Genomic DNA, 52,217 nt, shown 5'->3' on the forward strand with positions numbered 1-52,217 from the left:
ACATTGATGGGTGCGAAGAGGAAGTTCATGGACTCTTACGCACACATCTTTACTTGTACATACAAGCATATGCAAGGTTGTTGCCAACTCGACGCGTCGTTGTACAGAGAGGCCTGTAAGGCGCTGAAACACTTGAGTTGCGCGGCCAGCCCTCCGCGAACCCATCGCGCGAATCAACCTTGGCGAGGAACTTGCGCACGGTATTGAGGCACAAAGTAACAATCTGCCAGAAGCTGGTGCGCGCACGAGTAACATCCCACGGCATTGACCAGCGCGCGTGCACCTGTGGTCACAACCCGCTACTGTCGACCCTGGAAAGATCCGGCCCGCGGCGAAAACACGCACTCAAGGCTTTTGAGATTTTCGTGCCAAACCACGGTTTTTCGTACCCAGCCCAGAAATTTGAGAGAAAATGCAAACCCAGCACACGGTCCGTTGTCATTTGCCCCATGCGTAAACTTCTTGGCTTCACCCTCATCATGGCCCTGGTCGCCGCCGTTTCCGCCTATCTGGTCTGGACCCAGGAGCGCCCCGTGGGCCATTACCTGTCCGACCTGCGGATCAACCTGGCCGTCGACCAGGGCGTGCCCGCCGACCGCGGCAACCTGCTGGGCATCCAGCCGGAACTGTTCCCCGCCGACTACCAGAGCCTGGAACGCCTGCACCTCAAGCTGGCGGCCTATCTGCAAAACGCCCGTGACCAAGGCCTGATCAACGACAAGACCATCGTGGTACTGCCGGAACATATCGGCACCTGGCTGATGGTCAGCGGCGAAAAGAACGAGCTGTACCAGGCCACCAACCTCAAGGAAGCGATGAACTGGTTGTCGGCAAGCAACCCGCTGCTGTTCCTGCGGGCCTTGATCAGCGCCAAGGGTGACGACCGCATCGACGACGCCTACCTGCGTATGAAGGCCCCGGCCATGGCCCGCGACTATCAAGTGCTGTTCGGTGGCCTGGCCAAGGAATTCGGCGTGACCCTGGTGGCCGGCTCCATTGCCCTGCCCAACCCGAGCGTCAGCCAGGGCCAGCTGCAGATCGGCCATGGCGCGCTGTACAACACCAGTGTGGTCTTCGACCGCGATGGCTTGCCGCTGGGCCAGCCGCAACGCCAGCTGTATCCGATTTTTGACGAGCGCGGCTTTATTGAGCCGGGCGATGAAAACAGCGTCAGCGTGGTCGATACCCCGGCCGGGCGCCTGGGCATCCTGATCGGCAGCGACAGCTGGTACCCGGACAACTACCGCAAGCTCAACGAGCAAGGCGCCCAGTTGGTGGCGGTGCCGGCCTTCGTGATTGGCCGCGAGACCTGGGACAAGCCGTGGCGCGGCTTCAAAAGCGTGTCGACGCCAGCCGAGATCAGCCTCAAGCCCGAAGAGCTCAGCGAAGGCGAAGCCTGGCACCGCCTGACCCTGATCAGCCAGCAACCCATCAGCCAGGCCACCGCCGGCATGAGCGTGTTCCTGCGCGGGCAGTTCTTTGACATGGGCAGCGCCGGGCAAAGCTTCCTCAGCAGCAACGGCCAGGTGTTCGCCGACGGCAATGCCCGTGGCGCGCGCCTGCTGAACGTGTGGCTGTAACTCAATGAAGCCGGTGCGGCTTGGGGATTTGTCGGTGGGCTTCGTCCACACCTTGGCCGATGCGATCCACAGCCATGGCCTGGACCCGCAACCGTTGCTGCTGCAATACGGCCTTGACCCGGCACGCCTGGCCGAGGCGGGTGCACGCTTGTCGATCCCGCGCTATATGCGCCTGGGCTTTGCGGCCATCCAGTTGACCGGCGACGCCAGCCTGGGCCTGCGCATGGGCCAGCTCAGCCGCCTGAGCCAGGCCGGGCTCGCCGGGGTCACCGCCGCCCAGGCGCCCACCGTGCGCGAAGCCGCCCGTACCCTGACGCGCTTCGAAGCCTTGTACGGCTCCAACTATCGCGGCCAGTCGAGCTTTCACGAGGATGCGGACGGTGCGTGGCTGCGCTTCTACTCCATCAGCCCGTACAACGCCTATAACCGCTTTGTGGTGGACTCGATCATCGCCGGCTGGCTGCATCAGTTGTCGAGCCTGAGTGCGCAACCGGTGCAGGCGCAGCGGATCGAAATCGAGTTCCAGGCCCCCGACTACAGCGAGCGCTACAGCGTGCTTGGGGACTGCCCGATCCAGTTTGGCGCCGAGCACAATCAGTTGCGCCTTAGCCAGCAAACCCTGGCCCTGCGCAACCCGGAACACTGCCCGAGTACCTGGCAATTACTGGTGCAGTTGTGCGAACGGGAACTGGAGCAGTTGACGCGCACCCGCAGCCTGCGCGAGCGCATTACCCGCTTGCTCGGGCCGATGCTCAATGGTGGCCGGGAACCCGACCTGGAAGAAGTGGCGTCACGCTTGAAACTGCCGACCTGGACCCTGCGGCGCAAGCTGGCGGAAGAAGGGACTCAGTTCCGGGCGATTCTCAACGACACTCGCCGCGACCTGGCCATGACCTACATTCGCGATACCGAACTGGCGTTCGGTGAAATTGCCTATTTGCTCGGTTTTGCTTCAGCGGAAGCCTTTCAACGGGCGTTCAAGCGCTGGAACAGCCAGACCCCAGGGGAATTTCGCCGCAGTCAGCGGCATTCCGCCTGACGTCTGTCTTACAGCTCGGTGGCATCATCGGCCGGATCCAGCGGATCCAGTTCAAAGGCGTGGTACTCGAGCAATTCTTCCTGGTAATCGTCCATGGTTGACTCCTTGTTTTATGAAAAGGGGTTGCTTAGTGACCTGCACAACCAGCCTAAAGTGCCGTCATGACGAAAAAATGTCCGTGGCATGACGTTCCTGCACTTCAGGATTAAACGTAGCAGGATTGCCTTGATTTAGCCGGATGAATTTTAGATGCAACTGCAATCATTGCAATTGCAATCGTAAGCCGAATTCCTTTAGGGTATGGGCACCCGTTGCCAAGCGACCCTGCTCATGACTGCCAGCACCGAACGCTCTGCCCTGATCTGCATCGACGCCCTGAATGCAACGCAGCAGCCCCGCTGCTCGCCCCTGTATAGCGTGATGACCATGGCCAACACCCTGGAGTCCAGCCGGCAGGCGTGGGTGATTCGCGGCCAGTCGCGCTCACGCCGAGTGGTGAGCTGGCCCACCTGGTTCGCGCGCAATACCGGGGAAAAACCCATGCTGTACCTGCACACGGCCGCGTCATCGGCGCAGTTGCGTGCGCTGTCCGGCGAGACCCGTCAGCGGGGCATCCTGTGCAACGACAATGCAACCCAGCCCTCCCCTTCACTGCCCTTATGGCTGGCCAGCAATCCTCACTGCACACCTTATGACCCGGCCTCCGGCGAGGAAGCCCGGGCGATTGTGCTGGCGGGTTTGCAGGCGCTGTATGTCGACGGCGAGCCGGGGTTCTACTACCTGGCACTGCACGATCAACACGAAGGGCCAGGGCTGAGCCCGCAGGATAGTGAGCATGCGCTCAGGGGCATGTACCGGGTCTGGCGCTCATACACCAGTGAATTGAGGGTGCGGTTGCTGGGTGCGGGTCGAGCGTTTGAAGAAGTCGTGCACGCCGCGCAGTTGCTCGAGACGGATTGGAACGTCGAGGCGCAACTGTGGAGTTGCCCCAGCTATACACGGCTGGCCCGCGAAGCGGATGCAGCGCAACGCTGGAACCGCCTGCACCCGTTGGCACCGAAGCGCAGTTGTCATCTAAGGGATTGCCTGGCTGGGGATGGCGCGCCGGTGGTCGCAGTCACCGGGTATCCGCAGCCTATCGTCGATCAATTGGCGGGGCATGTGGATGCGCGTTTTGTAGCATTGGGTGCGGGCTCCGTGGAAACGTCAGCACCCAGTCGATATTGGGTAGCGGTGCTGGCATTGAAGGCGTTGGCGGATGACGGCTGGATCGAAGCAGAACAGGTGGAGAACGCCCTGAATCGATATCACCTGAAATGACGATCTGCAATCCATCGCAGATCAAATGTGGGAGCGGGCTTGCTCGCGAAGACGGTGTACCTGTTGATATTACTGTTGCTGACACACCGCTTTCGCGAGCAAGCCCGCTCCCACACGGAATCCGCGTCGCCTGGAGTCTTTGCTTCAGGTCTTACGTCGCCCGCGGGTCTGCACGCCCGCCTCCATCGCCAGCCCCGCGGTACGTTCCAATGCCTCGGCAAAAACCCGGCGTTGCTCGCTGTCGAGCTGCGACAAAAACAATTCATCCACGCTGCTTTCGTAGATTTTCCACATCTTTTTACGCAATACCCGGCCCGCGTCGGTGATCGAGACAAAGGCAGCACGCCCGTCACCGTCGGAGCGCGAACGCACCACCAGGCCGTCCTTTTCCAGGCGGTCGACCAGGCGCGTCAGGTTGTAGCGTTCGATGGCCAGCACATCGGCCAATTCGTGCATGCGCCGGGTGCCATCGGGGCCACTTTCCAGGCCCCACAAAGCGTCGTACCAGGCATACGGCGGCAGACCGGCATCGGCCAGGCGCCGTTCGATTTCACGGATGACCGTCCTGTGGGCCCGAACAAAACGGAACCAGACATCAGGCTCTTTCGACGACATGCAACACCATCCGGGGAATTTCAAGAAGGTTGCAATAGTAGCTCATCCCGCGCTAGATTCAGCCATGTAGTTGCAATTGCAACTACATTCGCAAAGCTCCCACAAGGAGCCCACACGCTGAAACCCGTCCACCCTGGAGCCTGACATGACCCCGAACACTGCAGTACGCCTCGACGACGATCCACAGGAAACCCGCGAATGGCTGGAGTCCATCGAATCGGTGCTGTCCACCGAAGGCCGCCCGCGCGCGCATTACCTGATTGATCAGTTGCTGGATTTCGACGTGGCGCGGCATGGCGACTTCTACGGGCGGGTGACCACCCCGTACGTCAACACCATCCCGGTAGACCGCCAGTTGCCCTACCCCGGCAACCTGGCCACCGAGCGCCGGCTGAATGCGTTTATTCGCTGGAACGCCATGGCCATGGTGCTGCGCGCGGGCAAACATTCCGGCGTGGGCGGGCATATCGCAACCTATGCGTCGGCTGCGGTGCTGTATGACGTAGGCTTCGACCATTTCTTCCGTGGCCGAACTGAAAGCTTCGATGGCGACCTGGTGTACATCCAGGGCCACTCCGCGCCGGGCATTTACGGGCGGGCGTACCTCGAAGGCCGGATCAGCGAAGCCCAGCTGGACAACTTCCGCCGGGAAGCCGGTGGCGACGGTTTGTCATCCTATCCGCACCCTCGCCTGATGCCGGACTTCTGGCAGTTTCCTACGGTTTCCATGGGCCTCGGACCGATTACCGCCGCGTATCAGGCGCGCTTCATGCGCTACCTGGAGTTCCGCGACCTCAAGCAGCACCAGGGCCGCAAGGTGTGGGCGTTCCTCGGTGATGGCGAGATGGATCAGCCGGAATCCCTGGCGGCCATTTCCCTGGCCGGGCGCGAGAAACTCGACAACCTGATCTTCGTGGTCAACTGCAACCTGCAACGCCTCGATGGCCCGGTTCGCGGCAATGCCAAGGTGATCCAGGAATTCGAAAGCCTGTACCGCGCCGCCGGCTGGAACGTGATCAAGGTAATCTGGGGCGGCGGTTGGGATGCGCTGCTGGAAAAGGATAAAAGCGGCTTGCTGCGCCAGCGCATGATGGAGTGCGTGGACGGCGACTATCAAAACTACAAATCACAAAACGGCGCCTACGTGCGGGAACACTTCTTCGGCAAATACCCGGAGTTGCTGGCGCTGGTGGCAGACATGTCCGACGACGACATCTGGAAACTCTCACGGGGCGGCCATGACCCGGACAAGGTCTACAACGCCTATGCCGCCGCCGTGCGTCACAGCGGCCAGCCGACGGTGATCCTGGCGAAAACCGTCAAGGGCTTCGGCATGGGCGAGGCCGGCGAAGGCCAGAACATCAACCACCAGCTGAAAAAGATGGGCGCTGAAGCCGTCAAAGCCTTCCGCGATCGCTTCGGGCTGGAAGTGGCCGACGACCAACTGGCTGAAATCCCGTATCTCAAACCGGCCGCCGACAGCGAAGAGGCCCGCTATTTCGCCGCCCGCCGCCAGTCACTGGGTGGCTACGTGCCGGCTCGCCATAGCGCGGTCGAGTCGCTGAAGATCCCGGAACTGGATGCCTTCGCCACCCAGCTCAAGGACACCGGCGAGCGCGCGATCTCCACCACCATGGCCTTTGTGCGCATCCTCGGCACCCTGCTCAAGGACCCGAACCTGGGCAAACTGATCGTGCCCATCGTGCCGGACGAGTCCCGCACCTTTGGCATGGAAAGCCTGTTCCGCCAGATCGGCATTCACTCCGCTGTCGGCCAGCTCTACACCCCACAGGATGCGGGCCAGCTGTCCTACTACAAAGAGAGCAAGGACGGACAGATCATGCAGGAAGGCCTGAATGAATCCGGCGCCATTTCCTCGTGGATCGCAGCGAGTACGTCCTACGCCAACCACGGCTTGATGACCGTGCCGTTCTACATTTTCTATTCGATGTTCGGCTTCCAGCGGGTTGGCGACCTGGCCTGGGCCGCGGGCGATGCACGGGCGCGGGGCTTCCTGCTGGGGGCGACGGCCGGGCGCACCACGCTGATGGGCGAAGGCCTGCAGCATGACGATGGCCACAGCCATGTGCTGTCGTCGGTGATCCCGTGCTGCATTTCCTACGATCCGACGTTTGCCTTCGAGCTGGCGGTGATCATTCGCGAAGGCATGCGCCGGATGTACGTCGAGCAAGAGGACATCTACTACTACATCACCCTGCTCAACGAAAACTACCCGCACCCGGCGATGCCCGAAGGCGTCGAGGACGGGATTCTCAAGGGCATGTATCGGTTGAAGGCGGCTGAAGACACCAAGCAACCACGGGTACAGCTGATGGGCAGCGGTTCGATCCTGCGGGAAGTCATCGCCGCCGCGGACCTGCTGCGCGATGATTTTGCCGTGGCCAGCGATGTGTGGAGTGTCACCAGCCTGACCGAGCTGCGCCGGGAAGGTCATGCCGTGGAGCGCTGGAACCTGCTGCATCCTGAAAGCGAACCGCGTACCAGCTATGTCGAGCAGTGCCTTGAGGGCCAGCCTGGGCCCGTGGTGGTCGCCACCGACTACATGAAAATCTTTGCCGATCAGATTCGCCCGTTTGTACCGGGCCGGCGCTTTGTGGCGCTGGGCACCGATGGCTTCGGGCAATCGGATACCCGCGAAACCTTGCGCCAGTTCTTCGAGGTGGACCGGTATTTCATTGCCCTGGCGGCCTTGAAGGCGCTGGCGGATGACGGCCTGATCAGCCGCGCCAGGGTGGCGGAGGCGATCAGCCGCTACGGGATCAACGTAGACAAGGCCAACCCCGTAGCGGTGTAGTTACTGCGCAGGCGTCGGCAGAGGCGGAATCGCTTCGGTCGGCGCCGGCAGCGCAGGAGTGGTGGCCTCTGGCGCAGGTGCCGGGGCTTCCTTTGGTGCAATCGGCGCAGGTTCCGCCGGTGGTACCACCGGCTCCGATGCCGCTGGCACTACCGCCGGCGTCACTGGGGCTGCCGGTGTGGCCGGCGCTTCTTTTGGCACTTCTTTCGGCGCTTCAACCTTATCGGCCTTATCGGCCGCCGGAGCTGCCTTAGGTTCCGGGATGCCCAGGTCAGCCTTGGGCTTCTCTGGAATATGCGCTGCCTTTTTCACTTCCTGGGGCAGGAAAACGTCCACCAGGGCGAAATAACGCTCATAAAACTTCGGCGCAGACACCGTCTCGCTGGCCACCTTGACCATGGAGTCGTCGGTGGAGCCAATCGGCATCGACACCGAACCCAACACACCCACACCGAGGCTGGCGGAGTTGTTGACCTTCTTCAAGGCGTAGCGATCCTGCAAGGCGTTGGCGAACATCGTCGAGTGATGATTGCCGCTGCCATCGTCGGCACACACCACGTTGAAGCTGATCTGCAGGTGAGTTTCGCCGGTCTGCTGGAAGCTCTTGTTACCCGCCACCAGCTTTGGATCGCTGCTGGTGATGATGTAACCCTGGCTCAACAGCGCACGCCGCGCCGCTTCGCAGGCCGCCGTGTCACTGACCGGGTAATCACGGGAAAACGTGCCGGAGTCGTCGAAGTTCTCATGTTCATAAATAGCGGTCTTGGGTGACGAGCAGCCCGCAGCGCCCGCCAGCACCAGCGCCAACCCGAGGCTACGCAAGTGAAATGATGTCGACATCGAAAATCCTGAGGAAAACAGTCAGGGCGGTATTGTGCAACAGAACGTGGCCTCGGCGCGCGAATTCCTGTCGGTAAAACGTCACAGCCTTACGGGACGGTGTCCGCAGGAAAAAGCCGCTCGCCCATATGGTCGATAAACACGCGCAATTTCGCCGAGGCATGGCGACTTGATGGCCAGAGCATCCAGAAGCTGCCGCTGTGCTCCAGGTAATAGTCCAGCACCCGTTGCAGCCGGCCCTGCTCCACCGATTCGCGGACCATGAAGTCTGGCAGGCAGGCAATCCCCAGGCCTTCATGGGCCACGTGCATCAGTGATTCGATGGTGGTGGAGACCAGCGGCGCACGCAGGGTCGGCTCCGGCAGGCCCGGCTCCGGGCGCAGTGGCCAGGTTTCCAGTTTGCCGGTGGCGCAGAATTTGTGGCGCAGGCAGGCGTGGTCGCTCAAATCCCGGGGCTGGCGCGGCGTACCGTGCAGGCGCAGGTACTCCGGGGACGCCACCAGCACCAGGCGGTAATACCCGAGGTGGCGCGCCATCAAGCGTGAGTCCTCGGGTTTGCCGGTGCGGATCACCGCGTCGAAACCCTCCTCGATCACATCCACCATGCGGTCGGAGAAGTCCACGTCCAGCTCGATCTCGGGATAGGCGCGCATGAAATCCGTCAGTACCGGCATCAACAAGCCGCGCACTTGCGGCAGGCTGACGCGCAACTTGCCTCTGGGGGTGGCGGATGCCTGGCTAAGTTCCTGTTCTGCGGCTTCGACTTCCGCCAGGATGCGCCGGGAGCGTTCGAGAAACAGCGCGCCCTCGCTGGTCAACGTGATACTGCGGGTGCTGCGATGGAACAGCCGCACCCCCAGGCGCTCTTCGATGCGCGCGATGCTTTTGCCAATCGCCGAGGACGACACCCCCAGCATGCGCCCGGCCTCGGTAAAGCTGCGGGTTTCGGCCACCTGCACAAACACTGAAATACTGCCCAGGCTGTCCATCGTCTCGCTCCCGAGGATTGCGGACATTGGCGTCCGATAAGTTCGGAACCTTAGCCTGTTTTTCTCCACCGTGCAGCACCCTACTCTGGCTCCCTGCCCTTTCGTCTGAAAACCGGAGCCAAAAAACATGAGCGACAGCGCCCTATCTTCCACGACCCCCACGGTGAGCCGTGAACGACTGCCTCTGGGCGGCCTGTTGGCATTGGCTACCGCCGGCTTCATCACCATCCTCACCGAAGCCATGCCGGCGGGCTTGCTCCCGCAAATGGGCGCCGGCCTCGGGGTGTCCGAAGCGTTGGTGGGCCAGTTGGTGACCCTGTACGCCCTGGGCTCGCTGTTGGCCGCGATTCCCCTGACCATCGCCACCCGGGGCTGGCGCCGGCGGCCATTGCTGATGATTGCCATCGGCGGGTTTGCCTTGGTCAACAGTGTGACGGCGTTTTCCAGCGATTACCTGCTGACCCTGGTGGCCAGGTTCTTCGCCGGGGTGTTCGCGGGATTGCTCTGGGCGCTGCTGGCCGGTTATGCCAGCCGCATGGTTGCGCCGCACCTGCAAGGCAGGGCCATTGCCGTGGCCATGCTCGGCGCGCCATTGGCGCTGTCACTGGGTGTACCGGCCGGGACATTCCTGGGCACCACGGTTGGCTGGCGCCTGAGCTTCGCGATCATGTCCGGCCTGACGGTTGTGCTGCTGGCCTGGGTGCGCTGGCAGGTCCCGGACTTTGCCGGGCAACAGGCGGAAAAACGCCTGGGGCTGCGCCAGGTGCTGGCACTGCCAGGGATTCGTCCGGTGCTGTTTGTGACTTTCACCTACGTACTGGCTCATAACATTCTCTACACCTATATCGCGCCGTTCCTGGTACCTGCCGGGATTGCAGCGGACATCGACCAGGTGCTGCTGGTGTTTGGCCTGGCGGCGCTGCTGGGTATCTGGATCGTCGGCGCGCTGATTGATCAGCGGCTGCGCGCCTTATTGGTAATCAGCTGCGCAATGTTCGCGCTGTCGGCCCTGGCGCTGGCGTTCTGGATCACCTCGGCGACGGTGATCTACACCACGGTGGCGTTATGGGGGCTGGCGTTTGGCGGTTTGCCGGCATTGCTGCAAACGGCGCTGGCCAAGTCGGCCGGGGATTCAGCCGATGCCGCACAGTCGATGCTGGTGACGGTGTGGAACCTGGGCATCGCCGGTGGCGGACTACTCGGCGGCATGTTGTTGCAAGGGTGGGGAGTGACATCGTTTCCATGGGCGGTCGCCGCGTTGGTCGTACTGGCACTGATCGCGACGCTGCGTTTAACCGATGTTTAAACGAAACGTGACGTGATGTTTCTTAACTCTTATGATCGCACCGGGTGCGCTGCTGCATACGGCACAGCGCAGGTTAAAGGATAAGCATTGGTCGGGCCGCCAATGGAGACTTGTCGTGCCTGATAAACACCCTGCTATTCCGCGCCCCCAGGTTTTGGTCGAAGGCGCCCTGTCCGCATTGGAGCGGTTTTCAAGGATCGAAGCAGTCAGCGGTATCGTGTTGCTGCTGGCAGCGATCGTCGCGCTGGTCTGGGCCAACAGCCCCGTCGCAGATTCCTACGAACACTTCTGGAACACCCCACTCACTATCGGACTGGGAGACTTCACGGTCTCGCGCTCGTTGCACTTCCTGGTGAACGATGGGCTGATGACCATCTTCTTCCTGGTGGTGGGCGCCGAGATTCGCCAGGAGATCAGGGACGGCGCACTCGCCAACCTGAAACTGGCCACCCTGCCCCTCGGCGCGGCACTGGGTGGCGTGCTGATGCCGGCGCTGATTTACACCCTGCTCAACCATGGCACGGTCGCGGCCAGTGGCTGGGCAGTGCCCACTGCCACCGACATTGCATTTGCCGTGGGTGTGCTGGCGCTGCTGGGCAAATCGATTCCGGCTGGCGTGCGCATCCTGTTGCTGGCTTTGGCGATCATTGATGACATCGTCGCCATCCTGATCATCGCGATTTTCTATACCGCCAGCCTGGACTACATGGGCCTGGTGATCGCGGCCTGCGGGCTGGCGCTGGTGCTGGTTTTTCAGCGGATGGGAATTGGCAAAGCGGTGGTGTACCTGTTGCCAGGGGCGATTGTCTGGTTTGGCCTGCTCAAGACCGGCGTCCATCCGACGCTCGCGGGCGTAATGCTTGGCCTGATAACGCCCGTGACTTCCAGACCGACTCGGGAACGCCCTCTGGACACCATCGGGCGCACGTTCAACGAGCTGATGGAGCGGCTTTCACAATCGGCTGAAAGTGCCCATCAAGTCGCCAAACCGTTGAAGCAATTGAGACAGGCCCAGCGGGAAATGCTGCCGCCGGTGCAACGTATTCAAGCGGGCTTGCACCCCTGGGTGGCCTTTGGCGTCATGCCACTGTTTGCCCTGGCCAACGCCGGAGTGAGCCTGCAAGGGTTCAACCTGGACGATCCACTGCCCCACGGCGTGTTCATGGGGGTCATCCTGGCCCTGGTGCTCGGCAAGCCACTCGGTGTGATGCTGGCGAGCGTGGTGCTGGTCAAACTGAACATCTGCCAACTGCCGGAGGGCGTGACCTGGAACGGCGTCGCCCTGGTGGGCCTGCTGGCGGGAATTGGTTTCACCATGTCGATTTTCATCTCGTCGCTGGCCTTCTCCGATCCGACGCTGCTGTCGGCTGCCAAGCTGAGTGTGCTGAGCGCTTCGACCCTGGCGGCTGTGATTGGCCTGAGTTGGGGCAAGCTCAAGTTTGCGCGTTGAATCAAGACTGGTTGAGTCAGCTGATTAGTGGATAAAAAAAGACCCCGGCCTCTTCAGGCCGGGGTCTTTTTATTCAGGCTGTTACGAGATCAGAACTTCTTGATCTCAGCCTTGGTTTCCAACTGCTTGCGATAGGCGGCGAAGTCTTGCTGGCCGACACGGGACGCGAGGAAGCGGCGGTACTGAGCCTTCTCGTCATCGGTCGGTGCAGCGGCTTCATTGACCGCGTTCAAGCGCACGATCACCAGGCTACCGTCTGGCAGTGTCACGCTGGTGAAGGTCGGCTTGTCCTTGGCCGCAGGCTTTGGCATGCGGAACAGGGCTTGCAGCACGGCTGGCTCGACGCCTTCCTGGCCACGGGTGGCCGCTTCGGTGACTTTCCAGGCCTGGCCATCCACCGGCTGGTTCAGCGGGGTCTTGCCATCACGCAGGTTGGCAATCAGCTCGTCCGCGTGAGTCTTCGCCGCAGCGCTCGCGCGCTCCTTGGTCAACTGGGCACGGATGGCGGTGGCAACGCTTTCCAGCGGCAGCTGGGTAGGCTTCAGGTGCTCTTTGGCACGCAGCACCACGATGGTTTCCGGGTCCAGCTCGATGGCGGTGCTGTTGGCACCTTCATCCAGTACTTCAGGGCTGAATGCAGCGGTCACCACGGCACGGTTGGCAGCAATGCCTTCGCCACCTTCACGGCCAAACGGCGCGGAGGTGTGCACGGTCAGCTTCAGGTCCGACGCCGGCTGGGCCAGGTCGGAAGCTTCGAATGCAGCGTCTTCCAGTTGCTTGGTCGCGTCGACGAAACGCTGTTCAACCTGCTGGGTCTTGAGCTCGCGGGTCAGCTTGTCTTTCAGGCTGGCGAACGATGGCACTTCTGGTGCTTCAACACCCAACAGCTTGATCAGGTGCCAGCCGAAGCTGGAACGCACCGGTGCCGAGACCTGATCCTTGTTCAGCGCATACAGCGCTGTTTCGAAGGCAGGGTCGTAGACGCCAGGGCCAGCGAAACCGAGGTCACCGCCGTTGTTCGCAGAACCCGGATCCTGGGAGAACTCCTTGGCCAGGGCTTCGAATTTCTCGCCCTTGGCCAGGCGCGCCTCGATTTCTTCGATCTTGGCCTTGGCCTGCTCGTCGGTGGTCTTGTCGTTGACTTCAATCAGGATGTGCGCCGCGCGACGCTGTTCAGCGAGGTTGGCGGTTTCTTTCTGATAGAGGGCTTGCAGCTCATCGTCCTTGACCGAGACCTGGTCGAAGAAGGAAGCCTTCTTCAGCTCCAGATAGTCGATGACAACCTGGTCCGGGGTCATGAACTCCTTGGCGTGCTGGTCGTAGTAAGCCTTGACCTCGTCGTCAGTGATCTTCACTGCTGCAGGGTCGGCCTTGACGCTGACGGTGGCGAAATCGCGGGTCTGTTTTTCCAGACGGGCGAACGCGAGCACTTCGGCATCAGTCACAAAACCGCTGCCGGCAATACCAGCACGAACCTGGCCGATCAGCATTTCCTGGCTCAGCATCTGACGGAATTGCATACGGCTGTAGCCCAGCTGACGGATCACCTGGTCGAAACGCTCAGCGTTGAACTGGCCATCCACCTGGAATTCCGGCGTCTGCAGGATCACTTGATCCAGCGCAGCTTCGGAGAAAGCGAATTTCGAATCGGCCGCGCCTTGCAGCAGCAGCTTGCGATCGATCAGGCCCTTGAGGGCGGCGTCGCGCAGCAGCTTTTCGTCCAGCAAGGAAGCATCGAAGTCCTTGCCCAGCTGTTGCATCAGCTGGCGACGTTGCATGTCGACGGCCTGGCCCAGTTCGCTTTGGGTGATTTCTTCACCGTTGACCTTGGCCACGTCCTGCTTGTTGTTGGTCGAAGCCTGAAAAATAGCCTCGATACCGGTGAACGCCATCAATGCGACGATGATCCCGATAATGGTCTTGGCAATCCAGCCTTGTGAATTGTCCCTGATATTCTGCAGCATGCGTCCCCCAGAAACGGTTGAACTTCAAAATTAGGCAACCGTGGAGCGTGGGTAGAGTCCGGATAGAAGAAAGGCGCATCCGAGGATGCGCCTTCTCGTAACTGGCGGAGCGGACGGGGGTTTGAACCCACACCCCCGGCGTGGCGACCCGATGGATACTCGGGTCAGCTGCCGCTCCGCTGCCAGGTCAGACCTGCGTCCGACCCGGATGGGTAAGGCTTGAGCGAAGCTTAGTTAACGGCTTCTTTCAGGGCTTTACCGGCTTTGAAACCTGGTTTTTTGGCAGCGGCGATTTGCAGAGCCTTGCCAGTCTGTGGGTTACGGCCAGTGCGAGCTGGACGATCGGTCACAGAGAAAGTACCGAAACCAACCAGTACCACAGAGTCGCCGGCCTTGAGAGCGCCAGTGACGGATTCGATTACTGCGTCCAGCGCACGGCCAGCAGCGGCTTTCGGGATATCAGCAGATGCAGCGATAGCATCAATCAGTTCCGACTTGTTCACTCTAAGTCCCCTTATATCTATTGAGTATGATTCTAAGTTTTTTGGTGAAAGCAAAAACCAGTGCTGAATGGCCTACAGACACTTAAGAGCCGCTTTATAACAAGGGCTCTAAAAAGCTGTCAAGGAAGCCCCCAGGCTTAAACGTATTAATGCGTGCTAATTCTTTCCTTAGAGTCAGTCTCGCGTTTTTCATCCTTTGCAACTATCTCAGGAGCCACATCCGGCAAGGGCTCCGGCGCGTATTGCAGCGCAATTTGCAGGACCTCGTCAATCCATTTAACCGGTTTAATCTGCAGATCCTGCTTGATATTGTCAGGAATCTCCTTCAAGTCGCGAACATTCTCTTCAGGAATGATCACGGTCTTGATACCACCGCGGTGTGCAGCCAGCAATTTCTCTTTGAGGCCACCAATGGCCAGTACCTGACCACGCAGGGTGATTTCCCCGGTCATGGCGACATCGGCGCGCACCGGAATGCCGGTCAGGGCTGATACCAGTGCCGTGCACATGCCTACGCCTGCGCTAGGGCCGTCTTTCGGGGTCGCCCCTTCCGGCATGTGGATGTGGGTGTCGTGCTTCTCATGGAAGTCCAGGGGGATCCCCAGGCTCTTGGCGCGGCTGCGCACCACGGTCTGCGCGGCGGTGATGGATTCAACCATCACGTCACCCAGGGAACCGGTCTTGATCAGTTGCCCTTTGCCCGGGATTACGGCGGCCTCGATGGTCAGCAATTCGCCGCCCACCTGGGTCCACGCCAGGCCAGTGACCTGGCCTACCTGGTCCTGCTGCTCAGCCAGGCCGTAGCGGAATTTGCGCACGCCCAGGAAGTGTTCCAGCAGGTCAGCGGTGACCTTCACCGAGAAGCGTTTTTCCAGCGCATGTTCCTTCACGGCCTTGCGGCAGATCTTCGCCAGTTGACGCTCAAGGCCCCGTACACCGGCCTCGCGGGTGTAGAAACGAATGATGTCGCGGATCGCGTCGGCATCAAATTCGATCTCGCCTTTTTTCAGGCCGTTGGCCGCAATCTGCTTGGGCGAGAGGTATTTGACGGCGATGTTGATCTTCTCGTCCTCGGTGTAACCCGGCAGACGAATCACCTCCATCCGGTCCAGCAAGGCTGGCGGAATATTCATCGAGTTGGAGGTGCACAGGAACATTACGTCGGACAGGTCGTAGTCGACTTCCAGGTAATGGTCGTTGAAATTGTGGTTCTGCTCGGGGTCGAGCACTTCCAGCAAAGCAGACGCCGGGTCGCCACGCATGTCGCTGCCCATCTTGTCGATTTCATCGAGCAGGAACAGCGGGTTGCGCACACCCACCTTTGTCATCTTTTGAATCAATCTTCCTGGCATCGAACCGATGTAAGTCCGGCGATGACCACGGATTTCCGCTTCATCACGCACACCGCCCAGGGCCATGCGCACGAATTTGCGGTTGGTGGCGTGGGCAATCGACTCCGCCAGCGAGGTTTTACCCACACCAGGAGGACCGACCAGGCACAACACCGGACCACGAATCTTCTTCACGCGCTTTTGCACGGCGAGGTATTCGAGAATGCGTTCCTTGACTTCTTCGAGGCCGTAGTGATCGGCGTCGAGAATATCTTCGGCGCGGGCCAGGTCCAGGCGCACCTTGGTCTGGGCCTTCCACGGCACCTGCACCAGCCAGTCGATATACGAACGAACCACGGTGGCTTCGGCCGACATCGGCGACATTTGCTTGAGCTTGTTCAGCTCGGCAGTGGCCTTGGTCAACGCGTCTTTCGGCAGGCCGGCGGCATCGATGCGCTTTTTCAGCTCCTCGATTTCGTTGTGGCCTTCCTCGCTGTCGCCCAGCTCTTTCTGAATGGCCTTCATCTGCTCATTCAGGTAGTACTCGCGCTGGCTGCGCTCCATTTGCTTTTTGACACGGCCGCGAATGCGCTTCTCAACCTGCAGCAGGTCGATTTCGGCATCCAGCAGCGCCAGGACGTGTTCGACCCGGGCCGACAAATCGATGATCTCGAGAATGTCCTGCTTCTGCTCGATTTTCAGCGCCATGTGCGCGGCCATGGTGTCGACCAGGCGGCTTGGCTCATCAATGCTGTTGAGGGAAGAGAGGACTTCTGCGGGGACTTTCTTGCCCAGTTGCACGTATTGCTCGAACTGGGACAGCAGGCTGCGAACGAACACTTCGGATTCGCGCTCAGGGGCGTCGACTTCGTCGATCAGCGCCACTTCGGCACGCAGGTGGCCGTCCACTTCCATGAAGCGCTCGACCGCACCGCGCTGCTCGCCTTCCACCAGCACCTTGACGGTGCCATCAGGCAGCTTGAGCAGTTGCAGGACAGTTGCAACGGTACCAACGCGATACAGGGCATCTTCGCCCGGATCATCGTCAGCAGGATTTCTCTGGGCCAGCAGCAGGATCTGCTTGTCGCCCGTCATCGCGGCCTCGAGGGCTTCGATAGACTTCTCGCGCCCCACGAACAGCGGGATAACCATGTGCGGATAGACGACGACATCACGCAACGGCAGGAGAGGCAATTCGATGGTTGTCTTCATGATTTCGCCTCTATGACAGATGAAAGTAAGCTTGAAACCAAGATGGGGGCTGCCTGCAAAAAAAACAAGCGTAATGGCATCAGTTAAACGCAGTAAAAACAAAGGGGCCCCTTAAGGCCCCTTTATTTTGTACAGCTCGGCGGTGCAACGCTTACGCGTCTGGCGCAGCCTTGGCAGCCGGTTCACTGTTTTCGTAGATATACAGCGGCTTGGACTTGCCTTCTATAACGCTTTCGTCGATCACCACTTTACTCACCTCGGACTGCGAGGGGATTTCGTACATGGTGTCGAGCAGTACGCCTTCGAGGATCGAGCGCAAACCACGGGCGCCGGTCTTGCGCTCCAGTGCCCGCTTGGCCACCGATTTGAGCGCGTCAGCACGGAACTCGAGGTCCACACCTTCCATCTCGAACAGCTTGGCGTATTGCTTGGTCAGGGCGTTTTTCGGCTCGGTGAGGATCTGCATCAACGCAGCCTCATCCAGCTCGTCCAGCGTCGCCAGGACCGGCAGACGACCAACGAATTCAGGGATCAGACCGAACTTGACCAAATCGTCAGGCTCGACTTCACGCAGGGATTCACCGACTTTCTTGCCTTCTTCCTTGCTGCGTACTTCTGCACTGAAGCCAATGCCGCCACGGGTGGAACGGTTTTGAATAACCTTTTCCAGGCCGGAGAACGCACCGCCACAGATGAACAGGATGTTGCGCGTATCAACCTGAAGGAATTCCTGCTGCGGGTGCTTGCGGCCGCCTTGTGGCGGTACGGAAGCAACCGTGCCTTCGATCAGTTTCAACAGCGCTTGCTGCACGCCTTCACCGGAAACGTCCCGGGTGATCGACGGGTTGTCGGATTTGCGCGAAATCTTGTCGATTTCATCGATGTAGACAATGCCCATCTGGGCCTTCTCCACGTCGTAGTCGCATTTCTGCAGCAGCTTCTGAATGATGTTCTCGACGTCTTCACCTACGTAACCGGCCTCGGTAAGAGTGGTTGCGTCGGCGATGGTGAAGGGAACGTTCAGCAGGCGAGCCAGGGTCTCTGCAAGCAGGGTTTTACCCGAGCCTGTAGGGCCGATCAGCAAGATGTTGCTTTTGCCGAGCTCGACGTCGTCACTTTTCTTGTCACGCTGGTTCAGGCGCTTGTAGTGGTTGTACACCGCTACGGCCAGAACCTTCTTTGCACGCTCTTGACCAATCACATACTGATCAAGGATGCCGCTGATTTCTTTAGGCGAAGGCAATTTATGCGCGCTGCTTTCGGCCTGGGCTTCCTGCACCTCCTCACGGATGATGTCATTGCACAGGTCGACGCACTCGTCGCAGATAAAGACCGAGGGGCCGGCAATCAACTTGCGTACTTCATGCTGGCTTTTGCCACAGAAGGAGCAATAGAGCAGCTTGCCGTTGTCCTCGCCGTTGCGGGTGTCAGTCATTCGTTCGATCCAAATCCGATAGGCTTGCAACACAAGATGAAGGCTATTGAGGGCTTTTTCAAGTCCACTGGTGGTCGGACCTGCCGACCAGCCCTATTTTGAGCTGCTTATATTAAGCGGGGCGCTTTTCGATCACTGCGTCGATCAACCCGTATTCACGAGCCGCTTCGGCGCTCATGAAATTGTCACGGTTGGTGTCGCGCTCGATCTCTTCCAGGGTATGCCCGCTATGTTTGGCCATCAGCGTGTTGAGACGCTCACGAATGAAGAGGATTTCCTTGGCATGGATTTCGATGTCCGATGCCTGGCCCTGGAAACCGCCCAGTGGCTGGTGAATCATCACGCGTGAGTTCGGCAGGCAGTAACGCTTGCCCTCAGCACCAGCGGTCAGCAGGAACGCACCCATGCTGCACGCCTGACCGATACAGGTGGTCGATACGTTCGGCTTGATGAACTGCATGGTGTCGTAGATCGACATGCCCGCTGTCACCGAACCGCCCGGGGAGTTGATGTAGAGATGGATGTCCTTGTCCGGATTTTCCGCTTCAAGGAACAGCAGCTGCGCACAGATCAGGTTGGCCATGTAGTCCTCTACCGGACCAACCAGAAAGATCACTCGCTCCTTGAGCAGGCGCGAGTAGATGTCATAGGCGCGTTCGCCACGAGCAGATTGCTCGACAACCATCGGGACCAGGCCGCCAGCGGCCTGGATATCAGAGTTCTGCTGAATATACGAATTACGGAACATGCTCTGCAGTTACTCCCAAATAGTCATGTCTTGAATACGCATAAGCCAGCGCGAGGCTGGCTTATGGGTGTATTTTCAAACGAGTTGAGCGATCAGTCGGCTTGTGCTGCTTCAGCCGGCTTGACTGCTTCTTCGTAAGAGACCGCTTTATCGGTCACCTTAGCCTTCTGCAGAACAGTATCCACAACTTGCTCTTCCAGCACAACCGAACGCACTTCGTTCAGCTGCTGGTCGTTCTTGTAGTACCAGGACACAACAGCCTCAGGCTCCTGGTAGGCCGAAGCCATTTCCTGGATCATTTCGCGAACGCGGGTTTCGTCAGGCTTGAGGTCGAATTGCTTGACCACTTCAGCCACGATCAGACCCAGTACAACGCGGCGCTTGGCCTGTTCTTCGAACAGTTCGGCCGGCAGTTGGTCAGGCTTGATGTTGCCGCCGAACTGCTGAACAGCCTGCACGCGCAGACGATCAACTTCGTTGGACAGCAGGGCCTTCGGCACTTCGATCGGGTTGGCAGCCAGCAGACCGTCCATCACCTGGTTCTTGACCTTGGATTTGATGGCCTGGCGCAGTTCACGCTCCATGTTCTTGCGAACTTCGGTGCGGAAACCTTCGATGCCGGTTTCCTTGATGCCGAACTGGTTGAAGAACTCTTCGTTCAGTTCTGGCAGCTTGGGCTCGGAAACGGTGTTGACGGTCACGGTGAACTCGGCGGTTTTGCCAGCCAGGTCCAGGTTCTGATAGTCAGCCGGGAAAGTCAGGTTCAGAACGCGCTCTTCGCCAGCTTTGGCGCCAACCAGGCCGTCTTCGAAACCAGGAATCATGCGGTTGGAACCCAGCACCAGCTGAGTACCCTTGGCGGAGCCGCCAGCGAATGCTTCGCCGTCAACCTTGCCTACGAAATCGATGTTCAGCTGGTCTTCGTTCTGGGCAGCACGATCGGCCACTTCAAAACGGGTGTTCTGCTTGCGCAGGATTTCCAGCATGTTGTCCAGGTCGGAGTCAGCAACATCAGCGCTCAGGCGCTCGATGGCGATCGAATCGAAACCGGCAACTTCGAACTCAGGGAACACTTCGAAGATTGCAACGTATTCCAGATCCTTGCCTGCTTCCAGGGACTTGGGCTCGATGGAAGGCGAGCCAGCCGGGTTCAGCTTCTGCTCGACAACGGCTTCGTAGAAGGAAGCCTGGATCACGTCACCTACAGCTTCCTGACGTGCATCAGCACCGAAGCGGCGCTTGATTTCGCTCATTGGCACTTTGCCTGGACGGAAACCAGCGATCTTGGCCTTTTGGGCAGTCTGCTGCAGACGCTTGTTGACCTGGGTCTCGATGCGCTCGGCCGGCACGGTGATGCTCATGCGGCGCTCAAGAGCAGAAGTATTTTCAACAGAAACTTGCATGGATATTCCTCGTTGCACAGACGTTAGCTGGCCGTTTCCGACCCCAGAATCAAGGGCATGCATTCTAGTGGGTCAAACTCAAGAAGTCACCCTACTGAAAACGGGTAAAAAAACAGCAGGCAATTTATAGGTGCGAATGCACGAGTGCAGCTCGCCCCGGTGGCAAATACATCCCATCATGCCAGGGCTCTGCGCCAACCCTTCTATATATAGAAGCGGTTGCCAATCATCTCCCTGACAACCGACCCTGCGGACAAGGCCGGCAGGCAGTGCGGCATCATCGCGAAACATAAATACGACGAAACGCCCTGCCCTGCAGCCCAACACCTGCGACTGCGTTGAAACTCAAACCGCTGAAACAAAAAAGGCGCCAGACTATTAATCTGGCGCCTTTCGAAATATGGGGTGGACGAAGGGGATCGAACCCTCGACAACGGGAGTCACAATCCCGTGCTCTACCAACTGAGCTACGCCCACCATATTGCGTGACCAAAAAGCCCGTCAAAAAGGCTATTTGTTGAGCTTCGCGCCGACCCGCAGGCCTTCACGAAACTTTATTTGGTGCGGATGAAGAGACTCGAACTCTTACACCTTGCGGCGCTGGAACCTAAATCCAGTGTGTCTACCAATTCCACCACATCCGCGCTTGAAGCTTTTAAAGCAAAGGCGCCAGACTATTAATCTGGCGCCTTTTTAAATATGGGGTGGACGAAGGGGATCGAACCCTCGACAACGGGAGTCACAATCCCGTGCTCTACCAACTGAGCTACGCCCACCATATTGCGCTACTTGTGCCAAAGCTGCCTAATGGCGCACCCGGCAGGACTCGAACCTGCGACCATCCGCTTAGAAGGCGGATGCTCTATCCAGCTGAGCTACGGGCGCCTTATTAATCTGTACTCTTGGAGGATTACAAACTAACCAGTGCTAGGCTGTGCCCGACAAGTGCGACGAATAGTATAGATGGACCCGAAACCCGTCAAATCCTTTTTATAAAAAATTCATTTTATTTAAGGGGTTAGGGGAATTTGCAGACCAAGCGCCTTTGCCCTCACGCCATGGCATGCGAGAATGCGCGCACTTTTCTTCCCCCTCTCGATGGTTAATCACGCGTAATGACTGCACAACTTATCGACGGCAAATCAATCGCCGCCAGCCTGCGCCAGCAGATCGCCAAACGAGTCGCCGAGCGCAGCCAACAAGGCCTGCGCACGCCGGGCCTCGCGGTGATCCTGGTCGGCAGCGATCCTGCCTCTCAGGTTTATGTCTCGCACAAGCGTAAAGACTGTGAAGAGGTCGGCTTTATTTCCAAAGCCTACGACTTGGCTGAAGACACCACCCAACAGGCCCTCACCGACCTGATCGACAGCCTCAACGACGATCCGGCCATCGACGGCATCCTGCTGCAACTGCCATTGCCCGAGCATCTGGACGCGTCGAAATTGCTCGAACGCATCCGCCCGGACAAGGACGTCGACGGTTTCCACCCTTATAACGTCGGCCGCCTGGCCCAGCGTATCCCGCTGCTGCGCCCGTGCACCCCGAAGGGCATCATGACCCTGCTGGAAAGCACCGGCGTCGATCTGTATGGCCTGGATGCCGTCGTCGTCGGCGCCTCGAACATCGTCGGTCGCCCGATGGCCATGGAACTGCTGCTGGCCGGCTGCACCGTGACCGTGACCCACCGCTTCACCAAGGACCTGGCCGGCCACGTTGGCCGCGCCGACCTGGTGGTCGTCGCCGCCGGCAAGCCGGGCCTGGTCAAGGGTGAGTGGATCAAGGAGGGCGCCATCGTCATCGACGTGGGCATCAACCGCCAGGACGATGGCAAGCTCGTGGGCGACGTGGTGTACGAAACCGCCCTGCCCCGTGCCGGCTGGATCACCCCGGTACCCGGTGGTGTCGGCCCGATGACCCGTGCCTGCCTGCTGGAAAATACCCTGTACGCAGCCGAAACCCTGCACAGCTAATAACCAGCCGCTCTGAAAAAGCCCTGCCTTATCGCAGGGCTTTTTATTGGCCGGATAAAAAGTAGTTTTTTCTTTGTTTTTAAGGGGTTTCATCTGTTTCTAGAAGAACATTCGACAGTTTCTGATCCATACTCCTAAAATGTAACGGCATTTATCAGAAAGTCCGTGCAGAACGGTATATCCCTACTTTTTTTAGCGAGTTCATCCGCGTGAAAATTCATCTTTCCATTGTCAGCCTATTTTTTGCATTGACAGGCACCTTCGCGAGCGCAAGCGAAACCACTACCGCTCCCCGCGACATGTCCACCCTGCACATCGCCTCCGGCAGTGCGATGGTGGTAGACCTGCAGACCAACAAAGTCATCTATGCCAGCAACCCGGATGTCATCGTGCCGATCGCCTCGGTGAGCAAACTGATGACCGGCCTGATCGTGCTGGAAGCCAAGCAGAACATGGATGAATACATCGACATCAACATCAAGGACACGCCAGAGATGAAAGGCGTGTTCTCCCGGGTCAAGATCGGCAGCGAGATGCCGCGCAAGGAGATGTTGCTGATTGCCCTGATGTCCTCGGAAAACCGCGCCGCCGCCAGCCTGGCCCACCACTACCCGGGCGGCTACCCGGCCTTCATCGCAGCGATGAACGCCAAGGCCAAGGCACTGGGCATGACCAGTACCCATTATGTGGAACCTACCGGCCTGTCGATCCATAACGTGTCCACCGCCCGCGACCTGAGCAAGCTGCTGGCCGCCGCACGCAAGTATCCGATGCTCAGCCAGTTGAGCACCACCAAGGAAAAGACCGTCTCGTTCCGCAAACCCAACTACACCCTGGGTTTCTCCAACACTGACCACCTGATCAACCGCGCCAACTGGGACATCAAGCTGACCAAGACCGGCTTTACCAACCAGGCCGGCCATTGCCTGGTGCTGGTGACCAGCATGGGTAATCGCCCGGTGTCGCTGGTGATCCTCGATGCCTTCGGCAAATTCACCCACTTTGCCGATGCCGGGCGCATCCGCAGCTGGGTCGAAACCGGCAAGAGCGGCTCGGTGCCAGACGTCGCATTGCGCTACAAGGCTGACAAGAACCTGAAGAACCGCCCACGGGCGAATGTTCAGGTCACCGAGTCCCGCTGATCCGTAAATAGCGACATAAAAAACGGCGCCCTTGAGCGCCGTTTTTTTATTTGGCCTGACTGGCCAGTGCCTTGACTGCTTGGGCCGCCGCCTGTTCCTGGCCCGCCTGGGCTGTGGCGCTGGCAGCCTGCTGCCAGCGCTGGGCGTCGACCTTGACCGGCAACTGGGTGGGCCGCTGAATCAGTACCGCCCACTTGCCGCCGTCTTTCCACGCCGACTCAAACGCACTGAAATCCATCGGCATGCGTCGCGCCAAGCCTGAACGCAGCAGCACCATGCTCTTCTGCTTGTTGTAACCCACCACCACGACATACCGCGGCCCGGCCCAGAAGGTCGAGCCCTGGGTGATACGCGCCATCACCGGGTACCCGGCCGCGACCTGTGCCAGCAGCGCCGGCAGCTGATCTTCCAGCGGGTACACCAACATCCCGTATTCACGGGCCAGCACCTGCATGTTGCGTTCAAGGTCCGCTTCAGCGCCCGGCAAATGCAGTGGCTTATCCAATAGCCCCGGTGTAATCACAATGCCTTGTTGAGACAGCATGCTGGCAAGAGCGGCTGGGCCACCGAGGTAAGTCTCACCGCGAAACGCCGGCACGCCCTTGAGCTCGACACTCTCCGGCAGCCCCGGGATGCTCGTGGGTTTTGGATGCGAGGAACAGGCCGCCAGCCCCATGAAACAGGCGGCGACCCACCAGGAGGTTTTAATGTTCGAGGGAAACCGCAACTTCTTCACTCACTTGATCAACGGTCGACGTGGGCCCTGATCATAGGACGCTCCGGGGCGCGGGTATAGCCTTGCAGCGCAGTAAAAGGCCGGCGATAGAGCAAACAAGTTGGACGCACACGACCATTGGTCAATAGCAGGCAACCTGCGGATAGCTAGACTGTCCATTGAGAAGACAGTGTGTGCCCGGCACCGGGCGAAAGGAGGCACTTATGAGCCTGACAACAACGATTCTGCTTTTGATCTGTGGCTGGCTGGCCGTCGCCGCCGCGATGCTGTGGGGCGTGATGCGCGTGACCCGCCGGCACCATCACCCACACGTAAAACCCGCAGCACCCGGCAAGCTGCACAAACCCGCCGGGCACCACGCCTGACGCCTTAGCCAGGCATGCAACTGAAGTCTTCGGTCTGCGCCAATTCCTTGCCGTGGCTATCCTTCAACTCGGCACGCACCGTCGTACCCAGGCTGGATTCCACCAGGGTGTAATGCTCGCCGGCCTTGAAGTTGCCGTAGGTCACATGCCCGCGACAATCCTGCTGGTTATCATCCCCCGCCTCTTCTTCAAACAAGGTGACGTCCAGGCGATGCGCGCCGGGTTTCACTTCGAAGTAGCGGCCATCATTAATGTTTTTACCGTCTACCCGCTCGGCCATCAGGTCGTTGGGTGCCTCCTCTTGCAAGCCGATCCAGGCTTCGCTCGGGTCCGCCTTCGGCATCGGGCCGGCACACGCCGACAACAACAGGACCGCACTCAAGGCCGGGATCAACAACAAGGGTTTAAGAGACATGGCAGAACTCCAAATGGATAAAGAGTGAACAGGCGAAACAGCTCCCGTTCGATCGGTATCCAGCTTGTTACTGTCACCATTGTTGAACAAATGAATACATATGAAAGGATCTTCAGCCGTTAACTAAATCTTCCTTCACCTGGCTGAAAGGTGCGTGTTAGGTGGGTCCGTCAAGACTGCGAGCGTTTGCAATCCAACTCCTTTGGAGGTTACGGCATGCTCGGGCTGGTAAAGACCGCACTGCTCAAGCCCTACACGTTTATCGTGCTGGCAATTTTCATCTGCATCATCGGGCCCATGGCGGCCTTGCGTACCCCCACTGACGTATTTCCCGATATTGGCATCCCCGTCGTTGCGGTGGTTTGGCAGTACAACGGCCTGTCTCCGGACGCCATGGCCGGTCGCGTGATCTACACCTACGAACGCTCCCTGAGTACCACCGTCAACGACATCGAGCACATTGAATCGCAGTCGTTACCCGGCATGGGCATCGTGAAGATTTTCTTCCAGCCCGGCGTGGATATCCGCACCGCCAACGCCCAGGTAACAGCGGTGTCACAAACCGTGCTCAAGCAGATGCCACCGGGCATTACGCCGCCGCTGATCCTCAACTACAGCGCCTCTACGGTGCCGATTCTGCAGATGGCGTTCTCCAGCCCCAGCTTGTCGGAAGCGAAGATCCGCGACCTGGTGCAGAACAACATCCGCTTGCCCCTGAGCGCCCTGCCCGGCCTGGCCATGCCCACGCCAATGGGCGGCAAGCAACGCCAGATCACCCTCGACCTCGACCCACAGGCGCTGGCCGCCAAAGGTCTCTCGGCGCAGGACGTAGGCAACGCCCTGGCCCTGCAGAACCAGATTATCCCGGTGGGTACCGCCAAACTCGGCCCCAACGAATACACGATCTTGCTCAACAACAGCCCGAAGGCGATTGATGAGCTCAACGACTTGCCGATCAAGACAGTCGACGGTGCGATCATCACCATCGGCCAGGTGGCCCACGTGCGTGACGGCTCGCCGCCGCAGACCAACATCGTGCGCGTCGACGGCCACCGTGCGGTGCTGATGCCGGCCCTGAAAAACGGCAGCATCTCCACCCTGTCGATCATCGAAGGCATCCGCCAGATGCTGCCGCGCATCAATGAAACCCTGCCGCCGTCGCTGAAGACCTCACTGCTCGGCGACGCCTCGGTGTTCGTCAAACAGTCGGTGGGCAGCGTGGCCCAGGAAGGCATCATCGCCGCCTTGCTGACCAGTGCGATGATCCTGCTGTTCCTCGGCAGCTGGCGCTCGACCATCATCATCGCCGCGTCGATTCCCCTCGCGGTGCTGTCGGCCATCGCCCTGCTGGCGGCCACCGGGCAAACCCTCAACGTCATGACCCTCGGCGGGCTGGCGTTGGCGGTGGGGATCCTGGTGGACGACGCCACAGTGACCATCGAGAACATCAACTGGCACCTGGAACAAGGCAAGGCGGTGAAGGACGCGATCCTCGACGGCGCCAAGCAAATCGTCGGCCCGGCGTTCGTGTCCCTGCTGTGTATCTGCATCGTGTTTGTGCCGATGTTCATGCTGCAAGGCATCGCCGGCTACCTGTTCCGCCCGATGGCATTGGCGGTGATTTTCGCCATGGCCAGCTCGTTCATTCTGTCGCGGACCCTGGTGCCGACCCTGGCGATGTTCCTGCTCAAGCCGCACGTGCCGGAGCAAGGTGAAGGTCATCACCCGGAAGATGAATTCATCAACCATCACGAGGGCGACCAGCACAAACCGCAGCGCAACGCGGTGCTGCAATCGGTGCTGAATTTCCAGCAGGGTTTTGAGCGTCACTTCTCCAACGTACGGGACGTTTACCACGGCCTGCTGACCCTGGCCCTCGGCGCCCGCAAGCGCTTCATCATCGGCTTCCTGGCGTGCATCCTCGCCTCGTTCCTGCTGCTGCCAAGCCTGGGCCAGGACTTCTTCCCGGCCACCGACGCCGGGGCCATGGCCCTGCACGTGCGCTTGCCGCTGGGCACACGTATCGAAGAGAGCGCGGCGGCCTTTGACCGGATCGAAGCGCGGATTCGCGAGATCGTTCCGGCCGACGAACTGGACACCATCGTCGACAACATCGGCATCCCGCTGAGCGGCATCGACATGGCCTACAGCAGCAGTGGCACCATCGGCCCACAGGACGGCGATATCCAGGTCACCCTGAAAAAGGACCATGCGCCCACCGCCGACTACGTGAAAAAACTGCGTGAAGCGTTGCCCGAAAGCTTCCCCGGCAGCCAGTTCGCATTCCTCCCGGCAGACATCAGCAGCCAGATCCTCAACTTCGGTTCGCCGGCCCCGCTGGACGTGAAAATCTCCGGGCGCAGCGATGAAGAAAACCGCGCCTACGCCATCGAACTGGAACGTCGCCTGAAACACATACCGGGCATTGCCGACCTGCGCATCCAGCAGTCCACCGGCTACCCGTCACTGCAAGTCAACGTGGACCGCATGCGTGCCAACGGCCTGGGCATCACCGAGCGTGACGTAACCAACAGCATGGTTGCGTCCCTGGCCGGCAGCTCGCAAACCGCACCAACGTTCTGGCTCAACCCGGCCAACGGCGTGTCGTATTCGATCGTGGCAGCCACCCCGCAATACCGCCTCGACAGCCTGCCGTCCCTGGAAGCGTTGCCGGTAACCGGTGCCGATGGTCAGTCGCAGATCCTCGGCGGCGTGGCGACCATCTCGCGGGTACAAAGCCCGGCGGTGGTGACCCACTACAACATCGAACCGACCCTGGACCTGTACGCCAACGTGCAAGGCCGCGACCTCGGCGGCGTCGCCAGCGATGTGCAAAAAGTGCTGAACGACATGGCCCCGATGCGCCCCAAAGGCGCGACCATCAGCCTGCACGGGCAGATCGATGCGCTGCATGAAGCGTTCAACGGCTTGAGCTTCGGCCTGCTCGGTGCGGTGGTGCTGATCTACCTGCTGATCGTGGTCAACTTCCAGTCCTGGACCGACCCGTTCGTGATCATCACCGCACTGCCGGCAGCGCTCGCGGGAATCGTCTGGATGCTGTTCCTCAGCGGCACGTCATTGTCGGTGCCCGCACTCACGGGGGCCATCCTCTGTATGGGCGTGGCCACCGCCAACTCGATCCTGGTGGTGAGCTTCTGCCGAGAGCGCCTGGCCGAACATGGCGATGCACTCAAGGCCGCACTGGAAGCCGGCTACACCCGTTTCCGCCCGGTCTGCATGACCGCCCTGGCGATGATCATCGGCATGTTGCCGCTGGCCTTGTCCGAAGAACAAAACGCGCCGCTGGGACGTGCCGTGATCGGCGGCCTGATCCTCGCCACCACTGCCACTTTGCTGTTTGTACCCGTGGTCTTCAGCCTGGTCCACGGTCGTCACCCTACTCGCGCTGCTGCTGGAGAAACTTCACATGTCGTCTGATCACAAACCCTCGCGCAAGCGTCTGATGCTCATGGGTGTCGGCGGCCTGACACTGGCCGCCCTGTTGGTCGCCAACGGCCTGCACGCCCGTACGATGCATGAAAAATCCGTCACCGCCTGGACCGAAACCGCCGCCGTGCCGCAGGTGCTGGTGTTCCAGCCCAAACAGAACGCGGCCGGCGACACCCTGCGCCTGCCCGCGCATCTGGAAGCCTGGAGCAAGGCACCGATTCATGCGCGGGTCAGCGGTTACCTGAAAGACTGGAAAGTCGACATCGGCAGCCAGGTCAAGGCCGGGCAGATTCTCGCCGAGATCGACAGCCCCGACCTCGACCAGCAAGTGGCGCAAACCCACGCGCGCATGGTGCAGGAGCAGGCCAATGCACGCCTGGCGCAAACCACCGCCACCCGCTGGAAAAACCTGCTGGACAGCCATTCGGTATCGCGCCAGGAGGCCGATGAAAAAACCTCGAATGCCCTGGCCGCCAAGGCCAACGCCCAGGCCGCCGAGGCTGACTATGCGCGGCTCTCGGCGCTGGAAGACTACAAGACCATTCGCGCGCCATTCGCCGGTGTGATCACCGCGCGCAACACCGACATCGGCCAGTTGATCAAGGCTGACAGCGACAGCGATCCGGAACTGTTCGACATCGCCGACACCCACCAACTGCGCCTCTACGTGCCGGTGCCGCAGAACTACGCCGCGGTGATTCATCCCGGGCTGGCCGCCCAACTGACGGTACCCGAGCACCCCGGCGAACACTTCAGCGCGAAGCTGATGGGCGACTCCACCGCCATCGACCGCCGCTCCGGCACCCTGCTCGCACAGTTCGTGGCCGACAACCCGGACGGCAAGTTGCTGCCCGGCGACTACGCCGAAGCCACCCTGGCGATTCCGGCGGATACCCATGGCGTGAGCATCCCGGCCAGCGCCCTGATCTTCCGCGCCGAAGGTACCCAGGTCGCGGTACTGGACGCCAAGAACCACGTGCACCTGCAAGACATCCACATCGGCCTCGACCTCGGCGAGCGCCTGGTGATTGACCAGGGCCTGAAACCCACTGACCGCGTAGTCGACAACCCACCCGACGCACTGCGCGAAGGCGACGCCGTGCAAATGGCCGATGCCGGAGGTGCACATGCGCCCAAGGCTTAAACCCCTCGCGGCCCTGGTATTGGTGGCACTGCACGGTTGCTCGCTGGCGCCCACCTACAAGGCGCCGACCATCGACCTGCCGGCCAAGTACCGCGAACAGACCAGCGACGGCCCGTGGCACAGCGCGCAACCGTCCGACCAACTGGCGCCGAAGTGGTGGCAGCTGTATCAGGACCCGCGCCTGAACGACCTGCAGGAACAACTGCTCAAGGCCAACCCGGACCTGGCGGCGGCGCTGGCGCATTTCGATGCGTCCCAGGCGTATGCCAGCCAGTTGCATGCCGGGCTGTTCCCGCAAATAACCGCCAGCGCGCAACCGTTGCGCCAGCGGCAATCGGACAATCGGCCACTGCGGGGTGATACCCAGCCTTCGGTGTACAACAGCAACACGGCGGGGTTTGCGCTGAGCTTCGATCTGGATCTGTGGGGCAAAATCCGCAACCAGGTGGCGGCTGGCGATGCACAGGCCCAAGCCTCCGGGGATGATTTGGCGGTGGCACGCCTGAGCCTGCAGCATCAGTTGGCGACGCTGTACGTGCAGCTCAACGGACTGGATGCCCAGAGCCGGATTCTCAGCAGTTCGCTGGATGATTTTGGCCAGGCGCTGAAACTGACCCGCAGCCGGTACGAGGGGCAGATCGCCTCGGAGCTCGACCTGACCCGGGCGCAGAATCAGCTGGCTGAAGCACAGGCGCAGCTTGACGATGTGCGCGGTCAACGCAATCTCACCGAGCATGCGATTGGTGAATTGGTGGGCGTATCCGCCAGTGAATTCCAGCTGCCGCCGAGCCAGCAATTGATCGCGCTGCCGGGGATTCCGCAACAACTGCCGAGCCACCTGCTGCAACGCCGGCCGGATATCGCGGCAGCCGAGCGACGGGTGTTTGCGGCCAACGCGAATATCGGCGTGGCCAAGGCGGCGTGGTACCCGGATTTCAGTTTGACCGGCTTGATTGGCGGGCAGACCCAAGGTGTGGGCAACTTGTTCTCCGCCGCCAATCGGTATTGGGCGCTGGGGCCGCTGGTGAATCTGCCGATCTTTGATGGCGGCCGGCTGAGCGCCAATGAGCGCCAGGCCAAGGCGGAGTTTGAAGAGGCTTCGGCGCACTATCGCAGCCAGGTGTTAAGAGCCGTGCGTGAGGTAGAAGACAACCTTGGGCAACTGCGCGACTTGCAGCAGGAGGCGATGGACGAACAAGCCGCCGCGAATGCCGCCGAGCACACACAGGCACTGGCGATGAACAGTTATCAGGCGGGGGCTGTGAGCTATCTGGATGTGGTGACGGCGCAGACGGCGGCGTTGCAGGCGCAGCGCACGTTGCAGGCGGTGCAGACGCGGCAGTTGCAGGCGAGTGTGGGTTTGGTGACGGCGCTGGGCGGAGGCTGGAAGCCCGACGCCTGATACCTGTCTCAAGAACGACAGTGATCAACTGTGGGAGCGGGCTTGCTCGCGAAGGCGGTGGGTCAGCACCGGATATGCTGGCTGACACACCGCCTTCGCGAGCAAGCCCGCTCCCACATTTTATCGCAGTGACTGGACGTACTCAGGCAGCCAACTTACCGCTGGCGATTGCCACCGAAGCTGCCACCATCGCCCTCAGCAACACCGCACACCCCGCCGCCAAATCATCCGGCGCCGCGTTCTCGATTTCGTTATGGCTGATGCCACCTTCACACGGCACAAAGATCATCCCCGCGGGCCCCAGTTCCGCGACGAAGATCGCGTCGTGCCCTGCCCCGCTCACGATATCCATGTTGGACAACCCCAACCCATTGGCCGCATCACGCACGGCATCCACGCAGCCTTTGTCGAAGTACAGCGGCGGGAAGTCAGCGGTGGGTGTCATCTCGAACGTGAGGCCGTGCTTGGCGCAGGTTTCGTCAATCACTTTGCGCACCTGGGCAATCATCGAATCCAACCGCGCCGGTTCCAGATGGCGGAAGTCCAGGGTCATGCGCACTTCGCCAGGAATGACGTTGCGTGAGCCCGGATACGCTTGCAGGCAACCGACGGTGCCGCAGGCGTGAGGCTGATGACCCAACGCCGCCGCGTTAACTGCAGCCACCACGGCCGCGGCACCGACCAGGGCATCCTTGCGCAGGTGCATCGGGGTCGGCCCCGCATGCGCCTCGACACCCCGCAGTTTCAGGTCGAACCATTTCTGGCCAAGGGCGCCCAGCACCACACCGATGGTTTTCTTTTCATCCTCAAGAATCGGACCTTGCTCGATATGTGCTTCGAAATATGCGCCCACCTTGTGCCCGCTCACCGGGCGTGATCCGGCATACCCAATGGCATTCAGCGCATCGCCCACGGTCACGCCGTCGGCATCCGTCTTGGCCAGCGTGTCGGCCAGGGTGAATTTCTCGGCAAACACCCCGGAGCCCATCATGCAGGGAGGAAAGCGCGAGCCTTCTTCGTTGGTCCACACCACCACTTCCAGCGGCGCTTCGGTTTCCACCTTCAGGTCATTGAGGGTGCGCAATACCTCAACGCCCGCCAGCACGCCAAAACAGCCATCAAACTTGCCGCCGGTGGGCTGGGTGTCGATATGGCTGCCGGTCATCACCGGCGGCAACTGGGGATTGCGCCCCGGCCGGCGGGCGAAGATATTGCCGACGCCATCGATGGTCACGGTACAGCCCGCTTCCTCGCACCACTTCACAAACAGGTCGCGGGCCTGGCGATCGAGGTCGGTCAGGGCCAGGCGGCAGACGCCGCCCTTGGGGGTGGCGCCGAGCTTGGCGAGTTCCATCAGGGACAGCCACAGACGATCGCGGTTGATGTGCTGATGGGTGGATTGCAGAACGTCTATGGCAGCGTTCATGGGGATCTCCTCAGGCAGTAGTTCTTATGAATTTGACCAGACTCTCACTGGAGGACTGCGATCAAAAATGTGGGAGCGGGCTTGCTCGCGAAGGCGGTGATTCAGCTAACACATCTGGCGACTGGCACACCGTATTCGCGAGCAAGCCCGCTCCCACATTTGATTGCATTCCACATCGATTAAAGCGGTGTTTTCACCGCGACCACACGAGCCCCGCGTTTCATGCAGAGGGCGTAATACAACAGGCCACCGAGCGCCGAGCCGGTGAACCAGCCATAGCTGTAGAACCAGCTGAACGCGTCGCTGCCCAGGGACAGCAACGTCAACACCACCGGCACGCCAAACGCCAGGAAGCCATGCCAGTTCCACGCCGGGTACACGTCATCGCGATACAAACCGGCGAGGTCCAGTTGCTGTTTCTTGATGATGAAATAGTCCACCACCATGATCCCGGCGATCGGCCCCAAGAGGCTTGAGTAACCCAGCAACCAGTTGGAATAGACGGTTTCCAGGCTCACGTCGGAAATGATCAGCCCGAGCTTTTTCAGCAGTTCGTGGGCCATCAGCGCCAGGCCCACCAGGCCGGTGAGCACCACCGCCGCGGTGCGGTTGATCAGCTTGGGGGCAATGTTCTGGAAGTCGTTGGTGGGCGAGACGATGTTCGCCGCGGTGTTGGTGGACAAGGTGGCGATGATGATCAGCGCCATGGCCACGGCTACCCACACCGGGCTCTGGATATGGCCAATCAGGGTCACCGGATCGGAGACGCTGACGCCCACCAGTTTTACCGAGGCGGCGGTCATGATCACGCCGAGGGCGGCGAACAGGAACATGGTCAGCGGCAGGCCGAAAATCTGCCCGAGGATCTGGTCTTTCTGGCTTTTGGCGTAGCGGCTGAAGTCGGGAATGTTCAACGACAAGGTGGCCCAGAAACCCACCATCGCCGTCAGGCCCGCCATGAAGTAGCCGGTGAGGCTGGCGCCTTCGGGACGTTTGGGCGGGATGGCCATCAACTCGGTCAGCGACACATTCGGCAGCGCCCACACCAGCAGCCCGATACCCACCGCCACCAGCAGCGGTGCCGACAGGGTTTCCAGCCATTTGATCGACTCGGCGCCACGCAATACCACCCACAGGTTCAGGGTCCAGAAGATCATGAAGCCGATCACTTCACCGGTGCCGCCAAGGGATTTCCAACCCTCGAAAATCGACCCCAGGAACAGGTGGATTGCCAGGCCGCCAAACATCGTCTGGATACCGAACCAGCCACACGCCACCAACGCGCGGATCAGGCACGGCACGTTGGAGCCGAGCACGCCGAAGGACGAGCGCAGCAACACCGGAAACGGGATGCCGTACTTGGTACCGGGGAAGGCGTTGAGGGTCAGCGGGATCAGCACCACGATATTGGCCAGCAGGATCGCCATCAGCGCCTCGCCCACCGACAACCCGAAGTACGCGGTGAGCACGCCGCCCAGGGTGTAGGTCGGCACACACACCGACATGCCGATCCACAGCGCGGTGATATGCCACTTGTTCCAGGTGCGTTCGCGCACCTTGGTCGGTGCCATGTCGTGGTTGTAGCGGGGGCTGTCGAGGACGTCGGGGCCGGCGTCGAGTTCGTACAGGCCGTTGCGCTCAATGACTTGCGATCTGTTCTGTTGCATGGCCGCTCCACGGTTTTTTCGAATTATTTTTGCTCATCCCGTGACGTGCACGGGATGGCCGGAGTACCTCGTTGACAACATGACATCCGGGACCCGGCCAACCGCCACCGCACTCAATAACCGTGCCGTAAACCGTCAACCTGCCCGCACCGCTTGTATAACTTGCTGATGTTTATCAGCTTTATTGTCTCGACCGAAGAGCCCCTCGTTACTTTCAGCGTTACTCAGGCCAACTAACGCAGAAGTTGTCCGAACCCTCAGGACTCAATCTGGTGCAACACAATTATTTTTATTTACCGGCCCCGTCAAGAGGCATGTCTCAAGCGTCTGATTTGCAATAGGAAATGTTGCTCATATTGTGAACCTGTCAAGTGCGTCAAAATGGTGAGAGGCCGCTACATTTTGGTGATTTTGATTTTTTATCGTTAAAATTCAATTACTTAATAAAGATATAAGCTTATAAAAAATATTCTTGCTCATTCGAAAAACTCGGGCTAGTTTCTATTCCTGTCACCGCTGACAGGAATTAATTTTCCAGCGGCGCGATGCATGACAACACTTAGAACTGGCACAAGCCGGTCAAGCCTGTGAGGAACTCGACATGTCGCTGTTGATCCGTGGCGCTACCGTTATTACCCATGATGAAAGTTACCGAGCCGATGTTTTATGCGCAGACGGTCTAATCCGCGCCATTGGCACTGATCTGGATATTCCCGCCGGCACCGAGATACTCGACGGCAGCGGTCAATACCTGATGCCCGGCGGCATCGACCCCCATACCCATATGCAGTTGCCCTTCATGGGCACCGTGGCCAGTGAAGATTTTTTCAGTGGCACGGCCGCCGGGTTGGCGGGCGGCACCACGTCGATCATCGACTTCGTGATTCCCAACCCGCAGCAATCCCTGCTGGAAGCCTTCCATCAGTGGCGCGGCTGGGCCGAGAAGTCGGCGTCCGACTACGGCTTTCACGTCGCCATTACGTGGTGGAGCGAGCAGGTCCGCGAGGAAATGGCCGAGCTGGTGAGCCAACACGGCATCAACAGCTTCAAGCATTTCATGGCGTACAAGAACGCAATCATGGCCGCCGACGACACCTTGGTGGCGAGCTTCGAACGCTGCCTGGAACTGGGTGCGGTACCGACGGTGCATGCCGAAAACGGCGAGCTGGTGTATCACCTGCAACGCAAGCTGATGGCCCAGGGCATTACCGGGCCTGAAGCGCATCCGTTGTCGCGGCCTTCGCAGGTGGAAGGTGAAGCCGCCAGCCGGGCGATCAGGATTGCCGAAACCATCGGCACGCCGCTGTACCTGGTGCACGTGTCCACCAAGGAAGCGCTGGATGAAATTACCTACGCCCGCAGCAAGGGCCAGCCGGTGTACGGCGAAGTATTGGCCGGGCATCTGCTGCTGGACGACAGCGTGTATCAACACCACGACTGGCAGACCGCCGCCGGCTATGTGATGAGCCCGCCCTTCCGCCCGCGCGGGCATCAGGAGGCACTGTGGCATGGCTTGCAATCGGGCAACCTGCACACCACCGCCACCGACCATTGCTGCTTCTGCGCCGAGCAAAAAGCCGCCGGGCGGGATGACTTCAGCAAAATTCCCAATGGCACTGCCGGTATCGAAGACCGCATGGCGCTGTTGTGGGATGAGGGCGTGAACACTGGGCGCTTGTCGATGCAGGAATTCGTTGCGCTGACGTCTACCAACACCGCGAAGATCTTCAACCTGTATCCACGCAAAGGAGCGATCCGCGTGGGGGCCGATGCTGACCTGGTGCTGTGGGACCCGCAAGGCACACGGACCATTTCCGCGAAGACTCACCACCAGAAAGTCGACTTCAACATCTTCGAAGGCAAGACCGTGCGCGGCGTGCCGAGCCATACCATCAGCCAGGGCAAGCTGGTCTGGGCGGATGGGGATTTGCGCGCCGAACGGGGTGCGGGTCGGTATATCGAACGGCCGACGTATCCGCCGGTGTTTGAGCAGTTGAGCAAGCGGGCGGAGCGTTCCAGGCCGGTTGCTGTGAAACGCTGAGGCCGCCATTCGCGAGCAAGCCCGCTCCCACATTCGCCCCCATTCCAACAGGATAAATGCAGTCGAATGTGGGAGCGGGCTTGCTCGCGAAGAGGCCGGTACAGGCAACAAAAAAACCACTGCCCACCAGAGGCAGCACCTCAAAAACCGTGAGGCCAATACCGTGATCCAGACCCTGAACCATCTTCCCCACCCCCATGAAGATGCGGCGGCCCTCGCCGCGCATTTCACCGACCTGGCGCCGCCGCTCAATGCCCGGCAAGCCCAACTGGAAGCGTCGCGCTGCCTCTACTGCTACGACGCACCGTGCGTCAACGCGTGCCCCAGCGAGATCGATATCCCGTCGTTCATCCGCAATATCCACACGGAGAACGTCCAGGGCGCCGCGCAGAAGATTCTCTCGGCGAATATCCTCGGCGGCAGTTGCGCCCGGGTCTGCCCGACGGAAATCCTCTGCCAGCAAGCCTGCGTGCGCAACAACGCCGAGGAATGCGCCCCGGTACTGATCGGCCTGTTGCAGCGTTACGCGGTGGACAACGCGCACTTCAGCGAACACCCGTTCCAGCGCGCCGCGCCCACCGGCAAGCGCATCGCGGTGGTCGGCGCCGGGCCTGCGGGTTTGTCCTGCGCCCATCGCAGCGCCCTGCACGGCCATGACGTGGTGATTTTCGAAGCCCGGGAAAAAGCCGGCGGCCTGAATGAATACGGGATCGCCAAGTACAAGCTGGTGGATGACTTCGCGCAAAAGGAACTGGATTTCCTCCTGCAAATTGGCGGCATCGAGATCCGTCACGGCCAGCGCCTGGGCGACAACCTGACCTTGAGCGAACTGCACCAGCAGTTCGATGCAGTGTTCCTCGGCCTTGGCCTGGCTGCCAGCAAACAGCTCGGCCTGCCACACGAAGACGCCCCCGGCCTGCTCGCCGCCACCGACTACATCCGTGAACTGCGCCAGGCCGACGACCTCAGTCAACTGCCCCTGGCCGACCGTTGCATCGTGCTCGGCGCCGGCAACACGGCCATCGACATGGCGGTGCAAATGGCCCGCCTCGGTGCCCGTGACGTCAACCTGGTGTATCGCCGTGGCCTGGCTGAAATGGGCGCCACCGGCCATGAGCAGGACATCGCCAAGGCCAACCAGGTACGCCTGCTGACCTGGGCCCAGCCCGAAGAAGTGTTGCTCGACGACCAGGGCCATGTGCGCGGCATGCGTTTCGCCCGCACCCGCATGGTCGATGGCCGCCTGCAAGCCACCGGCGAGACCTTCGAACTGGCCGCCGACGCGATCTTCAAGGCCATCGGCCAAGGCTTCGACGACGAGGCGCTGCACGACCCGCTGGCCCACCAACTGCAACGCCAGGGCGATCGGATCTTCGTCAACGAACAGCTGCGCACCAGCATCCCCGGTGTGTACGCCGGCGGCGATTGCGTCAGCCTCGGCCAGGACCTCACCGTCCAGGCCGTGCAACATGGCAAGCTGGCCGCTGAAGCCATGCACGCCCAACTCATGCTGAATGTGGAGGCTGCGTAATGGCCGATCTCTCGATTGTATTCGCCGGTATCAAAGCCCCCAATCCGTTCTGGCTGGCCTCTGCACCGCCTACCGACAAGGCCTACAACGTGGTCCGCGCCTTTGAAGCAGGCTGGGGCGGCGTGGTCTGGAAAACCCTCGGCGAAGACCCGGCAGCGGTCAACGTCTCATCGCGCTACTCGGCGCACTTTGGTGCCAACCGTGAAGTGCTCGGCATCAATAACATCGAGCTGATTACCGACCGCTCCCTGGAGATCAACCTGCGGGAAATCACCCAGGTGAAAAAGGACTGGCCGGACCGCGCGCTGATCGTGTCATTGATGGTGCCGTGTGTTGAGGAGTCGTGGAAACACATCCTGCCACTGGTGGAAGCCACCGGCTGCGACGGCATCGAGCTGAACTTCGGCTGCCCCCACGGCATGCCGGAACGCGGCATGGGCGCGGCGGTGGGCCAGGTGCCGGAGTATGTGGAACAGGTGACGCGCTGGTGCAAGACCTATTGCTCGCTGCCGGTGATCGTCAAGCTCACGCCGAACATCACCGACATACGCGTGGCGGCGCGGGCAGCGTATCGCGGGGGCGCGGATGCGGTGTCGCTGATCAACACCATCAACTCCATCACCAGTGTCGACCTGGAGCGCATGGTCGCCCTGCCGATGGTCGGCACCCAAAGCACCCACGGGGGTTACTGCGGCTCGGCGGTGAAACCCATCGCACTGAACATGGTGGCGGAGATTGCCCGGGACCCACAGACACAAGGCTTGCCGATCTGCGGGATTGGCGGGATTGGCAACTGGCGCGATGCAGCGGAATTCGTCGCGCTGGGCTGCGGCGCGGTGCAGGTGTGCACGGCGGCGATGCTGCATGGGTTTCGGATTGTCGAAGAAATGAAGGACGGGCTGTCGCGGTGGATGGACAGCCAGGGTTACAGCAGCCTGCAGGAATTTTCCGGGCGGGCGGTGGGCAATACGACGGATTGGAAGTACCTGGATATCAATTACCAGGTGATCGCCAAAATTGACCAGGCGGCGTGTATTGGCTGTGGGCGTTGCCATATTGCCTGTGAAGACACGTCGCACCAGGCGATTGCCAGCTTGAAGCAGGCGGATGGGACACATAAATACGAGGTGATCGATGATGAGTGCGTGGGGTGCAACCTGTGCCAGATCACCTGCCCGGTGGCGGACTGTATCGAGATGGTGCCGGTGGATACCGGGAAGCCGTTTTTGAACTGGACGCAGGATCCGAGGAACCCCTACCGCGAGGCGGTGTAGCCTGAATGATCGTTCCCACGCTCCGCGTGGGAATGCATCCGTTGACGCTCCGCGTCACGACCTTAAGAGCGGACGCAGAGCGTCCAGGGCGGCACTCTCACGCGGAGCGTGGGAACGATCTAGGGCTCCAACCCAATCCCCCGCAGGATCACACTCGTCACCGTCTGCACCGCCCGCTCAAACTGCATGTCCGACAACGGCTGATGGTCATTCAGGATCTTCACCTGATGGTCAAAGTCGGCATAGTGCTGGGTCGACGCCCAGATCATATACAGCAGGCTCGACGGCTCCACCGGCAAAATCCGCTTGTCCTCCACCCACTGGCGAATCTTCGCTTCCTTCATCTTGGCCCAGTCATACAGGCTCACATCCAGCGCCTCCCCCAGGGTTGGCGCGCCGTGGATGATTTCATTCGCCCAGACTTTCGAACCATAAGGCCGGCTGCGGGAATGTTGCATCTTGGCGCGGATGTAGCTGCTGAGCACCACCCGCGGGTCGTCGAACATCTCGAAGCACAAGGCGTCCTGCTTCCACACCTCCAGCAGGTCGAACAACACCGCGCTGTACAGCTCGCTCTTGGTACTGAAGTAGTAATGCAGGTTGGAGCGCGGCAGTTGCACTTCTTCAGCGATGTCGGCCATGGCGGTGCTGCCATAGCCCTTCTCGGCGAAGACCTTTTCAGCCGCCAGCAGAATCTTTTCGACGTTGACCCGACGAATACCGATCTTGTGATTGCCCATAAGGGCTCCCTGACAACAACATGGCTTCAAGACTACCATCCGCTCTAGATCGCGGCGACACGCCACTGTGAAACTTCGTACAAGAACCTTCCCCGCCGATAGCGGATTGGTTAGCATCGCCATCCCCTCGAAGGATCATCCCCCATGACTATTCGACAGCGAAGCGCGTGCGACGACCCGGTGCTGGGTGCACTGTGGGAACGCTCGGTGCGCGCCACCCATGACTTTCTCAGCGAAGACGACATCCAGCGCCTGCTGCCCCTGGTACGCGACTGCTACCTGCCGATGCCCGCACTTGAAGTGTGGGTGTACGAAGATACCCAAGGCATTGGCGGCTTCGTCGGCACCGGCGGCAATAATGTCGAGATGCTGTTTATCGACCCGAACCGACGCGGCCAGGGCATCGGTCGCCAGTTGCTGGACTTCGTCCGCGCCCGCCACGACACCCTGCGGGTCGACGTGAACGAGCAGAATCCACAGGCCGTGGGTTTCTACCTGCACTATGGTTTTATCCAGACCGGGCGCTCGCCCGTCGATGGCGAAGGCAAGCCCTTCCCCTTGTTGCACATGGCACTACCGAACGACTGACTCTCACCTGAAGGTATTGAACAATGTTGATCAAGAAGACCCTCACCACCGTTGCCCTGCTCGCTTCCCTGCTGGGCGCCTCGGCCGCGTTTGCCCACGCCCACCTGAAAAGCTCGGAGCCTGCCGCCGACAGCAGCGTCGCCGCGCCCAAGGACCTGCGCCTGACGTTCAGCGAAGGCGTTGAAGCGACCTTCACCAAGGTATCCCTGAGCAAGGACGGCACCGAAGTCGCGATCAAGGGCCTGGAAACCCCGGACGCCGACAAGAAAGTATTGGTGGTGACACCGGCCGCACCCTTGGCCGCCGGCACCTACAAAGTGGTGTGGAACGCGGTCTCGGTGGATACCCACAAGAGCAACGGTGAATACAGCTTCAAGGTCGGCCAATAATCCATGGCCACCCTGCTGGTGCTGTGCCGTTTCCTGCATTTCATCGTCGTGCTGTTGATGTTCGGGGCCTGTGTGTTCAGGCCCTGGCTGCTGGGCGCGGGACCGCAACCGGTGCTGGACCGCCAACTGTCGCGCATCACCCAAGGGTTGGCGTGGCTGGCATTGGTGTCGGGGGTGGCGTGGCTGCTGTTGATCAGCGCGAGCATGGCCGGTGTCGGGCTGGGCGCGCTGGAATGGTCGACCGTGCAGTTGGTGCTGGGCAAAACCTTCTTCGGCCAGGTCTGGACCTGGCACTTGCTACTGAACGTGCTGCTGGTGCTGGGCCTGATGACGCCGTGGAAGGCGTTGCGCCTGCCGCTCTGTGCATTGCTGCTGGCGACACTGGCACCGGTGGGCCATGGCGCCATGCTCAATGGCATGGCCGGACAGTTGCTGATCCTCAATCAGGTGGTGCACCTGGTGTGTGTCGGTGCCTGGCTGGGCGGCCTGCTCCTGCTGGTGTTGATCCTCAGGCAATCGCCCCGCTATCCGTTGGAACCGATCCTCAAGCGCTTCAGTGGCATCGGTTATGGCCTGGTGACAGGGCTGCTGGTGACCGGATTGATCAACGTGCGGGTGCTCACCGGGCAGTTCTGGCCGACGCCCTTGTTCACAGGGTTCGCCCTGATCCTGTTGATCAAGGTGCTGCTGGTGTTCGGCATGCTCGCCCTGGCGCTGCTGAACCGCCTGCGGATTCACAACTGTGAGCAGCGGCTGCCTGCCTTGAAGGCCAGCGTGATGATTGAATGGTTACTAGGTGTTTCAGCGGTAGCCGCCGTCTCGCTGCTTGGCACCTTGCCGCCCATGGTTGCAGCGGGATAACTCCTTCCCCACTGACTCCCTTCACGCAGGGAGTCATCGTATAACTTTCGATTGACAACCCCCTGAAACCTCGCAAATATCGCCTTCAGTGTTGTACGACAACGTATAACAAAAAATAAAAACAACAAAAAGACAAGGGAGCGTCACTGTGAGCCAACACGTCCGCCAGTTCTCCGGCACCACCCGTTTTGCCGCCATCGGTTTGAGCAGCCTGGCCTTTACCCTCCCCGCCACCGCCTCGGCAGAAGGCTTCATCGATGACGCCACCGCCACGCTCAACCTGCGCAACGCCTACTTCAACCGCAACTTCACCAACCCCGCCTACCCCCAGGGCAAGGCCGAGGAGTGGACGCAAAACTTCATTCTCGATGCCAGGTCCGGCTTCACCCAAGGCACCGTCGGTTTCGGCCTGGACGTGCTGGGCCTGTACTCGCAGAAACTCGACGGCGGCAAAGGTACCGCCGGCACCCAACTGCTGCCGACCCGCAGCGATGGCCGCCCTGCCGATAACTTCGGGCGCCTGGGCGTGGCGCTGAAAACCAAGCTGTCGAACACCGAATTGAAAGTCGGCGAATGGATGCCGGTACTGCCGATCCTGCGCTCGGATGACGGCCGCTCACTGCCGCAAACGTTCCGCGGCGGCCAGGTAACGTCCAGGGAAATCGCCGGCCTGACCTTGTATGGCGGCCAGTTCCGCGGCAACAGCCCGCGCAACGACGCGAGCATGGATGACATGTTTCTCAACGGCAAAGCCGCATTCACCTCGGACCGCTTCAACTTCGGCGGCGGCGAATACACCTTCAACGACAAGCGCACCCAGGTAGGCGTGTGGTACGCCGAACTCAGTGACATCTACCAGCAACAGTATTTCAACCTCACCCACAGCCAGCCCGTGGGTGACTGGACCCTGGGCGCCAACCTCGGGTTCTTCACCGGCAAGGAAGACGGCAAGGCCCTGGCCGGCGACCTCGACAACAAAACCGCGTTCGCCCTGCTCTCGGCCAAATACAAAGGCAACAGCTTCTATATCGGCCTGCAGAAACTCAGCGGCGACAGCGCCTGGATGCGGGTCAACGGCACCAGCGGCGGCACCCTGGCCAACGACAGCTACAACGCCAGCTACGACAACGCCAAGGAAAAATCCTGGCAGGTGCGGCACGACTTCAACTTCGTGGTAATGGGCATTCCCGGGTTGACCATGATGAACCGCTACATCAGTGGCGATAACGTGCACACCGGGGTGATCACCAATGGCAAGGAGTGGGGCCGTGAGTCGGAGCTGGCCTACACGGTACAAAGCGGTCCACTGCGGGACCTGAATGTGCGCTGGCGCAACGCAACGATGCGCCGGGATTTCAGTACCAACGAGTTTGATGAGAACCGGATATTCATCAGTTACCCGCTGTCGTTGTTATAGCGGTCTACAAACAACCGGAAAGGCTTTTGTGGCGGGGGAGATTGCTGTGGGGAGGTAGATTGCTGTGGCGAGGGAGCTTGCTCCCGCTGGGCTGCGCAGCGGCCCCAAAATCTTGGGAGCGCTTCGCACTCCAGCGGGAGCAAGCTCCCTCGCCACAGCAAGCCCTCTTGCCACAGCAAGCTCCCTCGCCACAGGACAGCGATGAGCCTCTATCAACTTCGACCAATAGTGCGTTGACAAGTGTAGGAAACCCTAAGGATACTTCGGATCAGTCATACGACAACCTACAACAATAACGGGATCACCATGACCACCACAACCGCCCCTACCCCGTTCAACCGCTTGCTGCTCACCGGTGCCGCCGGTGGCCTGGGCAAAGTCTTGCGCGAACGCCTGCGTCCTTACGCCAAGGTACTGCGCCTGTCGGATATCGCCGACATGGCCCCGGCCGCTGACGACAGCGAAGAAGTATTGCCTTGCGATCTTTCCGACAAACAAGCCGTGCACCAACTGGTGGAAGGCGTCGATGCGATCCTGCATTTCGGCGGCGTATCGGTGGAACGCTCGTTCGAGGAAGTGCTGGGCGCGAACATCTGCGGGATCTTCCACATCTATGAAGCGGCGCGTCGCCATGGGGTCAAGCGCGTCATCTTCGCCAGCTCCAACCACGTGATCGGCTTCTACAAGCAGGACGAAGCCCTCGACGCCCACTCCCCGCGCCGCCCCGACAGTTACTACGGGCTGTCCAAATCCTACGGTGAGGACATGGCCAGTTTCTACTTCGATCGCTATGGCATCGAGACCGTCAGCATCCGCATCGGCTCCTCGTTCCCGGAACCCCAGAACCGCCGGATGATGCACACCTGGCTGAGCTTCGACGACCTCACCCAACTGCTCGAACGCTCGCTGTACACACCGAATGTCGGGCATACCGTGGTCTACGGCATGTCGGATAACCTCGATGTGTGGTGGGACAACCGCTTCGCCACGCACCTGGGCTTCACCCCGCGGGACTCTTCCGAAGTATTCCGCAAACAGGTTGAAGCCCAGCCGATGCCCGCTGCCGACGACCCGGCGCGGGTGTACCAGGGGGGCGCGTTTTGCGCCGCCGGCCCGTTCGGTGACTGACCACAGACCAACCCAAGGGAATGAGTGGCCATGCAAGCAGAACTGATTGTCGACGCCCGCAACGCCGTGGGTGAATGCCCGGTGTGGGTACCCGGGGAAAACGCCCTGTACTGGGTGGATATTCCCACAGGCGAACTGCAACGCTGGAACGCCACCAGCGGCCAGGCGCAGGCCTGGAAAGCTCCGCAGATGCTCGCCTGCATCGCCCGCACCTCGGCGGGCGATTGGGTTGCGGGCATGCAAACCGGGTTTTTCCGGCTGACGCCCCACAACGATGGCAGGCTCGACACTGCGCCCCTGGCCAGCGTCGAGCACGCCCGCCCGGACATGCGCCTGAACGATGGCCGCTGTGATCGCCAGGGCCGGTTCTGGGCCGGCAGCATGGTGCTGAACATGGCCGAGAATGCGGCCGACGGTGCACTGTACCGCTACGAAACAGGCCGGGCGGTTCACACCGCACTCAACGGTTTCATCACCCCCAACGGCCTGGCCTTCAGCCCGGACGGGCGCACGATGTACCTCTCGGATTCGCACCCGTTGGTCCAGCAGGTCTGGGCCTTCGACTACGACATCGACAGCGGCACGCCGTCCAATCGGCGGCTGTTTGTGGATATGCACCAGTTCCTCGGCCGCCCCGACGGAGCCGCCGTGGATGCCGAAGGTTGCTACTGGATCTGCGCCAACGATGCCGGGCTGGTCCACCGCTTTACCCCCGACGGCCGTCTCGACCGCTCACTGGCCGTGCCGGTGAAAAAACCCACCATGTGCGCCTTCGGTGGCAGCCGCCTGGACACCCTGTTCGTCACCTCGATCCGCGACGACCACAGTGCCCAGTCGCTGGCCGGCGGCGTGTTTGCCCTCAACCCCGGGGTCACCGGATTGCCGGAGCCCACCTTCATCCTCTAGCTGCATCGCTGTGCCTTGAATAAAACAATAACAAGACTGGAGAGACACCCCATGGACTTCAAACGCACTTTGCTCCTCGCCGCACTCCCCTCCACCTTCGTCTTCGCCGGTGCCGCCCACGCGCTGGAAATCAAATTCGCCGACATCCACCCCGCCGGCTACCCCACCGTCGTCGCCGAAGAACAGCTGGGTAAAACCCTGGTGGCCGAAAGCAACGGCGGCCTGACCTTCAAGATGTTCCCCGGCGGCGTGCTGGGCTCGGAAAAGGAAGTGGTGGAACAGGCCCAGGTCGGCGCGATCCAGATGGCCCGGGTCAGCCTCGGCATCGTCGGCCCGGTGGTGCCGGACGTGAACGTGTTCAACATGCCGTTCGTGTTCCGCGACCAGGTGCATATGCGCAAGGTCATCGACGGCGAGATCGGCGATGAAATCCTCGCCAAGATCACCGACTCCGAATTCAACCTGGTGGCGCTCGCCTGGATGGACGGCGGCACGCGCAACCTCTACACCAAGAAACCGGTGCGCAAGATCGAAGACCTCAAGGGCATGAAGATCCGCGTGCAGGGCAACCCGATCTTCATCGAAACCATCAACGCCATGGGCGGCAACGGCATTGCCATGGACACCGGCGAGATCTTCAGCGCCCTGCAGACCGGCGTGATTGACGGCGCGGAAAACAACCCGCCCACCCTGCTGGAACACAACCACTACCAGAACGCCAAGTTCTACAGCCTGACCGGCCACCTGATTCTGCCCGAGCCCATCGTGATGTCGAAAATCACCTGGAACAAGCTCACCCCCGAGCAACAGGTGCTGGTGAAGAACACCGCCAAAGCCGCGCAGATCCAGGAGCGCGAGCTGTGGGACGCCAAGTCTGCCAGCAGTGAAGCCAAGCTCAAGGCTGCTGGCGTCGAGTTCATCGACATCGACAAAAAACCGTTCTATGAGGCCACCGCTTCGATTCGCGACAAGTACGGCGCGCCCTACGCCGACCTGATCAAGCGCATCGAAGCCGTCGAGTAACCCTTTTTCCTCTCATAGATAAGGCCCGGCGCGGTCGGCATCGACGCGCCCGGTTACGGTGAACGCCATGAAGAATTTACTGCTGCGCATCAACGACCGCATTTACATGAGCTGCATCTGGATCGCCGGCCTCGCCGTTCTCGGCGTCGCGCTGATCATTCCCTGGGGCATCTTCGCCCGCTACGTGCTCGGCACCGGCTCCAGCTGGCCGGAGCCCACCGCCATCCTGCTGATGCTGGTGTTCACCTTTGTCGGCGCCGCCGCCAGCTACCGCGCCGGGGCGCACATGTCGGTGGCCATGGTCACCGACCGCCTGCCGCCCGGCCAACGCCGAATCGTCGGCATCGTCTCGCAATTGCTGATGGCAACCATCTGCCTGTTCATGACGATTTGGGGCAGCAAATTGTGCCTGTCGACCTGGAACCAGTTCATGAGCGCCATGCCGACCTTGCGGGTGGGCATCACCTATATGCCGATCCCGATCGGTGGCTTGCTGACCCTGGTTTTTGTGCTGGAAAAACTCCTGCTGGGTGACCAGAGCAACCGTCGGGTCGTGCGCTTCGACCTGGTTGAAGAAAGTGAAGGGGCTGCCTGAATGGACGCATTGATTCTGTTGGGCAGCTTTATCGCCCTGATCCTGATTGGCATGCCGGTGGCCTACGCCCTGGGGCTTTCTGCGCTGATCGGCGCGTGGTGGATCGACATTCCGTTCCAGGCCCTGATGATTCAGGTGGCCGGCGGGGTGAACAAGTTTTCGCTGATGGCGATTCCGTTCTTCGTGCTGGCCGGGGCGATCATGGCCGAGGGCGGCATGTCGCGCCGGCTGGTGGCGTTTGCCGGGGTGCTGGTGGGGTTTGTGCGCGGCGGCCTGTCCCTGGTGAACATCATGGCCTCGACGTTTTTTGGCGCGATCTCCGGCTCGTCGGTGGCCGATACGGCGTCTGTCGGTTCGGTGCTGATTCCGGAAATGGAACGCCAGGGCTATCCCCGTGAATTCGCCACCGCCGTCACCGTGAGCGGCTCGGTACAAGCCTTGCTGACGCCTCCGAGCCACAACTCGGTGCTCTACTCCCTGGCGGCGGGCGGCACCGTGTCCATCGCCTCGCTGTTCATGGCCGGCGTGGTCCCGGGCCTGCTGATGAGCGCCTGCCTGATGGTGCTGTGCCTGATCTTCGCGAAAAAGCGCAACTACCCCAAAGGCGAAGTGATCCCCCTGAAACAGGCACTGAAAATCTGCGCCGATGCACTGTGGGGCCTGATGGCCATGGTGATCATTCTTGGCGGGATTCTGTCGGGCATCTTCACCGCCACCGAGTCGGCGGCGATTGCGGTGTTGTGGGCGTTCTTCGTGACCATGTTCATCTACCGCGACTACAAATGGAGCGAGCTGCCCAAGCTGATGCACCGCACGGTGCGCACGATCTCCATCGTGATGATCCTGATCGCGTTCGCCGCCAGCTTCGGCTACATCATGACCCTGATGCAGATCCCGGCGAAGATAACCACGATGTTCCTGACCCTGTCGGACAACCGCTACGTGATCCTGATGTGCATCAACGCCATGCTGCTGTTGCTGGGTACGGTGATGGACATGGCGCCGCTGATTTTGATCCTCACGCCGATTTTGCTGCCGGTGATCCTGGGGATTGGCGTCGACCCGGTGCACTTCGGCATGATCATGCTGGTGAACCTGGGGATCGGCCTGATCACCCCGCCGGTGGGTGCGGTGTTGTTTGTGGGGGCGGCGGTGGGCAAAGTCAGCATCGAGAAGACCGTGAAGGCGTTGCTGCCGTTTTATGGCGTGCTGTTTTTGGTGCTGATGGCCGTGACCTACATTCCGGCGTTGTCGTTGTGGTTGCCGGGGTTGGTGTTATAAGCCCCACACTGCGTGTAGCGAGGGAGCTATTGTGGAGAGGGAGCTGCTGTGGCAAGGGAGCTTTCTGTGGCGAGGGAGCTTGCTCCCGCTGGAGTGCGAAGCGCTCCCGCTTTTTTGGGGCCGCTCCGCAGCCCATCGGGAGCAAGCTCCCTCGCCACACAAGCATTCATCATTCAATAGGTCTGCTGACACTCATGATGCTTGAACTCGAAGACAACCTGACCCACCTGACGCTGGCGCCAGCGTTGGGCGGGAGTATCGTCAACTGGACAGTACGCAGCAGCGGCCAGCCGTTGCTACGCCACACCGATCAACAGTCGCTGGCCAGCGGCCTGCCGGGGAAGCTTGCGTGCTTCCCGCTGGCGCCCTGGTCGAACCGGGTTGCCGAAGGTGGCTTTGATAACCCATCAGGGTGGTTGGGACTTGAGCCCAACAGCCCGCTGGACCCGCTGCCAATTCATGGCAGTGCCTGGCAACAGGTGTGGCAGGTGGTCAGCCAGACGTCAGACGAAGTGGTGTTGCAACTGGACAGCAGCACACCCTTTGCGTATCGCGCCGAGCAGCGGGTTCAGTTGAAGGGCGGCAAGTTGAGCATCACCTTGCGCGTCACGCACCTGGCGGAAACGGCGACGTGGCATGGGCTGGGATTGCATCCGTATCTGCCCCGCAGGCCGGGCACGCAATTGCAGGCAAAGGCTTCGCAGGTATGGATGAGTGATGCGGCGAAATTGCCGACAGGCCTGGCTGCCGTACCCGCCGAGTGGGATTTTCAACACCCAGAATCGTTGCCCCAGACACTGGTGGACAACGGTTTTTGCCAGTGGGACGGGCGCTGCGTCATCCAGCAGCCAGACCTGGGTTACACCCTGGAATGCCAGGCCACCGGCAGCGACTATTACCTGCTGTATTGCCCGCCGGGGCTGGATTTTTTCTGCTTCGAGCCGGTGAGTCATCCGGTGAATGCCCATCACCTGCCGGGTAGGCCGGGATTGAAGCTGTTGGAACAAGGCCAGTCGGCAGAACTCAGTTTCAGCCTGCAATACAAAACCCTCTAACAACACAAAACCCATGTGGGAGCGGGCTTGCTCGCGAATGCGGTGGATCAGTCAACACATCTGCGACTGACACTCCGCATTCGCGAGCAAGCCCGCTCCCACATTTTTGATCTCCATTGTGTCTTAGGGAGGGGTGTTTTTCAGGCGCCCCGCCGTGTCGATACTCACCACCACCGATAACCCCGGTCGCAGCCGTTCACTCTGCTCCTGCCCCGGATCCACGGTAATCCGCACCGGCACCCGCTGGGCGATCTTGACGAAGTTGCCGGTAGCATTGTCCGCCTGCAACAGGCTGAACTCCGACCCGGTCGCCGGGGAAATGCGCTGCACCGTGCCGTGAAACTTGCGGTGGTCCAGGGCATCCACGGTAAAGGTCACCGGCTGGCCAACCTGCACGTTGTCCATCTGGGTTTCTTTCATGTTGGCGATCACCCACAGCTGGTTCGGCACCAGCGCCATCAACTGCGCGCCGCTGTTGACGTAGGCCCCGAGGCGCACGCCAATCTGGCCCAGTTGCCCGTCACGCGGGGCGATGATCCGGGTGTTCGACAGGTCGATACGCGCCAGCTCCACTGCCGCATCGGCACTGGCCACCGCCGCCTCCAGCGAACCGCGATTGACGATCACTGTCTGCAAATCCTGCCGGGCGATTTCCAGGTTGGCCTGGGCCTGGGCCACGGCCGCAATGGTTTGCGCATTGGCGGCGCGGGTCACGTCCAGCTCGCGTTTGGACACCGACCCATCGCTGATCAACTCCTCATTGCGGCGCAAATCCGCGGTGCTTTTGCGGGCCTGGGCCTGGCTGTCCATCAAGGCCGCCTGACGCAGCTTGATGGTCGCCTCGGCGCTGTTGCGTTGCTGCACCACATTGGCCAGGGACGCCTGCTGCACCGCCAATTGCGCCTGGGCCTGATCAAGGCGCTGCTTGTAGATACGGTCATCGAGGCGCACCAGCAAATCCCCGGCCTTGACGTACTGGAAGTCCGTCACCGGCACTTCATACACGTAGCCGCTGAGCTGCGGCCCGATGATCGTCACCTGGCCGCGCACCAGGGCGTTTTCGGTGGTTTCCACGGCGCTGCTGAAGGGCGGCAACTGCCAGGCGTAGAGCACGATCAGCACGCCGATAATCGCAATCGCGGCAAAGCCCATGGAAGAGATGATGCGCACCCGCAAGGAGCGCGGTTCGGTGGCCGGCATGCTCGGCGGCGCGGTGCCTTCCGGCGTGGAAGCGATGGCGTTGGTGGTGGTCGTCGTCGGTTCGGTCATGAAGAAAGTGCGCCGCTGGGTTGAACGGGAGGCGCTGCACTGGCGGCAGCTTTAGTGGTACTCATCAGCCAGAGGCTGCGGATAAAGATCCAGATCATGGTGAGTATGGCGATGATCGCGATCAGCATGAACACATCGTTGTAGGCCATCACATTCGCCTCGCGGGTGGCGGCCGTGGCCAGGCTGCGAATGCCCATGAGGTTGCGCAACTCGGGGTCGGCGATCACCCCGCCATAGGCCGAGCCGCCGCTGGCAACACGCGCCGCCACACGCGGGTCGAGCAAAGTCAGGTGTTCGACGATCATGCTGGAATGGAATTTTTCCCGCACGATCTGGAACGTACCGAGCAATGCCGCGCCGATCAGGCCGCCAAGGTTCTGGCAGATCCCGAACAGCACCGAGAAACTCACCAGGTTCCTGGGGTTGGTCAGTACGTTCTTCGTGCCCAGGACCATGGTCGGCCCGAGGAAGAACGTGCCGCCAAAGCCTAGCAGGAACTGGCTGATGTACATGTTTTGCGGACGCGTGAGGTTGCTGGAGAAACTGTCCATCACCGAGCCCACGGCCATGAAGGCCAGGGAGATGATCAGCGGCATCAGTAAATGCGCGGGGTTGATGGTCAGCGCGCTCACGGCCAGGCCGGCAATCGCCCCCGCCAGCATCACCCAATACAGCGTGCGCATCTGCTCGTTGCTCATGTTCAGCATCTGCATGAAGCCCACGGCACCGGTGGACTGCTCCGAGAGCACCATGCGAATCAGCACCACCGCCAACGCCAGGCGAATCATCGCCCCGCTGCCCAGCCAACGGGTCATCAGCAACGGGTTCGAGCGGTTATGTTCGATGGCCAGGCCGGCCATGATCAGCACCAGCGAGCAGGCCGAGGCGATACCGATCCACGGCGCTTCCAGCCACCAGTCGATACGGCCCAGGGACAGCACCGCGCAGAGCAAGGCAACGCCGGTGGCGAGGATGGCGAAGGTCAGGAAGTCGAGTTTTTCGAAGGTCTTGAAGCGGTCGCCCGGGGGCAACTTGAGCAGGAATACGCAGCCCAGGCAGGTCAGCGCCATGCCCAGTTCGAACAGGTACAGGCCGCGCCATTCGGCGATTTGCAGCAGGTCTTCGGAGAACAGTCGGGCCAGGGGCAACGCCAATTGCGCGGTGCCCAGGCCGAGCACCAGGGCTTTCATCCGCCACTTTGCGGGAAAGGCCTGGATCATGTAGTAAAGGCCCAGGGAACTGAGGGCGGCGCCGACCATGCCGTGGGCCGCGCGTACGGCGATGGCCGAGCTGAGGTCGTTGACGAACAGGTGGCCGAAGGTGACCAGGGCGTAGAGCACCAGGAACACTTCGGTGAACGCACGCAGGCCGAATTGCTGGCGGAATTTTACCAGCAGCAGGTTCATGGAGACGTTGGTCATGACGTAGGCGGCGGGGAGCCAGGCCATCTCGGCCGTCGTCGCGCCCAGGGCGCCCTGGAGGTACACAAGGTTGGCGATCACCAGCGAGTTGCCGAGGCCACCGGTGATTGCCACGAGTACGCCAACGAGGGCGTAGGCCCAGCGCTTGCGGGTGGAATGCAGCGGCGTCGACGGCGAGCCCGGCAGGCTCGGGCGCTCGTGGGGCTGCCAGGTGTGGGGGGTGTATTTGTCCATTCGGTGGCCTTGATGACCGGCGTTTGGGGCCGGTGGAACGGTTACTCAGGGAGTAGTAAACCTGAGTGGAGTTCAACTTGCCATCTTGGGAGGGATTTGGGCGGTTGGGGTGCATATCCGTTGCTGCGGTAACGGCTGCTTATGGTTCCGCTCTTACAGCGGCTCACTTCTTAACAGCGCAAAAGTAAGCAAAACGC

41 protein-coding genes and 4 tRNA genes are annotated in these 52,217 nt (G+C 60.7%); 25 read left to right on the forward strand and 20 right to left on the reverse strand.

The features are described from left to right. The first annotated feature begins 449 nt into the window (after positions 1-449). The 3 genes from HX839_RS14715 to HX839_RS14725 all read left to right on the forward strand — a co-directional run bounded on the left by HX839_RS14715 (position 450) and on the right by HX839_RS14725 (position 3,939). Positions 450-1,580 (forward strand): carbon-nitrogen hydrolase family protein, encoded by a 1,131-nt coding sequence (locus HX839_RS14715; protein ID WP_003207875.1) that lies wholly within the window; start codon positions 450-452, stop codon positions 1,578-1,580. A 4-nt stretch (positions 1,581-1,584) separates the two neighbouring features. Beyond that, complete coding sequence (locus HX839_RS14720) at positions 1,585-2,619, forward strand: AraC family transcriptional regulator (protein WP_102605974.1); 1,035 nt, start codon at positions 1,585-1,587, stop codon at positions 2,617-2,619. 300 nt (positions 2,620-2,919) lie between these two features. Then, on the forward strand, positions 2,920-3,939 hold the full coding sequence (locus tag HX839_RS14725; protein WP_102369536.1) for a pyruvate dehydrogenase: 1,020 nt from the start codon (positions 2,920-2,922) through the stop codon (positions 3,937-3,939). Between the two features lie 144 nt (positions 3,940-4,083). Here HX839_RS14725 and HX839_RS14730 read toward each other — a convergent pair whose 3' ends face one another. Next, positions 4,084-4,554, reverse strand: a complete 471-nt coding sequence (locus tag HX839_RS14730; RefSeq protein WP_003207868.1) for a MarR family winged helix-turn-helix transcriptional regulator — start codon at positions 4,552-4,554, stop codon at positions 4,084-4,086. A gap of 145 nt (positions 4,555-4,699) precedes the next feature. Here HX839_RS14730 and aceE point away from each other — a divergent pair, with 145 nt between their 5' ends. Further along, complete coding sequence (gene aceE / locus HX839_RS14735; RefSeq protein ID WP_177067244.1) at positions 4,700-7,369, forward strand: pyruvate dehydrogenase (acetyl-transferring), homodimeric type; 2,670 nt, start codon at positions 4,700-4,702, stop codon at positions 7,367-7,369. Here aceE and HX839_RS14740 read toward each other — a convergent pair whose 3' ends face one another. Next, the gene (locus tag HX839_RS14740) at positions 7,370-8,209 is read right to left on the reverse strand and encodes a DUF2242 domain-containing protein (RefSeq protein ID WP_003207865.1); all 840 of its coding nucleotides are present in this window, start codon (positions 8,207-8,209) and stop codon (positions 7,370-7,372) included. It lies immediately after the preceding gene. An 89-nt stretch (positions 8,210-8,298) separates the two neighbouring features. Next, positions 8,299-9,198 (reverse strand): LysR family transcriptional regulator, encoded by a 900-nt coding sequence (locus HX839_RS14745; RefSeq protein ID WP_003207864.1) that lies wholly within the window; start codon positions 9,196-9,198, stop codon positions 8,299-8,301. A 127-nt stretch (positions 9,199-9,325) separates the two neighbouring features. Here HX839_RS14745 and HX839_RS14750 point away from each other — a divergent pair, with 127 nt between their 5' ends. Together HX839_RS14750 and nhaA are read left to right on the forward strand one after the other, a co-directional pair. Beyond that, a complete protein-coding gene (locus HX839_RS14750) occupies positions 9,326-10,504 on the forward strand; it encodes an MFS transporter (protein WP_008431952.1) in 1,179 nt (392 codons plus the stop codon). 115 nt (positions 10,505-10,619) lie between these two features. After that, positions 10,620-11,954, forward strand: a complete 1,335-nt coding sequence (nhaA, locus tag HX839_RS14755; protein ID WP_087693206.1) for a Na+/H+ antiporter NhaA — start codon at positions 10,620-10,622, stop codon at positions 11,952-11,954. Between the two features lie 89 nt (positions 11,955-12,043). Here the strand turns inward: nhaA and HX839_RS14760 are convergent, their stop codons facing one another. The 10 genes from HX839_RS14760 to HX839_RS14805 form a co-directional block, all read right to left on the reverse strand. Further along, positions 12,044-13,918: a SurA N-terminal domain-containing protein gene (locus HX839_RS14760; protein ID WP_177067245.1), complete on the reverse strand. Its 1,875-nt coding sequence runs from the start codon at positions 13,916-13,918 to the stop codon at positions 12,044-12,046. Positions 13,919-14,148: 230 nt separating this feature from the next. Further along, positions 14,149-14,421, reverse strand: a complete 273-nt coding sequence (locus tag HX839_RS14765; RefSeq protein ID WP_003174819.1) for an HU family DNA-binding protein — start codon at positions 14,419-14,421, stop codon at positions 14,149-14,151. A 146-nt stretch (positions 14,422-14,567) separates the two neighbouring features. Then, entirely contained in the window at positions 14,568-16,964 is a 2,397-nt protein-coding gene (gene lon, locus HX839_RS14770) for an endopeptidase La (RefSeq protein WP_003207858.1), read from the reverse strand. Positions 16,965-17,115: 151 nt separating this feature from the next. Then, positions 17,116-18,399, reverse strand: a complete 1,284-nt coding sequence (gene clpX / locus HX839_RS14775) for an ATP-dependent Clp protease ATP-binding subunit ClpX (protein WP_003207856.1) — start codon at positions 18,397-18,399, stop codon at positions 17,116-17,118. Positions 18,400-18,511: 112 nt separating this feature from the next. Next, positions 18,512-19,147, reverse strand: coding sequence for an ATP-dependent Clp endopeptidase proteolytic subunit ClpP (gene clpP / locus HX839_RS14780; RefSeq protein ID WP_003174822.1), 636 nt, complete (start codon positions 19,145-19,147; stop codon positions 18,512-18,514). A gap of 92 nt (positions 19,148-19,239) precedes the next feature. Then, positions 19,240-20,550 carry a trigger factor gene (tig, locus tag HX839_RS14785; protein WP_003207855.1) on the reverse strand — a complete coding sequence of 437 codons (1,311 nt, stop codon included), beginning with the start codon at positions 20,548-20,550 and terminating at the stop codon, positions 19,240-19,242. A gap of 401 nt (positions 20,551-20,951) precedes the next feature. Next, positions 20,952-21,027 (reverse strand) — tRNA-His (locus HX839_RS14790). Positions 21,028-21,109: 82 nt separating this feature from the next. Continuing rightward, positions 21,110-21,194, reverse strand: a tRNA-Leu gene (locus HX839_RS14795). Positions 21,195-21,250: 56 nt separating this feature from the next. After that, positions 21,251-21,326, reverse strand: a tRNA-His gene (locus tag HX839_RS14800). Positions 21,327-21,358: 32 nt separating this feature from the next. Beyond that, positions 21,359-21,435 (reverse strand) — tRNA-Arg (locus HX839_RS14805). A 230-nt stretch (positions 21,436-21,665) separates the two neighbouring features. Here HX839_RS14805 and folD point away from each other — a divergent pair. Continuing rightward, positions 21,666-22,520, forward strand: a complete 855-nt coding sequence (gene folD / locus HX839_RS14810) for a bifunctional methylenetetrahydrofolate dehydrogenase/methenyltetrahydrofolate cyclohydrolase FolD (protein WP_010166832.1) — start codon at positions 21,666-21,668, stop codon at positions 22,518-22,520. Between the two features lie 209 nt (positions 22,521-22,729). Further along, a complete protein-coding gene (gene pbpG / locus HX839_RS14815; protein WP_003207851.1) occupies positions 22,730-23,662 on the forward strand; it encodes a D-alanyl-D-alanine endopeptidase in 933 nt (310 codons plus the stop codon). A 46-nt stretch (positions 23,663-23,708) separates the two neighbouring features. Here the strand turns inward: pbpG and HX839_RS14820 are convergent, their stop codons facing one another. Further along, on the reverse strand, positions 23,709-24,338 hold the full coding sequence (locus HX839_RS14820; protein WP_050550299.1) for a peptidase C39 family protein: 630 nt from the start codon (positions 24,336-24,338) through the stop codon (positions 23,709-23,711). 263 nt (positions 24,339-24,601) lie between these two features. On the opposite strand from HX839_RS14820, the gene HX839_RS14825 reads away from it, so the two are divergent. Continuing rightward, a complete protein-coding gene (locus HX839_RS14825; RefSeq protein ID WP_003207847.1) occupies positions 24,602-24,763 on the forward strand; it encodes a hypothetical protein in 162 nt (53 codons plus the stop codon). 4 nt (positions 24,764-24,767) lie between these two features. On the opposite strand, the gene HX839_RS14830 is transcribed toward HX839_RS14825, so the two are convergent. Continuing rightward, the gene (locus tag HX839_RS14830) at positions 24,768-25,178 is read right to left on the reverse strand and encodes a hypothetical protein (protein WP_003207845.1); all 411 of its coding nucleotides are present in this window, start codon (positions 25,176-25,178) and stop codon (positions 24,768-24,770) included. 216 nt (positions 25,179-25,394) lie between these two features. Here HX839_RS14830 and HX839_RS14835 point away from each other — a divergent pair, with 216 nt between their 5' ends. The 3 genes from HX839_RS14835 to HX839_RS14845 are packed head-to-tail and all read left to right on the forward strand — an operon-like array spanning position 25,395 to position 31,174. Continuing rightward, entirely contained in the window at positions 25,395-28,616 is a 3,222-nt protein-coding gene (locus HX839_RS14835; protein ID WP_177067246.1) for an efflux RND transporter permease subunit, read from the forward strand. Then, positions 28,606-29,772 carry an efflux RND transporter periplasmic adaptor subunit gene (locus HX839_RS14840; protein WP_177021057.1) on the forward strand — a complete coding sequence of 389 codons (1,167 nt, stop codon included), beginning with the start codon at positions 28,606-28,608 and terminating at the stop codon, positions 29,770-29,772. The genes HX839_RS14835 and HX839_RS14840 overlap by 11 nt, the downstream gene beginning before the upstream one ends. After that, the gene (locus HX839_RS14845; protein WP_003207839.1) at positions 29,756-31,174 is read left to right on the forward strand and encodes an efflux transporter outer membrane subunit; all 1,419 of its coding nucleotides are present in this window, start codon (positions 29,756-29,758) and stop codon (positions 31,172-31,174) included. The genes HX839_RS14840 and HX839_RS14845 overlap by 17 nt, the downstream gene beginning before the upstream one ends. Before the next feature lie 142 nt (positions 31,175-31,316). On the opposite strand, the gene HX839_RS14850 is transcribed toward HX839_RS14845, so the two are convergent. Both HX839_RS14850 and HX839_RS14855 read right to left on the reverse strand, forming a co-directional pair. Then, positions 31,317-32,600: a Zn-dependent hydrolase gene (locus HX839_RS14850; protein WP_087693198.1), complete on the reverse strand. Its 1,284-nt coding sequence runs from the start codon at positions 32,598-32,600 to the stop codon at positions 31,317-31,319. Between the two features lie 179 nt (positions 32,601-32,779). Then, positions 32,780-34,267, reverse strand: a complete 1,488-nt coding sequence (locus HX839_RS14855; protein WP_177067247.1) for an NCS1 family nucleobase:cation symporter-1 — start codon at positions 34,265-34,267, stop codon at positions 32,780-32,782. A 601-nt stretch (positions 34,268-34,868) separates the two neighbouring features. Between HX839_RS14855 and hydA the strand changes: the two genes are divergently transcribed. The 3 genes from hydA (at position 34,869) to preA (ending at position 39,113) form a co-directional block, all read left to right on the forward strand. Beyond that, entirely contained in the window at positions 34,869-36,308 is a 1,440-nt protein-coding gene (gene hydA / locus HX839_RS14860; protein ID WP_177067248.1) for a dihydropyrimidinase, read from the forward strand. Positions 36,309-36,471: 163 nt separating this feature from the next. Next, positions 36,472-37,839 carry an NAD(P)-dependent oxidoreductase gene (locus HX839_RS14865; RefSeq protein ID WP_003207831.1) on the forward strand — a complete coding sequence of 456 codons (1,368 nt, stop codon included), beginning with the start codon at positions 36,472-36,474 and terminating at the stop codon, positions 37,837-37,839. Then, entirely contained in the window at positions 37,839-39,113 is a 1,275-nt protein-coding gene (preA, locus tag HX839_RS14870; RefSeq protein ID WP_003207829.1) for an NAD-dependent dihydropyrimidine dehydrogenase subunit PreA, read from the forward strand. Before HX839_RS14865 ends, preA begins: the two co-directional genes overlap by 1 nt. Before the next feature lie 119 nt (positions 39,114-39,232). On the opposite strand, the gene HX839_RS14875 is transcribed toward preA, so the two are convergent. After that, positions 39,233-39,853, reverse strand: a complete 621-nt coding sequence (locus HX839_RS14875) for a TetR/AcrR family transcriptional regulator (RefSeq protein WP_003207828.1) — start codon at positions 39,851-39,853, stop codon at positions 39,233-39,235. A 144-nt stretch (positions 39,854-39,997) separates the two neighbouring features. Here HX839_RS14875 and HX839_RS14880 point away from each other — a divergent pair, with 144 nt between their 5' ends. The 10 genes from HX839_RS14880 to HX839_RS14925 all read left to right on the forward strand — a co-directional run bounded on the left by HX839_RS14880 (position 39,998) and on the right by HX839_RS14925 (position 49,096). Then, entirely contained in the window at positions 39,998-40,441 is a 444-nt protein-coding gene (locus HX839_RS14880) for a GNAT family N-acetyltransferase (RefSeq protein WP_003207827.1), read from the forward strand. 23 nt (positions 40,442-40,464) lie between these two features. Further along, entirely contained in the window at positions 40,465-40,830 is a 366-nt protein-coding gene (gene copC / locus HX839_RS14885; protein ID WP_003207825.1) for a copper homeostasis periplasmic binding protein CopC, read from the forward strand. A 3-nt stretch (positions 40,831-40,833) separates the two neighbouring features. Then, entirely contained in the window at positions 40,834-41,691 is an 858-nt protein-coding gene (gene copD / locus HX839_RS14890; RefSeq protein ID WP_003207822.1) for a copper homeostasis membrane protein CopD, read from the forward strand. Positions 41,692-41,839: 148 nt separating this feature from the next. Further along, entirely contained in the window at positions 41,840-43,108 is a 1,269-nt protein-coding gene (locus HX839_RS14895; RefSeq protein ID WP_177067249.1) for an OprD family porin, read from the forward strand. Between the two features lie 306 nt (positions 43,109-43,414). Continuing rightward, complete coding sequence (locus tag HX839_RS14900; RefSeq protein WP_177067250.1) at positions 43,415-44,236, forward strand: NAD(P)-dependent oxidoreductase; 822 nt, start codon at positions 43,415-43,417, stop codon at positions 44,234-44,236. 30 nt (positions 44,237-44,266) lie between these two features. Then, positions 44,267-45,142 carry an SMP-30/gluconolactonase/LRE family protein gene (locus HX839_RS14905; protein ID WP_003207816.1) on the forward strand — a complete coding sequence of 292 codons (876 nt, stop codon included), beginning with the start codon at positions 44,267-44,269 and terminating at the stop codon, positions 45,140-45,142. A 51-nt stretch (positions 45,143-45,193) separates the two neighbouring features. Further along, positions 45,194-46,165 (forward strand): TRAP transporter substrate-binding protein, encoded by a 972-nt coding sequence (locus HX839_RS14910; RefSeq protein ID WP_177067251.1) that lies wholly within the window; start codon positions 45,194-45,196, stop codon positions 46,163-46,165. A gap of 67 nt (positions 46,166-46,232) precedes the next feature. Continuing rightward, entirely contained in the window at positions 46,233-46,760 is a 528-nt protein-coding gene (locus HX839_RS14915) for a TRAP transporter small permease (protein ID WP_003207813.1), read from the forward strand. Further along, positions 46,761-48,041 (forward strand): TRAP transporter large permease, encoded by a 1,281-nt coding sequence (locus HX839_RS14920; RefSeq protein WP_003207810.1) that lies wholly within the window; start codon positions 46,761-46,763, stop codon positions 48,039-48,041. Positions 48,042-48,235: 194 nt separating this feature from the next. Then, entirely contained in the window at positions 48,236-49,096 is an 861-nt protein-coding gene (locus HX839_RS14925; RefSeq protein ID WP_177067252.1) for an aldose 1-epimerase, read from the forward strand. Positions 49,097-49,219: 123 nt separating this feature from the next. On the opposite strand, the gene HX839_RS14930 is transcribed toward HX839_RS14925, so the two are convergent. Continuing rightward, positions 49,220-50,365 (reverse strand): HlyD family secretion protein, encoded by a 1,146-nt coding sequence (locus HX839_RS14930; protein WP_003207807.1) that lies wholly within the window; start codon positions 50,363-50,365, stop codon positions 49,220-49,222. Next, positions 50,362-52,020, reverse strand: a complete 1,659-nt coding sequence (locus tag HX839_RS14935) for an MFS transporter (protein ID WP_003207803.1) — start codon at positions 52,018-52,020, stop codon at positions 50,362-50,364. Before HX839_RS14935 ends, HX839_RS14930 begins: the two co-directional genes overlap by 4 nt. Between the last annotated feature and the right edge of the window lie 197 nt (positions 52,021-52,217).

The organism is Pseudomonas sp. I8001 (assembly GCF_013385345.1).
Classification (GTDB): domain Bacteria; phylum Pseudomonadota; class Gammaproteobacteria; order Pseudomonadales; family Pseudomonadaceae; genus Aquipseudomonas.

Bases quoted from the DNA above. Each gene is read 5' to 3' on its own strand.
- HX839_RS14715 (WP_003207875.1), top strand. From the start codon at position 450: ATGCGTAAACTTCTTGGCTTCACCCTCATCATGGCCCTGGTCGCCGCC.
- HX839_RS14720 (WP_102605974.1), top strand. From the start codon at position 1,585: ATGAAGCCGGTGCGGCTTGGGGATTTGTCGGTGGGCTTCGTCCACACC.
- HX839_RS14725 (WP_102369536.1), top strand. From the start codon at position 2,920: ATGGGCACCCGTTGCCAAGCGACCCTGCTCATGACTGCCAGCACCGAA.
- HX839_RS14730 (WP_003207868.1), bottom strand. From the start codon at position 4,554: ATGTCGTCGAAAGAGCCTGATGTCTGGTTCCGTTTTGTTCGGGCCCAC.
- aceE (WP_177067244.1), top strand. From the start codon at position 4,700: ATGACCCCGAACACTGCAGTACGCCTCGACGACGATCCACAGGAAACC.
- HX839_RS14740 (WP_003207865.1), bottom strand. From the start codon at position 8,209: ATGTCGACATCATTTCACTTGCGTAGCCTCGGGTTGGCGCTGGTGCTG.
- HX839_RS14745 (WP_003207864.1), bottom strand. From the start codon at position 9,198: ATGGACAGCCTGGGCAGTATTTCAGTGTTTGTGCAGGTGGCCGAAACC.
- HX839_RS14750 (WP_008431952.1), top strand. From the start codon at position 9,326: ATGAGCGACAGCGCCCTATCTTCCACGACCCCCACGGTGAGCCGTGAA.
- HX839_RS14760 (WP_177067245.1), bottom strand. From the start codon at position 13,918: ATGCTGCAGAATATCAGGGACAATTCACAAGGCTGGATTGCCAAGACC.
- lon (WP_003207858.1), bottom strand. From the start codon at position 16,964: ATGAAGACAACCATCGAATTGCCTCTCCTGCCGTTGCGTGATGTCGTC.
- clpX (WP_003207856.1), bottom strand. From the start codon at position 18,399: ATGACTGACACCCGCAACGGCGAGGACAACGGCAAGCTGCTCTATTGC.
- clpP (WP_003174822.1), bottom strand. From the start codon at position 19,147: ATGTTCCGTAATTCGTATATTCAGCAGAACTCTGATATCCAGGCCGCT.
- tig (WP_003207855.1), bottom strand. From the start codon at position 20,550: ATGCAAGTTTCTGTTGAAAATACTTCTGCTCTTGAGCGCCGCATGAGC.
- folD (WP_010166832.1), top strand. From the start codon at position 21,666: ATGACTGCACAACTTATCGACGGCAAATCAATCGCCGCCAGCCTGCGC.
- HX839_RS14820 (WP_050550299.1), bottom strand. From the start codon at position 24,338: ATGGGGCTGGCGGCCTGTTCCTCGCATCCAAAACCCACGAGCATCCCG.
- HX839_RS14825 (WP_003207847.1), top strand. From the start codon at position 24,602: ATGAGCCTGACAACAACGATTCTGCTTTTGATCTGTGGCTGGCTGGCC.
- HX839_RS14830 (WP_003207845.1), bottom strand. From the start codon at position 25,178: ATGTCTCTTAAACCCTTGTTGTTGATCCCGGCCTTGAGTGCGGTCCTG.
- HX839_RS14835 (WP_177067246.1), top strand. From the start codon at position 25,395: ATGCTCGGGCTGGTAAAGACCGCACTGCTCAAGCCCTACACGTTTATC.
- HX839_RS14840 (WP_177021057.1), top strand. From the start codon at position 28,606: ATGTCGTCTGATCACAAACCCTCGCGCAAGCGTCTGATGCTCATGGGT.
- HX839_RS14845 (WP_003207839.1), top strand. From the start codon at position 29,756: ATGCGCCCAAGGCTTAAACCCCTCGCGGCCCTGGTATTGGTGGCACTG.
- HX839_RS14850 (WP_087693198.1), bottom strand. From the start codon at position 32,600: ATGAACGCTGCCATAGACGTTCTGCAATCCACCCATCAGCACATCAAC.
- HX839_RS14855 (WP_177067247.1), bottom strand. From the start codon at position 34,267: ATGCAACAGAACAGATCGCAAGTCATTGAGCGCAACGGCCTGTACGAA.
- hydA (WP_177067248.1), top strand. From the start codon at position 34,869: ATGTCGCTGTTGATCCGTGGCGCTACCGTTATTACCCATGATGAAAGT.
- preA (WP_003207829.1), top strand. From the start codon at position 37,839: ATGGCCGATCTCTCGATTGTATTCGCCGGTATCAAAGCCCCCAATCCG.
- HX839_RS14875 (WP_003207828.1), bottom strand. From the start codon at position 39,853: ATGGGCAATCACAAGATCGGTATTCGTCGGGTCAACGTCGAAAAGATT.
- HX839_RS14880 (WP_003207827.1), top strand. From the start codon at position 39,998: ATGACTATTCGACAGCGAAGCGCGTGCGACGACCCGGTGCTGGGTGCA.
- copC (WP_003207825.1), top strand. From the start codon at position 40,465: ATGTTGATCAAGAAGACCCTCACCACCGTTGCCCTGCTCGCTTCCCTG.
- copD (WP_003207822.1), top strand. From the start codon at position 40,834: ATGGCCACCCTGCTGGTGCTGTGCCGTTTCCTGCATTTCATCGTCGTG.
- HX839_RS14900 (WP_177067250.1), top strand. From the start codon at position 43,415: ATGACCACCACAACCGCCCCTACCCCGTTCAACCGCTTGCTGCTCACC.
- HX839_RS14905 (WP_003207816.1), top strand. From the start codon at position 44,267: ATGCAAGCAGAACTGATTGTCGACGCCCGCAACGCCGTGGGTGAATGC.
- HX839_RS14910 (WP_177067251.1), top strand. From the start codon at position 45,194: ATGGACTTCAAACGCACTTTGCTCCTCGCCGCACTCCCCTCCACCTTC.
- HX839_RS14915 (WP_003207813.1), top strand. From the start codon at position 46,233: ATGAAGAATTTACTGCTGCGCATCAACGACCGCATTTACATGAGCTGC.
- HX839_RS14920 (WP_003207810.1), top strand. From the start codon at position 46,761: ATGGACGCATTGATTCTGTTGGGCAGCTTTATCGCCCTGATCCTGATT.
- HX839_RS14925 (WP_177067252.1), top strand. From the start codon at position 48,236: ATGATGCTTGAACTCGAAGACAACCTGACCCACCTGACGCTGGCGCCA.
- HX839_RS14930 (WP_003207807.1), bottom strand. From the start codon at position 50,365: ATGACCGAACCGACGACGACCACCACCAACGCCATCGCTTCCACGCCG.
- HX839_RS14935 (WP_003207803.1), bottom strand. From the start codon at position 52,020: ATGGACAAATACACCCCCCACACCTGGCAGCCCCACGAGCGCCCGAGC.